At 42.5% G+C, this 57,671-nt stretch carries 44 protein-coding genes, 1 pseudogene and 1 riboswitch (2 of these 46 cut by a window edge); of the genes and pseudogenes, 20 read left to right on the plus strand and 25 right to left on the minus strand.

Annotation, left to right across the window (positions count from 1 at the left end; all coding sequences use genetic code 11):
* The 3 genes and pseudogenes from HC965_RS01675 to HC965_RS01685 all read right to left on the minus strand — a co-directional run.
* Window positions 1-875 (minus strand): annotated as a pseudogene (locus tag HC965_RS01675) (AAA family ATPase) (it extends 873 nt beyond the left edge of the window).
* A gap of 254 nt (window positions 876-1,129) precedes the next feature.
* Window positions 1,130-2,704 carry an Rne/Rng family ribonuclease gene (locus HC965_RS01680; RefSeq protein WP_044654228.1) on the minus strand — a complete coding sequence of 525 codons (1,575 nt, stop codon included), beginning with the start codon at window positions 2,702-2,704 and terminating at the stop codon, window positions 1,130-1,132.
* A gap of 283 nt (window positions 2,705-2,987) precedes the next feature.
* A complete protein-coding gene (locus HC965_RS01685) occupies window positions 2,988-3,263 on the minus strand; it encodes an HU family DNA-binding protein (RefSeq protein WP_004300646.1) in 276 nt (91 codons plus the stop codon).
* Window positions 3,264-3,477: 214 nt separating this feature from the next.
* On the opposite strand from HC965_RS01685, the gene mutY reads away from it, so the two are divergent.
* The 4 genes from mutY (at window position 3,478) to HC965_RS01705 (ending at window position 7,214) form a co-directional block, all read left to right on the plus strand.
* On the plus strand, window positions 3,478-4,527 hold the full coding sequence (gene mutY, locus HC965_RS01690; RefSeq protein ID WP_191029797.1) for an A/G-specific adenine glycosylase: 1,050 nt from the start codon (window positions 3,478-3,480) through the stop codon (window positions 4,525-4,527).
* An 87-nt stretch (window positions 4,528-4,614) separates the two neighbouring features.
* Window positions 4,615-5,103 carry a single-stranded DNA-binding protein gene (locus HC965_RS01695; protein ID WP_191029798.1) on the plus strand — a complete coding sequence of 163 codons (489 nt, stop codon included), beginning with the start codon at window positions 4,615-4,617 and terminating at the stop codon, window positions 5,101-5,103.
* 76 nt (window positions 5,104-5,179) lie between these two features.
* Complete coding sequence (locus HC965_RS01700; RefSeq protein ID WP_191029799.1) at window positions 5,180-6,526, plus strand: gliding motility-associated protein GldE; 1,347 nt, start codon at window positions 5,180-5,182, stop codon at window positions 6,524-6,526.
* 55 nt (window positions 6,527-6,581) lie between these two features.
* The gene (locus tag HC965_RS01705) at window positions 6,582-7,214 is read left to right on the plus strand and encodes a 4'-phosphopantetheinyl transferase family protein (RefSeq protein WP_191029800.1); all 633 of its coding nucleotides are present in this window, start codon (window positions 6,582-6,584) and stop codon (window positions 7,212-7,214) included.
* Between the two features lie 117 nt (window positions 7,215-7,331).
* Here the strand turns inward: HC965_RS01705 and HC965_RS01710 are convergent, their stop codons facing one another.
* From HC965_RS01710 to HC965_RS01750, 9 genes are all read right to left on the minus strand, one after another.
* Complete coding sequence (locus HC965_RS01710) at window positions 7,332-7,556, minus strand: (4Fe-4S)-binding protein (protein WP_191029801.1); 225 nt, start codon at window positions 7,554-7,556, stop codon at window positions 7,332-7,334.
* 8 nt (window positions 7,557-7,564) lie between these two features.
* Entirely contained in the window at window positions 7,565-7,867 is a 303-nt protein-coding gene (locus HC965_RS01715; RefSeq protein ID WP_022136813.1) for a GNAT family N-acetyltransferase, read from the minus strand.
* Between the two features lie 108 nt (window positions 7,868-7,975).
* Window positions 7,976-9,355 carry a tryptophanase gene (locus HC965_RS01720; RefSeq protein WP_191029802.1) on the minus strand — a complete coding sequence of 460 codons (1,380 nt, stop codon included), beginning with the start codon at window positions 9,353-9,355 and terminating at the stop codon, window positions 7,976-7,978.
* Between the two features lie 205 nt (window positions 9,356-9,560).
* On the minus strand, window positions 9,561-10,307 hold the full coding sequence (locus HC965_RS01725; protein WP_191029803.1) for a DUF4465 domain-containing protein: 747 nt from the start codon (window positions 10,305-10,307) through the stop codon (window positions 9,561-9,563).
* Window positions 10,308-10,345: 38 nt separating this feature from the next.
* Window positions 10,346-12,331 (minus strand): YncE family protein, encoded by a 1,986-nt coding sequence (locus tag HC965_RS01730; RefSeq protein ID WP_191029804.1) that lies wholly within the window; start codon window positions 12,329-12,331, stop codon window positions 10,346-10,348.
* A 9-nt stretch (window positions 12,332-12,340) separates the two neighbouring features.
* Window positions 12,341-14,383: a TonB-dependent receptor domain-containing protein gene (locus HC965_RS01735; protein ID WP_191029805.1), complete on the minus strand. Its 2,043-nt coding sequence runs from the start codon at window positions 14,381-14,383 to the stop codon at window positions 12,341-12,343.
* 183 nt (window positions 14,384-14,566) lie between these two features.
* A riboswitch (cobalamin riboswitch) is annotated at window positions 14,567-14,771 on the minus strand.
* A 25-nt stretch (window positions 14,772-14,796) separates the two neighbouring features.
* Entirely contained in the window at window positions 14,797-15,735 is a 939-nt protein-coding gene (locus tag HC965_RS01740; protein ID WP_191029806.1) for a DUF5106 domain-containing protein, read from the minus strand.
* 180 nt (window positions 15,736-15,915) lie between these two features.
* The gene (locus HC965_RS01745) at window positions 15,916-17,697 is read right to left on the minus strand and encodes a cell wall metabolism sensor histidine kinase WalK (RefSeq protein WP_191029807.1); all 1,782 of its coding nucleotides are present in this window, start codon (window positions 17,695-17,697) and stop codon (window positions 15,916-15,918) included.
* A 9-nt stretch (window positions 17,698-17,706) separates the two neighbouring features.
* Window positions 17,707-18,396 carry a response regulator transcription factor gene (locus HC965_RS01750; protein WP_191029808.1) on the minus strand — a complete coding sequence of 230 codons (690 nt, stop codon included), beginning with the start codon at window positions 18,394-18,396 and terminating at the stop codon, window positions 17,707-17,709.
* A gap of 283 nt (window positions 18,397-18,679) precedes the next feature.
* Here HC965_RS01750 and HC965_RS01755 point away from each other — a divergent pair, with 283 nt between their 5' ends.
* The 4 genes from HC965_RS01755 (at window position 18,680) to HC965_RS01770 (ending at window position 23,612) form a co-directional block, all read left to right on the plus strand.
* Complete coding sequence (locus HC965_RS01755; protein WP_191029809.1) at window positions 18,680-19,873, plus strand: hypothetical protein; 1,194 nt, start codon at window positions 18,680-18,682, stop codon at window positions 19,871-19,873.
* A 37-nt stretch (window positions 19,874-19,910) separates the two neighbouring features.
* Window positions 19,911-20,717, plus strand: coding sequence for a DUF3805 domain-containing protein (locus HC965_RS01760; RefSeq protein WP_191029810.1), 807 nt, complete (start codon window positions 19,911-19,913; stop codon window positions 20,715-20,717).
* Window positions 20,718-20,750: 33 nt separating this feature from the next.
* Complete coding sequence (locus HC965_RS01765) at window positions 20,751-22,619, plus strand: ABC-F family ATP-binding cassette domain-containing protein (RefSeq protein ID WP_191029811.1); 1,869 nt, start codon at window positions 20,751-20,753, stop codon at window positions 22,617-22,619.
* A 153-nt stretch (window positions 22,620-22,772) separates the two neighbouring features.
* Complete coding sequence (locus HC965_RS01770) at window positions 22,773-23,612, plus strand: histidinol-phosphatase (RefSeq protein ID WP_191029812.1); 840 nt, start codon at window positions 22,773-22,775, stop codon at window positions 23,610-23,612.
* Window positions 23,613-24,163: 551 nt separating this feature from the next.
* Here HC965_RS01770 and HC965_RS01775 read toward each other — a convergent pair.
* From HC965_RS01775 to HC965_RS01815, 9 genes are all read right to left on the minus strand, one after another.
* On the minus strand, window positions 24,164-28,099 hold the full coding sequence (locus tag HC965_RS01775; RefSeq protein WP_191029813.1) for an RNA-binding domain-containing protein: 3,936 nt from the start codon (window positions 28,097-28,099) through the stop codon (window positions 24,164-24,166).
* A 97-nt stretch (window positions 28,100-28,196) separates the two neighbouring features.
* On the minus strand, window positions 28,197-28,637 hold the full coding sequence (locus HC965_RS01780) for a hypothetical protein (protein WP_191029814.1): 441 nt from the start codon (window positions 28,635-28,637) through the stop codon (window positions 28,197-28,199).
* Between the two features lie 582 nt (window positions 28,638-29,219).
* Entirely contained in the window at window positions 29,220-31,259 is a 2,040-nt protein-coding gene (locus HC965_RS01785; RefSeq protein ID WP_191029815.1) for a polysaccharide lyase family 8 super-sandwich domain-containing protein, read from the minus strand.
* A complete protein-coding gene (locus HC965_RS01790; protein ID WP_191029816.1) occupies window positions 31,256-32,080 on the minus strand; it encodes an FAD:protein FMN transferase in 825 nt (274 codons plus the stop codon). Before HC965_RS01790 ends, HC965_RS01785 begins: the two co-directional genes overlap by 4 nt.
* Before the next feature lie 60 nt (window positions 32,081-32,140).
* Window positions 32,141-33,490: a DUF1080 domain-containing protein gene (locus HC965_RS01795; protein ID WP_191029817.1), complete on the minus strand. Its 1,350-nt coding sequence runs from the start codon at window positions 33,488-33,490 to the stop codon at window positions 32,141-32,143.
* A gap of 56 nt (window positions 33,491-33,546) precedes the next feature.
* Complete coding sequence (locus HC965_RS01800) at window positions 33,547-34,965, minus strand: Gfo/Idh/MocA family oxidoreductase (protein ID WP_191029818.1); 1,419 nt, start codon at window positions 34,963-34,965, stop codon at window positions 33,547-33,549.
* A gap of 7 nt (window positions 34,966-34,972) precedes the next feature.
* A complete protein-coding gene (locus tag HC965_RS01805) occupies window positions 34,973-35,212 on the minus strand; it encodes a hypothetical protein (protein WP_191029819.1) in 240 nt (79 codons plus the stop codon).
* Window positions 35,209-36,504: a Gfo/Idh/MocA family oxidoreductase gene (locus HC965_RS01810; protein ID WP_191029820.1), complete on the minus strand. Its 1,296-nt coding sequence runs from the start codon at window positions 36,502-36,504 to the stop codon at window positions 35,209-35,211. The genes HC965_RS01805 and HC965_RS01810 overlap by 4 nt, the downstream gene beginning before the upstream one ends.
* Window positions 36,505-36,652: 148 nt before the next feature.
* The gene (locus HC965_RS01815; protein WP_191029821.1) at window positions 36,653-37,888 is read right to left on the minus strand and encodes a fucose isomerase; all 1,236 of its coding nucleotides are present in this window, start codon (window positions 37,886-37,888) and stop codon (window positions 36,653-36,655) included.
* A gap of 181 nt (window positions 37,889-38,069) precedes the next feature.
* Between HC965_RS01815 and HC965_RS01820 the strand changes: the two genes are divergently transcribed.
* From HC965_RS01820 to rimI, 4 genes are all read left to right on the plus strand, one after another.
* Window positions 38,070-39,269: a pyridoxal phosphate-dependent aminotransferase gene (locus HC965_RS01820; RefSeq protein ID WP_191029822.1), complete on the plus strand. Its 1,200-nt coding sequence runs from the start codon at window positions 38,070-38,072 to the stop codon at window positions 39,267-39,269.
* 6 nt (window positions 39,270-39,275) lie between these two features.
* Window positions 39,276-40,520: an ABC transporter permease gene (locus tag HC965_RS01825; protein ID WP_191029823.1), complete on the plus strand. Its 1,245-nt coding sequence runs from the start codon at window positions 39,276-39,278 to the stop codon at window positions 40,518-40,520.
* Between the two features lie 129 nt (window positions 40,521-40,649).
* Window positions 40,650-42,116 carry a RimK family protein gene (locus tag HC965_RS01830; protein WP_191029824.1) on the plus strand — a complete coding sequence of 489 codons (1,467 nt, stop codon included), beginning with the start codon at window positions 40,650-40,652 and terminating at the stop codon, window positions 42,114-42,116.
* Window positions 42,116-42,571, plus strand: coding sequence for a ribosomal protein S18-alanine N-acetyltransferase (gene rimI / locus HC965_RS01835; protein ID WP_191029825.1), 456 nt, complete (start codon window positions 42,116-42,118; stop codon window positions 42,569-42,571). The genes HC965_RS01830 and rimI overlap by 1 nt, the downstream gene beginning before the upstream one ends.
* A gap of 13 nt (window positions 42,572-42,584) precedes the next feature.
* Here rimI and HC965_RS01840 read toward each other — a convergent pair whose 3' ends face one another.
* From HC965_RS01840 to HC965_RS01855, 4 genes are read right to left on the minus strand one after another with little or no spacing between them, the layout of a single operon-like run.
* Window positions 42,585-43,757, minus strand: a complete 1,173-nt coding sequence (locus tag HC965_RS01840; protein WP_191029826.1) for a glycosyltransferase — start codon at window positions 43,755-43,757, stop codon at window positions 42,585-42,587.
* 55 nt (window positions 43,758-43,812) lie between these two features.
* Complete coding sequence (locus tag HC965_RS01845; protein ID WP_191029827.1) at window positions 43,813-44,838, minus strand: AI-2E family transporter; 1,026 nt, start codon at window positions 44,836-44,838, stop codon at window positions 43,813-43,815.
* Window positions 44,839-44,894: 56 nt separating this feature from the next.
* Complete coding sequence (locus HC965_RS01850) at window positions 44,895-46,148, minus strand: PAS domain-containing sensor histidine kinase (protein WP_191029828.1); 1,254 nt, start codon at window positions 46,146-46,148, stop codon at window positions 44,895-44,897.
* A gap of 5 nt (window positions 46,149-46,153) precedes the next feature.
* Entirely contained in the window at window positions 46,154-47,518 is a 1,365-nt protein-coding gene (locus HC965_RS01855) for a sigma-54 dependent transcriptional regulator (RefSeq protein WP_191029829.1), read from the minus strand.
* A 330-nt stretch (window positions 47,519-47,848) separates the two neighbouring features.
* Between HC965_RS01855 and HC965_RS01860 the strand changes: the two genes are divergently transcribed.
* From HC965_RS01860 to HC965_RS01895, 8 genes are all read left to right on the plus strand, one after another.
* Window positions 47,849-49,147, plus strand: coding sequence for a TolC family protein (locus tag HC965_RS01860; RefSeq protein WP_191029830.1), 1,299 nt, complete (start codon window positions 47,849-47,851; stop codon window positions 49,145-49,147).
* A 64-nt stretch (window positions 49,148-49,211) separates the two neighbouring features.
* Entirely contained in the window at window positions 49,212-50,459 is a 1,248-nt protein-coding gene (locus HC965_RS01865) for an efflux RND transporter periplasmic adaptor subunit (protein WP_191029831.1), read from the plus strand.
* A gap of 48 nt (window positions 50,460-50,507) precedes the next feature.
* A complete protein-coding gene (locus HC965_RS01870; protein ID WP_191029832.1) occupies window positions 50,508-51,224 on the plus strand; it encodes an ABC transporter ATP-binding protein in 717 nt (238 codons plus the stop codon).
* Window positions 51,221-53,641 (plus strand): ABC transporter permease, encoded by a 2,421-nt coding sequence (locus HC965_RS01875; RefSeq protein ID WP_191029833.1) that lies wholly within the window; start codon window positions 51,221-51,223, stop codon window positions 53,639-53,641. Before HC965_RS01870 ends, HC965_RS01875 begins: the two co-directional genes overlap by 4 nt.
* 494 nt (window positions 53,642-54,135) lie before the next feature.
* Window positions 54,136-54,888: a FadR/GntR family transcriptional regulator gene (locus HC965_RS01880; RefSeq protein WP_191029834.1), complete on the plus strand. Its 753-nt coding sequence runs from the start codon at window positions 54,136-54,138 to the stop codon at window positions 54,886-54,888.
* A gap of 47 nt (window positions 54,889-54,935) precedes the next feature.
* The gene (locus tag HC965_RS01885; RefSeq protein WP_191029835.1) at window positions 54,936-55,952 is read left to right on the plus strand and encodes a hypothetical protein; all 1,017 of its coding nucleotides are present in this window, start codon (window positions 54,936-54,938) and stop codon (window positions 55,950-55,952) included.
* Window positions 55,953-55,986: 34 nt separating this feature from the next.
* Complete coding sequence (locus tag HC965_RS01890) at window positions 55,987-56,898, plus strand: dihydrodipicolinate synthase family protein (protein ID WP_191029836.1); 912 nt, start codon at window positions 55,987-55,989, stop codon at window positions 56,896-56,898.
* A 117-nt stretch (window positions 56,899-57,015) separates the two neighbouring features.
* A protein-coding gene (locus tag HC965_RS01895) for a sialidase family protein (RefSeq protein ID WP_191029837.1) crosses the window boundary here: on the plus strand, window positions 57,016-57,671 show its 5' portion. The gene runs 985 nt beyond the window's last position; the window shows 656 of its 1,641 coding nt (coding positions 1-656); it begins with the start codon at window positions 57,016-57,018; the stop codon falls past the right edge of the window.

Raw genomic sequence — 57,671 nt, forward strand, 5'->3', positions numbered from 1 at the left:
TCTGAAAAACAATAGTTGTCATACCAGGGTTTCATTGCCTCTATCAGTTCGTCGGTAGTATGGTGAAACTCGCAGGTAGTAGCATAATAATCAAGCATTGCCCGCACTTCTTTTTCATTAAATCCGGTCATCTCATTGAATTCCGGAGAAAGTGAATAGTTGGTGCCGATGTTAAATCCACTGGTCAGATCATCCATCGTGACGGGGCTGACACCTGTCACGAAACAACGTTTGATTGTGGAATCCGTGCCTGCTTTTACCGTATCGAAGAAGCTGCGCAGATAACCAGTTCCGTGTGTCTCACTCTTATAATCTTCGAGGCAGGAAGGTTCTGACAAAATTTTGTTTGAAAAGTGATCGTATTCATCAATGAACAGATAAATCTGTTGATTGGTCTTAACGCATTCTTTATATAGATAATCCAGTTGTTCTACAGCGCCTTTCTTCTTATTCATCTCTTCCTTTATTCCTTTAGGAAGATATTGAGCGTAGACATCGCAGAAGAAGTTGAATTCAGTGTTGCAATGTGCGTCTAATGATTGCCGGTAACTTTTCAGTTCGGCGTTTACTACGGCAAAGTTCAGGTAAATAATGAGATATGAATTTCGTTCGGGAGTGGGATGCTTTCCTATATACAGGTCGCCATACCATTTCTCAAACTTGTCTGCTTCCAATATATTATAATAATGTCGGAGCATGGAGATTGTCAAGCTCTTTCCAAACCTGCGCGGACGGATATAGAAGAAATACTTGTTCGCATTCTCTATGAGAGGGATATAATGTGTCTTGTCCACATAGTAACAGTCGTCTTCGCGGACATCGATAAAGTTCATCATTCCATATGGAATACGCTTACGCTTTGCTGGCTGGTTCATAACTCTTTCATTTTCTCACAAAAATAACAATAAAAAATGAATCTTGGTGGGAGGAAGTTATATAAATGACGGATTATCTTGGGAGGCTGTTAAAGAATGCTAGAGGATGTGCTAAATCATTGATAAGATAAGGAATCTGATCGGCAGGAGATATCATATGGATCAGTGAAAGGTGATGTATACATAATTGAAATATAATTTATTCGTTAACTTAAAACAAAAGGCGACCCGTTTCAACGAGCCGCCTTTTCTGTTTATTTGATTTCGAATTCTTCCTTCATATCGATTTCCTCTCCATGTGTATCATAGAACACATATTGTAGGAATGCGAGTTTCTGACTTGGAATAATCTTGATACCGAATCCGTACTTCATCTGCCACTTCCGTTTCAGGGAAACGAGTCCCTGATTGATGTACGCAGCAACATACGGATGGACGTGTAACGAGAATTTCTTAACCTTCAGTTTATTGACCAGGTAATCAATTTTACTCTCCAAAGTGTCCGTAAAGAGAATGGACGACTTGATAGTGCCTTTACCGAAGCAAGTAGGACAGATTTCGGTCGTGTTGACGTCCATTGCCGGACGCACACGTTGGCGTGTAATCTGCATCAGCCCGAATTTGCTGAGCGGCAGAATATTATGCCGTGCCCTGTCTTTCTGCATATTGGCACACATTCGTTCATAAAGCTTCTGACGGTTTTCGGCTTCATTCATGTCGATGAAGTCCACGACGATGATACCACCCATATCTCTTAATCGCAGTTGGCGGGCCAGCTCGTCGGCTGCCCCCAGGTTTACTTCGAGTGCGTTGCCTTCCTGTCCGTTGGCATTCTTGGTGCGGTTGCCGCTGTTCACGTCTACTACGTGAAGCGCCTCAGTGTGCTCAATAATCAGATAGGCACCACTCTTGTAAGAGATTGTTTTACCAAACGACGATTTAATCTGCTTGGTGATACCGAAATTGTCGTAAATGGGAAGCTGGCCTTTGTACAGTTTCACGATATTAGCCCGGTCGGGCGCAATCAGTGATACGTAGTCTTTGATTTCATTGTACACAGCCTCGTCGTTGACGTGAATATTCTCAAAAGAAGGGTTGAAGAGGTCGCGCAACAAACCTACGGCACGACTGGTTTCTTCATAAATCAACGTCGGATACTTGGTGGCTTTCTGTACTTTTGCCATCGCATCTTCCCAATGCTTTACCAGGACTTTAAGCTCTCCGTCGAGTTCGGCTACGCGTTTGCCTTCGGCTACCGTGCGGACGATGACACCGAAGTTTTTCGGCTTGATGCTCATCAGCAGTTGTTTCAGGCGGGCGCGTTCTTCGCTCGATTTAATTTTTTGTGATACAGAAACCTTATCGTTGAAAGGGATGAGCACGAGATAACGTCCGGCAAACGAAATTTCGGACGTCAGTCGCGGTCCCTTGGTGGAGATCGGTTCCTTTACGATTTGCACCACTACTTCTTGTCCCACCTTGAGTGTGTTGGATACAGTTCCATCCTTGTCGAGGTCGGGAAGCAGGGTTGCCTTGCTGATGGAGGCCAGCTTCTTCTTGTCGCTTAAAGTCTGCTTTACAAACTTTTCGAGTGAGTTAAATTGAGGACCCAAGTCTAAATAATGAAGGAAAGCGTCTTTCTCGTAACCGACGTCTACAAAGCATGCATTTAGTCCGGGCATCAATTTCTTGATACGTCCCAAATACATATTGCCCACAGAAAAGGAAATGTTTCTTCCTTCGCTTTGAAGTTCTACTAAGCTCTTATCTTCGAGAAGGGCGATGGAGACCTCTTTGGGCTGTACGTCAACTACTAGTTCACTTGTCACTGTTTTGTTTCCTTATTATTGATTGAATCTCATTTATATGAACAACTTTTTTGACAAATTGTTCATTTTGGGTTAGCTACTTAAACAAAGAACAAACTTGAAAGACATTAGCTTCGCAAGTTTGTTCTTTATTTCTGTGTGATCCAGACTTAAAAATTATTTTTTGCTTTTATGTCTGTTCTTTCTTAGTCTTTTTTTACGCTTGTGCGTAGACATTTTATGTCTTTTTTTCTTTTTTCCGCTTGGCATAGCTTCACATTTTATGGGTTAATACTCTTGTTTATTATTTCTTTACTGAAATTGTAAATGTCTTAGCCGGTTTGAAAGCCGGAATGTTGTGCTCAGGGATAATAATCGTAGTATTCTTAGAAATATTACGAGCTGTTTTCTGTGCTCTTTTCTTCACTACGAAACTACCAAATCCGCGCAAGTATACATTCTCGTCGTTAGACAATGAATCTTTTACAGCGTCCATGAATGCTTCTACTGTTGTAAGAACTGTCTGCTTATCAATCCCAGTTTTCTTTGTAATCTCGTTTACAATATCTGCTTTAGTCATTTTTCCTTAAAAAAAATATTATTACTATTATGTTATTGCTAATTTTTTGGACTGCAAATATATAGCTTTTTAAGCTCCTAAAAAAATATATTATGCACATTTTTCTAAAAAAATGGTGGCGTTGAGTTTTCTTAGAGCCAAAAGAGTTACTTTTGTGTGGCTTTTGAACAGCATATACAAGATAAATGTTAGATGATACATGATGACTGGTCCTATGAATAAGTTCAATGAAACAATTATAGAGTGGTATAAAGAGAACAAGCGCGAGCTGCCCTGGCGGGAATCTTCCGATCCGTATCTGATATGGATTTCGGAGATTATCCTTCAGCAGACACGGGTGGTGCAGGGATATGATTATTTTTTGCGTTTCATCAAGCGCTTTCCCGATGTGCGGACGTTGGCTGACGCGGATGAAGACGAGGTGATGAAGTACTGGCAGGGGTTGGGATATTATTCACGTGCCCGGAATCTTCACGCTGCCGCAAAAAGCATGAATGGGGTTTTCCCGAAAACGTATCCGGAAGTGTTGGCTTTGAAAGGAGTGGGGGAGTATACGGCGGCAGCTATCTGTTCGTTTGCTTATGGCATGCCATATGCGGTGGTGGACGGAAATGTGTATCGTGTACTTTCACGTTATTTCGGCATCGATACGCCGATTGATTCGACAGAGGGAAAGAAGCTCTTTGCCGCTTTGGCGGACGAGATGCTGGATAGAAAACAACCGGCTCTTTACAACCAGGGAATTATGGATTTCGGGGCGATTCAGTGTACGCCGCAATCGCCTGATTGTTTGTTTTGTCCGTTGGCAGATAGTTGTTCGGCTCTTGCGAAAGGGTTGGTTGCCAAGCTGCCTGTGAAGCAGCATAAGACGAAAACGATGAACCGTTATTTCAATTATATTTATGTACGTGCGGGCGCGCATACCTTTATAAGTAAGCGGACGGCGGATGATATCTGGAAAAATCTTTTTGAATTGCCTTTGATAGAAACTCCGGTGGCTGTGTCGGAAGAAGAATTTTTAGCTTTGCCTGAATTTCGGGCGCTTTTTGCTCCGGGTGAGCAACCGGTAGTCCGTTCGGTGTGCAGGGAAGTGAAGCATGTATTGTCTCATCGGGTGATTTATGCTAATTTTTATGAAGTGACATTGCCCGGAGAAACGGCTTCTTTCGGTAAGTTTCAGAAAATAAAGGCGGAAGAATTGGAGCAATATGCTGTTTCAAGGTTGGTGCACGCTTTTATTGAGAAGTATATTGATTCGAAATAAAAGTTACAACAATTCTTGCATCCTATTGTTATTCTGTTTAATTTTGGCAGCAGATTTGAATTTAAGAATTATAAACTTGATACATATATGTCAGTAAATAAAGTGATATTGCTAGGAAACGTGGGACAAGATCCACGGGTGAAATACTTCGATGCAGGCTCAGCTGTGGCAACTTTCTCGTTAGCTACGACAGAACGTGGCTACACGTTGGCTAATGGAACCCAAATTCCCGACAGGACGGAGTGGCACAATATCGTTGCATCCAACCGCCTGGCTGAAATCGTAGATAAATATGTGCACAAAGGTGACAAATTGTACTTGGAAGGAAAGATTAGGACACGCTCTTACACCGACCAGGCAGGTGCTACGCGCTATGTCACCGAAGTTTATGTGGATAATATGGAAATGCTGTCTCCAAAAGGCACTAATCCGGGAGTTGCTGCTTCTGCACAACAGCCTGCCGCCGGTCAGCCACAGCAGATGCAACAGCCACAGCAAATGCAACAGCCGCAGCAGACGCAGCAATCGCAAGCGCAGCCTGTACAAGATAATCCGGCAGATGACTTGCCGTTCTAGTAATGTGATAGTGTGCCAATAGGTTTTCGCGAGCAGATTGGCACATTGTCTTTTGTTAAACTAAAATATATACTCTTTGGACTCAGATGGTTATTTAAGCCAATTGGCTGATATTTTCAACGGTATTACCGTAAACACTCCTTCTATCTCTGCTATTATTGCCATAGTACTGGCAGGTGTGCTCCTGCTTGCTTCCGGTTTTGCTTCGGCTTCTGAAATCGCTTTTTTCTCGCTTTCTCCTTCAGACCGGAATGATATTGATGAACGAAATCATCCTTCCGATGATAAAATAAGTGCCCTTCTTGGCAATTCCGAACGTCTCCTGGCGACGATACTGATTACAAATAATTTTGTGAACGTAACCATTATCATGCTCTGCAACTTCTTCTTTATGAATGTCTTTGTATTTCATTCTCCATTGGCAGAGTTCCTGATACTGACTGTGATACTTACTTTTCTGTTGCTCCTGTTCGGCGAAATCATGCCGAAGATTTATTCTGCACAGAAAACACTGGCTTTCTGCCGTTTCTCCGCACCGGCTATTTATTATCTGGAAAAAATATTTTATCCGATAGCTACTGTCTTGGTACGCTCTACTACTTTTCTGAACAAGCATTTTGCCAAGAAAAGCCATAATATTTCCGTTGACGAACTGTCACACGCATTGGAACTTACGGATAAAGCGGAACTTACCGAAGAGAATAATATCCTGGAAGGAATTATCCGTTTTGGCGGAGAAACCGTGAAGGAAGTGATGACATCACGTCTGGATATGGTCGATTTGGATATTCGCACGTCTTTCAAGGAAGTGATGCAATGTATCATTGAAAATGCTTATTCGCGTATTCCTATCTTTGCCGGTTCGCGGGATAATATCAAGGGAGTACTGTATATCAAAGACCTTCTGCCTCATGTGAGCAAAGGGGATAATTTCCGTTGGCAGTCGTTGATTCGTCCTGCGTATTTTGTGCCGGAGACGAAGATGATTGATGATTTGCTGCGTGATTTCCAGGCGAATAAGATTCATATTGCTATCGTTGTGGATGAATTCGGCGGAACTTCGGGACTGGTGACGATGGAAGATATTATCGAAGAAATTGTAGGGGAGATTCATGACGAGTATGACGATGAAGAGCGTACATACGTCGTGATGAATGACCATACCTGGATATTTGAAGCAAAAACGCAGTTGACGGATTTCTATAAGATTGCGAAAGTGGGCGAAGATGAATTTGAGAAAGTGGTAGGGGATGCCGATACATTGGCGGGTATGTTGCTCGAAATTAAAGGTGAATTTCCGGCATTGCACGAGAAAGTGACTTACCACAATTATGAGTTTGAAGTCTTGGAGATGGATAGCCGCCGTATTCTGAAAGTCAAGTTTACGATTCTGCCTAACGATACGGAAGCATTGGAAGAATAAGAATAATCAATCACGAAAGAGTAATCACGAAAGTATAATCTCAAGCAAGCATAAGATGGCGTTATTCCTGCAAAGTAGGACCAATGATATACAGTGGGCTGTATGGAAGATGGAAGAATCTTTGGATACATTACTGGCTCTTCTGCCCGAAGCGCGAAGAATTTCCTGTGAGCAGGAACTGAACCGTTTTGTCTCTGAACGCCGGAAGATGGAATGGACATCTGTTCGTGTGCTGCTATATTCAATGCTTCAGGAAGATAAGGAAATCGCTTATTCTTCAGAAGGCAAACCTTATCTGGCGGACCATTCTTTCTTTATCAGTATTTCTCATACGAAAGGATATGTGGCTGTGATACTTAGTTTGCAGGCTCCTGTTGGCATTGATATTGAGCAATACGGTCAACGGGTTCAGCGGGTAGCTGACCGTTATATCCGTCCTGACGAGCAGGCAGGGGCTTATAAAGATGATACCGCATGGGGACTGTTGTTGCATTGGTCTGCAAAAGAAGCAATTTTTAAACGCATGGAAAATGCCGACGCCGATCTCCGTAAACTCCGTTTGATGCATTTTGTTCCTCAGGAAGAAGGTACGTTCCAAGTTCAGGAGTTCGTGACGGAACAGCAAGAACTCTATACAACGGGTTATCGCATTCATCCGGATTTTGTGCTGACATGGACTCTGAATTGAATCTAAAATAAAAAAGAAACGGTGAATAATGAATGGGAAATCTCCCTTCTTATTCACCGTTTCTCTTTTGGTTACTTATTTTTCTTATTTATCTTTTCTTGCTTGCTGAACTTTTTCTCATTCAGCTTTTTTATTCAGCCGATAGCTTAATGCTCCTGACGGACATTTACCGATTTGTGCAATTAATTCTTCCGTTGTCGCATTTTCAATTTGCACCCACGGCCTTTCTTTCGGATGATAGACATTGGGTAACATCTTTACGCATATTCCGGCATGCTGACATAATTCCGGCTGCCATACAATGGTTAGTTCGCCATTGGTATATTCAACTTTCTTTCCCATAGCTATGCTTATTTAATATGAATACCACGCATTACAATTCTCTTCCATTCAGGATGCTTATGGATATATCCGGCTACAAACGGGCAAAGTGGCACCAGGCGTAAACCTTGTTTCTCTATGTCCGTCAATACCTTTTCAGCAAGTTGCGAGCCGATTCCTCTTCCGCCCAGTGAAGCAGGTACTTCCGTGTGAACGAGATAGATTTCTCCGTTATTTGATTTGATATAGTCTATTTCAGCTATCTTGCCATCGATTTGAAATTCATACCGATGTTTTTCTTCATTGTCTATTAATTTATAATCTTCTGCCATAATTTTACGTATTAAGTTTGAACGATTATAATATAAACACTTCGGAAGAACTTTTGTTTATACGAACAATTGTTGACGGAGATAATCTTTTCCTTTTCTACACGGATATTATACGGACAGACGTTCTAATTGGACAGTGAAATGTCGCATCAAAGGAGCTTCCCAAGCGATGCGTACTCCACGGGTAATACTTTCTCTCCGTTCATATACATTTTTGAGAGCAGCAGCGATTACATTCATATGATTGTCCGTATATACTCTGCGAGGAATGGCAAGACGAAGCAGGTCGAGTCCGTTGAAGCGGTTTTCATGGGTAACGGGGTCGCGGTCGGCAAGAATATAACCGATTTCGCATCCGCGGATACCGGCTTCCAAATAAAGTTCAACAGTCAGTGTCTGTGCGGGGAATTCTTCCCTGGGTACGTGTGTCAGCACTTTGGGAGCATCAATGAATATGGCATGACCGCCGGCAGGACGCTGATATGGAATTCCGTATTCATCGAGTTTCTTAGCCAGGTATTCCACTTGCTTGATACGTGTTTCGAGATTATCGAATTCGGTATTTTCATCCAGTCCGATGGCAAGTGCGTTCATATCTCTGCCGTTCATTCCGCCATACGTGAGATACCCTTCATATTGCACACAGAATCCTTTAGCACCTTCATACCAATCTTCGCGTCGCGTCGCAATGAATCCGCCCATATTGACGATTCCGTCTTTTTTGGCGCTCATTGTCATGCCGTCGGCAAGGGCAAACATCTCTCGCGTAATTTCTTTAATGGATTTATCCCGATAACCTTCTTCACGCATTTTGATGAAGTAAGCGTTTTCGGCAAAGCGGGCGGAGTCGAAAAGTATCGGTTTGCCGTATTTATCAGCGATGGCGCGTACTTCGCGTAAGTTCTGCATAGATACGGGCTGTCCGCCGGCTGTGTTGTTGGTAATGGTTACGATGATAAAAGGGATGCGTTCGGCGTATTGAGTCAGAGCTTTCTGTAATTTATCAGGGTCAACATTTCCTTTGAAGGGGATTTCAAGTTGTGTCTGTTTGGCGGCATCAATGGTACAGTCTAATGCGGTGGCATGACGTCCTTCGATATGTCCTTTGGTGGTATCGAAATGTGAGTTGCCGGGTACGATGTCTCCTTCGTGCACCAAATAGGAGAAAAGGACATTCTCTGCAGCACGTCCCTGATGAGTCGGAATGATATATTCAAATCCGGTCAGTTTCGTAATCATCTCTTTCAGTTTGAAGAAAGAAGTGGCACCTGCATAACTTTCATCGCCGAGCATCATTCCTGCCCATTGGCGGTCGCTCATAGCTCCGGTGCCGGAATCGGTGATAAGGTCGATATAAACTTGTTCCGCTTTGAGTTGGAAGACGTTATAATGTGCTTCTTTAATCCATTGTTCGCGTTCTGCACGAGTGCTTTTTCGGATGGGTTCTACCATCTTTATTTTCCATGATTCAGCAAAAGGTAATTCCATTGTCGTAGATTTTGAGTTTTTATCCGACGAATGTAGCTAAACTTTGTGTGATTTGCAAGATTTTAATGACTTTTTGTTAGTATGCGGCTGCGGAAATTTATTCTTGACAGGATGTAGGAGGAAAGAATACATAAAGAGAAGACTAAAAAAGAGCCAGACTTCCAAAAGGAACACTGACTCTTCAGATTTAATATGGTCGAACGTTTTATTTTTCAATAAGAGTAATACCATCAAGGCAGAAATATGCAGCCGTATTGATATATTCACCGGTTTTATCACTAGAGTCTGGTATAAATTTAATTTTTACAGCATTTTGAAGGGCTGCGAGGTCAAACCAAATCCAATCTTTCACAGGTTTGTCATTATCCGTTTTGTAATCAGCCAATAAGATTTCAGCTTTTCCTATTTCATTTCCTGTTTCATCATATCCAGTGGCGATGACTTTATACCAATCTCCTGATTTGAAAACACTAGCCATTTGGTCACCCTTTACCATTCCATTATATGCGTAAGTGCTATTAGTAATCCATGTTCCTTTTATTCTATATTTGTTTTCTTTTATAGTGAAAATGGCTGGAGTACCGTAAGTTCCATCACTACTGTCTACGGCTAAATATACGTTACCTATTTTACCTTTTCCTGATATTGGAGCAGGGCTATTTGCTGTTTGATTATCAGTTATATTCATATAAGTAAATCCAGCAAAGCTATATCCTCCACCATATCCCCAGTCTGCATAATAATGATCAAAGGCGATTAAATTTTGTGTGTCATTAAATTCAACCTTTTGGAAGGCTAGATTGTTAGGAGTGCCATCTGTTATAAATTGACTGTTTTTTTCAGTTAACAGATTTTCAAAACTAATGACGACCTCATTTTTTACATCATCATCATCGCTGCAACTACAAAAAGCAAATACTGATAAGAATAGTAATAAAGATAATTTCTTCATGTTCTTTTCTGATTTTTAGTTATTAATTATTTTATTGTTTAATTCTTCTTTAAGTGCAAGTTTTCAACGGTCATGACTTCAGTCGATATTTCTCCCATTTGCCCAGCATCCTGATTGACGGAAGTCGTTATTTTCACAAAGTCAATGTAGTCCAAAGTAACTGATTTACCATTGTTGTCTACTGCCCAGTCTATCCTGAAATTACTACCTTCCTTGTCGTTGCGATGATTGTCTGCATATCCCCATGGGTAACAATAACCTATCCATAGCCCATTTTCTACTACAGCATTATCTTTCAGACGCGTGCCTTGGAATGTTATTTTATCTTCTTTAATCCATAATGGATAATAAGATGTTTGTGCATGAAAACTATTACGGAAAATAACTCCTTTATTACCTTGATTGTCTTCCCAAGGAATATCTTTATTTGCAGATTCCGGTCGTGAATAAGTAATTTCATATCCACGAGTTTCTGTTTCTTTTCCATATTCACTTCCTGCCAATTCGTACCATTCATCATCGGGCTTTCCATTACCATTTACATCTTTGGACACAAATACAATGCCGGGTTCAGCACTTCCTCCCAATTTCCCTGTTCCGGTTTTTAAATTGTAGTAAGCATTTCCTTTTACTTTGAAGTCGTATTCTCCTTCTACATTGGGAATTGATTTGGGAAAACCTAAAACGATGTAACCGCCGAATCCTCCTAAGGAGATAATTGATTTCTGTTGTATTTTTCGGGTGGCTTCCTCTAATACTTCTTTATAGGTGAAGCCATCTTTATATGCTGATGTAGAAGTATTGATAAACTGTCCGGGAGCCGGCTTATATTCCCATACTTTATTGGCGAAAGCCAATGAATTCTCCGTTTCTTCACTATCATCATCAATATCACTTTGTGAAGCCTTATCACTGAATGCAATCGTGTTTGGATTCAGTCCGATATTATTCAGACGGTATATGAGTTGTCCTTGTTGGTTGAAGCAGAGCAAATCCCCATATATGGTATAATCATAAGCATCTGTGATATAAACGTTACCACTGTAAGGGTTCACATTGATACCGTAAGGAGTATTGATGCTTGTTCCGTCCGTAATGAAATTCTCACGAACAGTCTTCCCTGTTTTTAAATTGAATGTCTTGATTGAAGATGTTTGGGTCCTATAATTGTAATTGTATAAATAGGCAATGTCACCGTCAATAGCAAAGTTTTGTACTTTCTCATTGTAGTGAGTTACTTCATTCGTCAGGCAGTCTATTTTGGCAAAGTTGTAATTTCCGGCTTCCACATCTTCTCCGCGAGTGGCGACATAAACACTCACTCCATCCACACCGGCTACTATTTTACCCGGATTCGGTCCTACTGTAATTTTATTAATCTCTTTGAATGTAGCAATATCGACAACAGACACAGTATTGTCTACGCCTGAACCGGATGCATGATCCAAGCCACCGGAATTGGAAATATATAACTTGTCGTTTTGCACACAAATTCCGTCGGGATTACGTCCTACTGATGTGACACCATCTATAGCGAGGGAAGTTGTATCAACCCGTGTCACTGTTCCATCATATGAACATACATAGGCTTTTTCTTTATGAAAAGCAATGTATCGCGGTTCTCGTGAACTTCCGTTTTCTGCCAGTATTTGAACCTGCTTCAAAGAATTTCCCGTTTGGAAATCTATGACTTCCACAGTACTGGAAACATTGACTATAACATATATCTTGCCACCATAAATAGCTAAATCATTTGCCGTATCTCCCAATCCCCGATGGTTGATTGTATTAAAATAGTTGCGTACCATTCTCTGATTGCCAAAAGAAAAGCGCATCAATGAACTGTTGTTCTGATTGAATAGTCCTTCGCACAGTGCATAGAGTTCAGCTGTATCCGTTTCGGTCGGGTCACCTGCAATGTCTGAGGTAAAAGGCTTGTCCTCCATATCATCACAAGCAGTGAATAATAATAGCAGCGGCAGACAGAACCAAAATATATATGTCAATTTCCTTTTCAAATCCATATCCTGCTTTTAGTATATTATTTTTAGCGTTGCTCTTACTGAGCGTCCCGGCATTGGGAAATATCGCACAATCTCATAATTCTTATCCATCAGGTTCAGTACTTCCACACTGAGTGAGCTTGTGACTTTTCGTATCCGAAAGTCGCGGCTGGCTGAAATACTGTGGTCGCTGTAACTATCTAACCGGTTTGCGGCAATATTCTGCCCTACTGCATAACGTTTTCCTGAATGCAGGAATGAGTAAGACACATTTATCCAAGGAGTCTCAACACCTGCCTGCCCTGAAGCAGAGATACGGGGAGTATAGGCTATCTGATGTTTGTATGTCGATTTATCTTTACTCAAGTCGGGGCTCGTAACATCCAACGCCCTCTGATATGTATAATTGCCCGAAAGATTAATACGAATTTTCTCCCAAGGCTGAAGAGACAAACTTCCTGTAGCATCAATACCTTTGATTTCCACACTTCCTAGATTCCTCATACTCCAAATCGCAAGATTCTTGGTAGGATAGGCAATAATTTTATCCGTCACTTTGTTATAATACGCATCAACGGTTGCAGAAAGATAAGGAATGAAGGAACATACATTCTTGCTGTATGTCAAACCTATATTGTATTGCTTGGCATTTTCAGGCTTCAGTTTGGTGTTTCCCACTTCCTGATAGTATAAGTCATTGAAGCTAGGCAGGCGGAAAATGTCTTTATAGAAGAAGCGGATGCGAAACTCTTCGTTATTGAAAGGCTTGAATGCGACGCTTACATAAGGCGTTAATTTACGGTGATTACCTGCACTGCCGCCTTCTTTCACATCTTCATTGATGATGGTAGCCAAAGTTGATGCGGAGATTGTCAACCAGTCGTTCATGTATTTTCCTGCAAAAGCTGTCAGCCATGAATAACGTGTGGGTTGTGCAAAATCGGCAAGATTGGTATCCATGGTATTGATACTTCCATCTGTAGAAAGAGAGAATGAAAGATTGCTCAACAATCTGTATAATACGGATGCTGAAAGATAATATTCCTGCTGATAATAGCTGTTTTCTGTTTTCCCTAAAGAATTTTTAGTGTCGGGGTCTAAATAGCGTTGATAACTCCAGTTCCACTTGGCGGAAGTTTGGAATACCCATTGCCGGCTGAACTCTTTTTTATATTGACTTTGCACGAATGTATTCTTGTCCCAAAGATGCTGCGCAGAGTAGTCGTTATAAAGAGTAGTGGCTTTCGGTAATCCACGGGAGGACTGGAAGTAATATGCTTTCAGTCGCCATTGTTCTTTGTCGGAGAAGTTGCCGTAAAGTCCCGTTTCGGCGCGGAAAGTCTGAACATCCGTATTTTTACGTTTCTCACGTGAGGTCAGGTCGTCTGCTGTATTGCCGTAGTGCAGGGTGTACGGGTATTGACCGTCCGACGACATCCATTCACCATTGGCTGTGACTGTCCATTTTCGGCTGAGTTGTTGCTCTATCAGGACGGACGGATTAACCAGTCCCCATGAACCGGTCTTGAAGGCGGCACTGATATTGGTGTGCTTTCCTTCTTTGAAACGGGGAGTGAGAGTCTGTATATTCAGTATTCCTGCGGAAGCGAAAAAACGTGCCGGTTGGAAGATATTGTCGCTCTGACCGTTACTGAGAGATAGTTGGTCTACATTGTCAAGAGAGAAACGGCCGATATCTATCTGTCCCGTCTGACAGTCGGTTACGGTGATTCCGTCATAACCTACGGCTGTATGCTGAGCCCCCAGGCTACGTATGGAGACGGTTTTCAGTCCGCCGATACCGCCGTAATCTTTCACGGTCACTCCGGCAAAGTGCTTTACTGCGTCAGAAACCTGCAATGCGTGCAGATTCTTCAGTGCATCTTTGGATAGTACTTGTAACGGAGCGCTGGAACGTATTTCTCTTGTTTGATAAATATCGGAAACGGTTATTTCGGGAATGGAGTATGTATGTGTAGTATCCACTTTTTGCTGTTGCGCGAAAAGTGTTGCGGATAAAAGTTGGCAGCAGAATACCGCGCAGATGCTTTTGTATGACATGATATGTTTCATCCTTATCCTACTTGTCTATTTTCACTTTTAAAAAGTGTCCGGGCGAAATCCCTTCGACCGGACACGCATAAATAAACTTGGCAGAGTTTATTAATTAAAACACACTTTCTCTGAATCAGAGTGATGAATGAAATGATAGACGAATTGTCCGGGTCATTAGACTCAACGCTTTTTCCTCGAAAGCAGTGAAATTGGGTGCATGGCAGGTCTTCTGACTCGTTCCTGTTGCGGGCGCCTTCCCAGAAGTTTCTTTCCAGTGGCTAAAAGTAGGTTGCTCGCAACGAACATATGGAACTTACAGCAGCGGGACTGTTCAGGATTTACACCTGATTCCCTTTTAATCGCTTTCCTCGTGTGAGGTCTGCAAACCAATGCGCGACAAAGATAGATAGTTTATTTGTTTTTTGCAAGGTTTATTGATGTAATAAAAGATATTCTTCAATAGCTTGCGCGGTGGCGTCTTTCAAAAGAACGGTTTTATCCTTGTTCAGGAGATAGAGGGTAGGGATGGCTTTCAGGTCATACAGTTGTTGTTCCTTGATAACAAATGTCTTGTCGTATGCGTTAATCCATTCTTTCGGGAATTCGTTCAGATGCTTTCTCCATTCATCCAATTCTTCGTCGGGATAGATAGAAAGGACTATCAACTTTTTTTGTGATAAAAGTTGGTTGATGATGGGAGAGCTTTTCAATGCGTCTATCGTCTCCGTGCAGGCATGACAGCCCGGGTTGTTGATGAATAATAATGTATAGTCCGCTTTTTGTTGGTAAAGGGAGCCTTGTGCGCCAGAAGCTAGTGTATAGTTGAAATCCAACGCTTTGGTGCCGATACGGTTCTTCTGTGCTAATTCGCGACGGGCTTTGGGACGCACCTTTTCTATTTCTTCCAATACGGGGGAAGCCAGCATTGCGTCTAATACAGGAATGTAGAATTCTTCGTTACGCATTGGGGAATTAGGGTCGTACAAGTATTTATCCGCCAGGTCGGTGATGTAATTGAATACCTTTTTGTCTACATTAGTCCGTTCGATTGTTTTCCGCATCGCTTTCTGCGCAGTTTCTAAAGGGACGTGATTCAGTATGTCGCAATAGTCCGCCCAGGCTTGTTCGGTCACTTCAGGGTGATGAATGTAGTTGGTATCGGCAAAGTTCACATTATCCCAATAATGCTTGACAAGGAAGTCTGCACGTTGATCCGGTGCTGTCATCATTGCGGGGATGGCTGGTAGGGTAAATGTCTTGATAGTATCCTGCGCTACTTCGTTTTTGTTTAAGCCGGAAGCATTACCACTTTTGCAGGCACAGAGACAAAGAAGGCATACAATCGGAAGAATATTTATATTCGTTTTCATAATTGGCTATTATTATATTGGACTTCTATGAATTACATAGAAGACAAAGATAATGCCTTTTCATCTTATTCAAAGAATTTTTCTTCCTTTTCTTCTCTGTTTTCTTCCTTGTCTTCTTTTCAAAGAATCTTATTTTTTAAAGAAACTTCCTCCTTGAAGAACCTTATTCCTTGAAGAGCTTTACTTCTCCTTTGCCAATGTAAATACAAATTCAAGTCCACCACCCTGGCTGTTCTTGGCAGAGATGCTGCCGCCGTGAATGATAACTGCATTCTTTACGATAGCTAATCCGAGTCCTGTTCCGCCTAACTTTCGTGAACGGCCTTTATCTACCCGGTAGAAACGTTCGAAGAGACGGTTCAGATGTTCGGGTGACACACCTACGCCCGTATCGGCAAAGCTGAAATAGTAGTAACTTTCATCTTCACGGAAACAGTTGATATTGATCTGAATGTTTGTGCCTGCATATGCAATGGCGTTATCCATCAGATTACGGAAAATAGAATAAATCAGAGAATAATTTCCTTTTATTTGTATGCTCTTCTTTAAAGAATTAATCACTGTGATATGCTTTTCGTCCAGTTCCAGCGCCACTTCGTTGATGATATTTCCTACCAGTACACTGATGTCCACACGCTCCATATCAATCATGTTGGCAGCTTCATCCATACGGGTAAGCACAGAAATGTCACGCAATAACCGGCTCAAACGATTGCTTTGTGCATAACAACGCTCAAGGAACACATTAATCTTCTCGCGTGGAATGTTTTCATTGCTGACAATAGTCTCCAAATATCCCTGAATACTGCTGACAGGCGTTTTCAACTCATGCGCAATATTCTGTGTCAACTGACGTTTCAGATTCACCTGTTCTTCTTCCTGGGTGACGTCATTGATTGAAATCTCGAAGCTCGCATCCTGGAAGATGATACATTCAACGATAAACGTGCGTCCGTTCTTGTTGATGGTGATGGACATTCTCTTCTCATCCTTACTTCTCGAACGTTGTTGCTGGTTCTTGTTGATAAAATGTATAATATCTTTCAATTCACTGATGGCAAAAACTTCCTCTGTCGTTTCCAGGTTGGAGTCCGAAATCAGATTGCTATATTGGGTAAAGAGATTATTGACAAGAATCTCCTTCTTATCCTTCGTAAATACTCCCAGCCCTTCATGCGAAATCTGAAGATGGGTAATCAGCTTTTCACGTTCGATGTAGAGAGCTTCTTTCGTCTCGTGCAGACGTTTGTAGATTTGGATGATATGCTGTGAGATTTCTCCCAGTTCATTGTGAGGGAAAGCCGACTGCATAGCCATTTCGATAGGCTCGTTCCGGTCGGCACGCATGGCAAACTCACGGAGCTGACTGATAGAAGTCCCCAACTTATTCGTGAACTTGTAGAAGATAATTATTAACAGTAAAGTCACGATAGCCGTAAACCATAAGTAATGCCGGTCGGCTTTCAGATTATTAATGAGACTGACATTATAAGGCAACGCCGAACGGACAATATAATCCTTATAACGCGTCGCCGAATAGAAATAGGGGACACCGGTCGTTTCCGAAGTACGGCGCACATCAAACCCGTTGCCATGATTCAGTGCCTTTTGAACTTCCGGTCGGTTCAGATGGTTCTTCATCTGCTCGTCATGGTTCGGATAACTGTCGTAAATCACATCTCCATTCATGTCGATAAGTGTCACACGCAAATCTTCAAGGATATGATTATTAATATAATCGTTGACAACCGCATTGTCGATCGGTTGTGAGTCCAGTCGTTCGTAAAGCCGGCTGTTGTAATCTTGCAGCTTCGTGTTCAGCAGTTCTATTTTATATTCCCGTTCACGTTGGTACTGATATGCTATGAAGCAGATGACAAATACCAAAAATAACGAGATAACCGAAAGGAATAATTTCCGGCTGAAAGAAAGAAAATGTTTTTGAGTTACAGGCAGGTTCATAGTTGCTAATTATTCAGCTTCAAAACAGTATCCGTATCCGAGACGAGTGACGATGCATTTGCCGTAAATCCCTATCTTCTTGCGCAAACGGGTGATGTTCACGTCGATAGTACGGTCCAGTACATACACTTCGTCGCTCCATATACGTGCCAGAATATCTTCACGTGAGAATACACGTCCCTTATTCTGTACCAGCAGAAGCAATATTTCAAATTCTTTTTTAGTCAGCGACACTTCTTCGTCGTCGATGCTTGCCTTCTTTTTCGTGATGTCGATAACAAGCGTCTGATAAGTAAGCCGTTCCGGCGCTCTTTCTGTTTCCGCAGTTGCCGTACGCCTTAGTACAGCCTTCACACGGGCAATGACTTCACGCAGTGAGAAAGGCTTCGATATATAATCGTCCGCACCCAGGTTGAATCCGGTTACCGTATCGTTCTCAGTATCCTTTGCCGTGATGAAAATGATAGGCACTTTTGCCGTTTTCTTGTCTTTCTTCAGCATGTTCGCCATCTTGAATCCGGAGATTTCTCCCATCATCACATCGAGGAGAATTAAATGATAACTGCTGATGTCCATCTTCAATGCTTCTTCGGCAGAATTTGCTGTATCTACCTCATAACCTTCGTTTTCAAGATTGAACTTCAGAATCTCACAGAGGTCTTCTTCATCGTCGACAACTAAAATACGGGTTTCGTTCATAAGATATATGTATTAATGTGATATGACAAAGTTACGTTTTTATTTTAACCTCTGCAAAGATGAGAAGACTTTGTTACGGACAGATGAAACAGGTGTTACAATCCTATTACATTCCCCGAATTAGGGAATTTGATACAAAATAGGAAACTTTTTATGGATGGCAGGAGGAAAAAACGCCCGCTATTTGTTATCTTTGTTAGCGAGATAGAATAAAAATGCTTGATGATGGCATAGAAATATTTGATTATAGCATAGAAATGCTTGATAATAGAAACTACCGACAATGATAAAATTTGACTTGAAACGGCGGAGACGCGAAGTGATAGGCGCAGTGATTGTACTGCTGCTCCTGCTTGGCGGTGTGTCCGTCTTTAAATATACTTCCTTCAATTCCGGTTTTGAAATAGTGGATGACCTGGGCGGAAACATCTTCCCTTCAGCCATCCTGTCCGTTGCCACCACCGATGCACAAGTTATCATTCCATCGGATTCCACCTATCTGGGAAATCCGAAATCCTGCATCGCCATTCGGCTGAAATCAAAGACCGCATATAGCCGTGTACGGATCGAAGTGGCTGAAACGCCTTTCTTCTCCCGTTCCGTCTCCGAGTTCGTCCTGAACAAACCGCGGACGGAATATACCATTTATCCTGATATTATATGGAATTACGAAGCGTTGAAAAATAACGCGCAGGCCGAGCCGGTGAGTGTTGCCGTAACCGCCGAGATGAACGGAAAAGACTTAGGTCAGCGTGTGCGCACGTTCTCCGTTCGTAGCATCAATGAATGTCTGTTGGGCTATGTGGCGAACGGAACGAAGTTCCATGACACAAGCATCTTCTTTGCCGCCTATGTCAATGAAGAGAATCCGATGATTGACCAGTTACTCCGTGAAGCGCTGAACACCCGCATCGTCAACCGCTTCCTGGGCTATCAGAGCAAGGCTAAAGGAGCGGTGGACAAGCAAGTCTATGCCCTTTGGAATATCTTGCAGAAACGCAAATTCCGTTATAGTTCGGTTTCCAATACCAGCCTTTCGAGCAATGTAGTCTTCTCGCAGCGTGTCCGCACCTTTGACGACGCACTGGAATCCTCGCAAATCAACTGCGTGGATGGCAGCGTACTGTTCGCCTCGCTGCTTCGTGCCATCAATATCGACCCGATTTTAGTACGTACGCCGGGACATATGTTCGTTGGCTACTATACCGACAATTCGCATACCGACAAGAACTTCCTGGAAACAACGATGATTGGCGACGTCGACATGGACGACTTCTTCCCCGACGAGCAACTGGACTCCACGATGGTAGGCAAATCGCAGAATGAAATGTCCCTGCTCACCTTCGAGAAATCCAAACAATATGCCAATAAAAAGTATAAGGAGAATGAAGAAGGTATCCATTCAGGTAAACTGAACTATATGTTTCTTGAGATTTCCAAAGAAGTGCGGAGGAAAATACAGCCGATAGGAAAATAATTCGTATTTTTGCCAAGTAATCATTTAATGAAAAAGGATGCAAGGCAAGAAATTTATCTCTCCCGGAGCATGGTTTTCTATGAACTATCCATCGGACTGGAATGAGTTTGAAGATGGCGAAGGCTCTTTTCTTTTCTATAATCCCGATGTATGGTCGGGCAACTTTCGTATTTCCGCATTTAAGGGAAAGGCTGGCTATGGCAAAGACGCCGTCCGGCAGGAACTGAAAGAGAGCGAATCGGCTTCACTTGTGAAGGTCGGAACGTTGGAATGTGCGTATAGCAAAGAGATGTTCCAGGAAGAAGGAACCTATTATACTTCTCATGTATGGATTACAGGCATTGACGATATCGCTTTCGAATGTTCCTTCACCGTTCCCAAAGGCGGAATCGTGAAAGAAGCCGAAGATATACTCTCCACTTTGGAAATACGCAAGGAAGGAGAGAAATACCCGGCCGAACTGATACCCGTCCGTCTTTCCGAAATCTATCAGATTAATGAAGGATACGAATGGGTTGTATCTACCGTAAAACAAGAACTGAAAAAAGACTTCCAGGGCATAGAAGAGGACCTGGAGAAACTTCAGCAAGTGATTGACAGCGGCAAGATTGGTTCGAAGAATAAAGAAGAATGGCTGGCTGTGGGCATCACGGTCTGCGCGATTCTCGCCAACGAAGTGGACGGCATGGAATGGAAAACGCTGGTCGACGGTAACCGTGAAGCCCCTGTTCTCCAATATAAAGACCATATCATCGACCCGATGAAACTGGCATGGAGCAAAGTAAAGGCAGGACAGCCCTGCAATGTCATTGAAGAGTATAAATCCGTGATTATTAATCACTAATCACTATCACTAACCCGTTAATCACTAATTTACGTGGCAGTACCTTATTTACAGATAGATAACCTGACCAAGTCTTTCGGCGACTTGGTTCTTTTTGAAAATATATCTCTTGGCATTGCCGAAGGCCAACGCGTAGGATTAATAGCAAAGAACGGCAGCGGAAAAACCACCTTATTGAATATCATCGCCGGAAAGGAAGGCTACGATAGTGGAAGCATTGTTTTTCGCCGTGACCTCCGTGTGGATTACCTGGAGCAAGACCCGCAATATCCCGAAGAACTCACCGTACTCGAAGCCTGCTTCCATCATGGCAACAGCACCGTAGAACTTATCAAGGAATACGAACGCTGCATGGAAACCGAAGGCCATCCGGGACTGGAAGAACTCCTGGCACGTATGGATCAGGAGAAAGCCTGGGAATACGAGCAGAAAGCCAAGCAAATCCTTTCGCAACTCAAAATCCGTAACTTCGACCAAAAAGTGAGCCAACTCTCCGGCGGACAGTTGAAGCGTGTCGCCCTTGCCAACGCCTTGATTACCGAACCGGAACTTCTGATTCTCGACGAGCCCACCAACCACCTGGATTTGGATATGACCGAATGGCTCGAAGACTACCTGCGCCGTACCAACCTCAGCCTGCTGATGGTAACGCACGACCGCTACTTCCTCGACCGTGTCTGTTCGGAAATCATCGAAATAGACAACCAGCAAGTTTACCAATATAAAGGTAATTACAGTTATTACCTCGAAAAACGCCAGGAACGTGTCGAAGCCAAAAGTGTAGAAATAGAACGTGCCAACAACCTCTATCGCACGGAACTTGACTGGATGCGCCGAATGCCACAGGCACGCGGACACAAAGCCCGTTACCGTGAAGACGCTTTCTACGAACTGGAAAAGGTTGCGAAGCAGCGTTTTAATAATGACAACGTAAAACTGGAAGTAAAAGCATCCTATATCGGTAGCAAGATATTCGAAGCAGACCACCTCTTCAAGAGCTTCGGCGACCTGAAGATTTTAGATGATTTCTCTTATATCTTCTCCCGTTATGAGAAGATGGGAATCGTAGGAAACAACGGAACGGGAAAGTCAACTTTCATCAAGATATTAATGGGACATGTGCAGCCCGATAGCGGAACTGTGGATATCGGTGAAACAGTCCGTTTCGGTTATTACTCACAGGACGGACTTCAGTTTGACGAGCAGATGAAAGTGATAGACGTCATCCAGGAGATTGCCGAAGTCATCGAGCTGGGCAACGGAAAGAAGCTCACCGCTTCCCAATTCCTGCAACATTTCCTGTTTACCCCCGAAACTCAACATAGCTATGTCTACAAATTGAGTGGGGGAGAACGTCGTCGCCTTTACTTGTGCACCATCCTGATGCGTAACCCTAACTTCCTCGTACTGGACGAGCCTACCAACGACCTCGACATTATCACACTGAATGTGCTCGAAGAATATCTTCAAAACTTCAAAGGCTGTGTGATTGTCGTTTCCCACGACCGTTACTTTATGGATAAGGTAGTAGACCATCTGATGGTATTCAACGGACAGGGAGACATTCGCGACTTCCCCGGCAATTACAGCGATTACCGTGACTGGAAAGACGCGAAAGCCAAGGTGGAAAAAGAAGCGGAGAAACCACAGGAAGAAAAGACAGCCCGTGTCCGTCTGAACGACAAGCGGAAAATGAGTTTCAAGGAAAAACGTGAGTTCGAACAACTGGAAAAGGAAATAGCCGACCTGGAAACTGAAAAGGTACAGATCGAAGAACTTCTTTGCAGCGGCACTCTCTCTGTTGACGAACTGACCGAGAAGTCAAAACGCCTGCCCGAAGTCAATGACTTGATTGATGAGAAAACAATGCGTTGGCTGGAACTTAGCGAAATAGAAGGTTGAACCGTGTCGCTATATTGACACGCTTGTGCCTGTATATTGGCATCGCAGTGCCTATATAGCGGCATAGTCATGCCAATATGTTGGCACAAACATAGTTCAGTATATTGCTGCGGCAACCTGATGATGATAATAACCCTGATAACGTAATCTTATATGATGAACCTAACCAATTACCATAGCCATTGTCTGTATTGCGACGGACGAGCCAATATGGAAGACTTTATACGTTTTGCCATTAGCGAAGGTTTCTCCTCTTATGGCATTTCCTCTCATGCTCCACTGCCATTCTCCACTGCATGGACAATGGAATGGGACAGGATGGACGACTATCTTTCCGAATTTTCCCGTCTCAAAGCAAAGTATGCTGATAAGATAGAACTAGCTATCGGTCTTGAAATAGACTATCTGAATGAAGACAGCAATCCTTCTTCACCCCGTTTTCAAGAACTACCTCTCGATTATCGCATCGGCTCTGTGCATATGTTATATTCGCCGGAAGGAAAGATTGTTGACATTGACACTCCGGCAGCTCATTTCCGTGAATTGGTTGATGCCCATTTTGGCGGCGACCTTGATTTTGTCGTCCGCTTGTATTATAAGAATCTTCTTCATATGGTAGAATTGGGTGGTTTTGATATCGTAGGTCATGCGGATAAGATGCATTACAATGCTTCCTGCTATCGTCCGGGGCTGCTTGATGAAGCATGGTATGATACGTTAGTACGCAGTTACTTCACTGCTATTGCCGAACGTGGCTATATTGTCGAAATCAATACCAAGGCTTATCATGAACTGGGCACGTTTTATCCCAACGAACGATATTTCTCTTTCCTGAAAGATTTAGGTATCCGGGTGCAGGTAAACAGCGATGCGCACTATCCTGAAAGAATAAATAATGCCCGTGCCGAAGCATTGGCCGCTCTGAAGCGAACAGGCTTTACTTCAGTGGTAGAGTGGCATGGGGGGAAATGGGTAGATACACCATTAAAATAGGCGTTATGATCTTTCAATCTATCGCCGCCCCTGTTAAAACTCTTACTTATAATGCTTTATGGTACGGTGAAAGATGAAAAAAGATCTATCACCTATCTTTCATCTTTCACCAGGTTTTCAGTATAATATTTGCCATTCTTATAGGATATTTTGAATACGACCGTAGGATGCATCTATTTCGTTTAGTCGGTTCTTTTCTTATTGAGCCTTGCAGCTTTTAGTTTAAGCTCTGATGATAGTTCCGTTTCCATTATAGGAAACGCTAGTTTCGATACCGGGAAACGCCAGTGTCCCCGTTAGGAAACGCACGTTTCCTAAGTGAGAAACTATAGTTTCCTATAATGGAAATGGAAGGAAACTATAATAATTTGATTATTAGATATATAGGTAAACAAACTCATTCTTTATTAAAAAAAGCATAGGTTATAAATGCGGTGATAGGTGATAGATGCAGGTGATAGGTTACGACAACCTATCACCGCTCTGAAAGTACGATGAATAAAAGGTTTCAGAGCTACTGGTGATAGGTGATAGAGAAAAGTGAAAAATGTCTATGTAGTAAGATTGAGTTTTCTCAATAATTCACGTTCGGTGGCAATCGTTTCCGCACGGACGGCTGTACCTTGATATTGAGTCTTATCACAAATCAGTTTCCTTAACTTTTCAGCTTCCGGTTGTGGGATCACTTCCCAGCGGGTCACTTCTCCGAAGTCATATGTGAAAAGCGGAGTACCTTTTAATGTCAAGTCTACATTCTGCTTTATCTTACTCATAGTGAATAGTTTGAGGTAATCAGTTCCCTGTTTATTGGTGCAACACAAAATATAGGGTTCTCCGTTTTCGATGGTTGCAAACGTCAGGCGTGCATCTTTATATACACCGTTTTTATAAGCATATCTTCTTTTTTTCTTCAATAACATTTTTAGCGGGATACGATTGACGTAAGCATTATCGTAGCAAAGCAGCAGATTACCCTCGACTTCATGTTCTCCGATTGCCAGGGTAAGCAGGGAGAAATCGCTATATACCATTTCATCCGATAGCATATACCCTCCGTTTTCCAATAGAACCAGGTAGGCGTAGATATCTTTTCCTTCTTCCAACTCGTTTTCTGTCAGCGGATTGGGACGTAAGGATGAAGTTGGTATCTCGTTTTTCTTTCTTGACGTTTTCTTCTCTTGTGGCTTCTCTTGTTCCTTCTCAGGCTCATTTTTTAGTGACGCTTTTTTCCGTTGTTGCTGCTTCAACAGAGCATTTCCGTCTAGCAGTATAGTCGAGTTTCCCTGACGCTGCCACACTGCACCGTTCAGTTCGATTAATTTGCCATAACACGGAACCGTCACGTGGCAAATCTCCCGTTCGCCATATTTGGGGAAGGCAATGTGGATGAGGCTATTGACATCTTTTCCCATGGTAGAAATAATACGTTGCCGTATGAACCGTTCATAGGCATCGGAATCGCATGCCATGTAAGAGAAATCATTCTTCAGTCCGGTTACATTACCATTGTCAGCCACCCCGATATATAGAGTACCTCCATCTGCATTCAGAAATCCTGCCAAGGTGCGTAAAATCACTTCGGATTGTTGCTTCATGTCGGGAGTAGTACGATTGGCCGGATATACTATCGAAGATTTGAATTCTATTTCTCCGCTTTCACGTCCCAGGTTTACGACTTCTTCCTCTTCTGTCTTATCTTCTTTTTTCTCTATTCGGAAAGGTACAATAAATTCGGGTGCGCCGATGCGTTTTAGCAATTCATTGCGGACAGATAATAATTCGTCTGGTTCGAGGGTGTGATACAGTAAACCATTGGCAAGTACCAGGCGGATAATATGTTCCTTATTTTGATTTTTCGTAGTGGCAATGCCTACTGCCAGATGGGGATCGAACGTATGGCTGCAATACTGTTTGAGAATTTCTATGCGTTCTCTTAAAGATGATAATGATGGAAAACGCGACACGGCTTCGTCGTCTATTCGCAATGTATCAGTCCAATGCGCTTGATCAATGTGTGTGGCAAAATTATAAATATTCTCTTCATAATTCATCAGAAGCGATATATACTCCTTATAAGTTTCATCACCCGTGAAACAACTAGTCAGAAGGGCACTTCCGAGAGTATTATATCGGTCGGTCACCGAAATGCCGGATGTGGATGAAATAATCAGCAATTCGGATAGTTCACGCAAAAATGGCAACGTTAGTTGCTTTTCTGTTTTGGTGCTCTCTCCGTCGGGCATCAATGCCAAGTCATCTTCTTCATCTTCCTCGTCGTCAGGATGGCAATAGTTGATATATTCGCTGATTAATCCTGCCAATGCGCGTTCTTCGTCTATCGGCACATCGGCAAGTTCCACGATAGAGGCGTTGATATATCCTTTTTCATTGATATTGGTCACTTCCAATAGGGCGGTTTCGCCTACTTCGGGATATGGTGTCACGGCAGGAGTGAATAAACTATATCCTTTTTCGCATACCCATATACATGAGCCTTTCGATATCTTGTTCAATTTGGCATACACTCTGGTTCCCGGTCTTGTCGTGGATGCCACCATGTCAAACAGTTCCTGAAATATGCTGAAGGACATCTTGCCGTGTTCATCAACATTGACAACAGTCGCGTCGAACGTATCTCCTTCGTAAAATATGTCGTCGAACTTGTTGATGTGGTAACGGCAAACTTCACTGACGATTATTACTCCTTTACCTTCATAATAAGGGTCAATGATTTCGGCAAACAGCATCAGGGGGAAACGGGGCTTGAGAGGAGATAGTTTGATAGTAACCTGTGTACCGGCTGTTGGAAGGCTTTTGGTGATTATTTCTTTTTGCTTTTCCTTCGCTTTCTTTCGGAATGTTCCTGCCAGTTCTTCCCATATTCTTTTTAACGGTGCGATATTGCCTTTTTCAGCCGCTTTTGGTTTCTGTTCTTTTTCGCCCATTACCCGTATGCGTCCGTCTAGTAGCGAAAAGAGTTCTACGGGCTTCTGGTAATCCATTAATTTATTAAATGAACTTCCTACATAGATGGTAAATAGGTTGTTCTGCAACAAGATACGTCCGTTCGGAGTTGTTAGTTGAGCCACTGCCTGCTGCTCGTTGCCCGTATCGTCACTTATGAAAACACGTAATTTGGTGACAAAGTAAGTGGTCTTGAACTGTAGTACATCATTCCAGCCAAACTCCAGTTTATTGATGTTTCTGTCTGTAGCCAATTCGTTGAAAGCCTTGTCGATAAGGGTGCAGGATGGTAGCTCGGGACTTGCCAGGCAGCAGTATCTGTAAAGCATGGCTTTGTAAACGGCAAATTGTGTATTCTCCCTGTCCTTGCATAGCAGCAGATACAGGGCGAGAAGTTGGATTTTACGGTCATAACCGTTTTCATTCCAGTCTTTTTTGTCTATATGTTTGCGTATCAGTGCGATGACGGACAATAGTGGATATTCGTCCGTGGCGGTTGTATCAGTGGACAGGTAATAACAAAATTCCGCCAAAGTGGTGAGATTTTTGTCCCACAATGTATTATCAATCCTGAACAAAGCGGTTACTAATGCGATTTTTCTCGACCTGTCCAGAAGATAGCCGGAAATGCGCATTTTGGCGAATGTTTTCTCAAGGAAGGTGTCGGCTTCGTTATTTTCTATCAGTTCGACAGCCTTTATCAAAGCTTCACCCCGAAGCAACTCATGTTCGCCTTTAGTGCGTAATGAGCTGACTGTATCCGGTGAATAAAAGGTAAGAAACAGGGAGTCTTCGAGCATCCATTCTATGATAGCCCGTTGATATCGTACCAATGTACATAGTTTTTCCAACTCATTTACGTCAATGATTTCTTCCATCTTCGATTGCAAAATGAAGAGGTATGAAAATATCCATGCTCCGATATGGCTTTCATATTCTTCCAGCATTTGTACCAACTTCTTGCTTTTCACTGGCTCTTGCTTCAAGGAGACCAATGTCAGGCATTCCAAGGGTGGTTCTAATTTTAGATTGTGCATCAACTGTTGAAAGGTCAGGAAATTGGTTTCTTGTTCAGTCTCCCGGTCATTTAGTTCGACCGTGAGAAGTCCTTCCGAATCAATATGTTTCAGTACGCAATTGACTGTGCGGCCGGCAAGGAGTGCATTATTGCTACCTGCTGTGATGATGGCTTGCAATCCGTTGCTGTCATATCCATAATAACTGTTTCTATGGACAGTGGGGGAATTTTGTTTTTTACCTACAATGAAAGGGTAGGTGTCGCCTATGGTATACAACTGTTTCGCAATATCCGGTTTGTATTGTACAAAGAGCGGTGAGCCATCGGCATCAAAGTTGTATACCGTGCATTTTATTGTTTCGGGATTTGGTTGACTGTATTGAAACGGAAGCATTCTTACCCGGAATTTCATCTGATTGTCTTCTACTAGATAATATTGGGAATCGTTGACTGTCAATGTTCCGGTGACTTTTAAATAATAAGTCATATTCTTTTCGTATTCCATATATATAAGAATGTTTGTGCGATAAATTGTTCTTGAAGGGCAAAAGTAATGTAATTAAATAAGAAATCCTATCTGATGAATAAAAAGTTTTTTAGTTTTATGATTTAATCAATAGCTTCAAGCGACTCCATAATCTTCCTATCCTGTTGGTATTGCAAGGTCTTTCATATTGTGCAAATATCTTTTTGCAATCCTGTATCCGGGCATTTTGCCTTTTCATCGTTGCCTGTATCTCATCTATTTGGGCAATTTTTTCTCTTTGTAGCACAAGCTCTTTGTCCTGGGAACCAATGATTTTGACGTAGGTGTCACACATTCTGGTTTTCTCCATACATAGTTCTTCCAGTGTGTCGATGTATTCTGCTGTAATTCCTCTTTTACACTTGGCTAGGAATCCTTCAAAACATTCTTCGTCAATAGCAGGAATATTTCCTTCATGCGATATAGGAAATCTGTTCATTTCTGCCCAAAGCCATATGACTTCTTTATTATATCCGTATTTTACTGCTGCTTCGTTTATGCTAATCCATTTTGACATAATGCTTCTTTTTAAGTGTTTCACAAATAGTGAGTGATATATATTTTGTTTATGTGCGGCACAACAGAACATCCAACCTTTTGTAGTTCGGACGGCGGGCGTATGATTTAAGGTTATTATGGGGATTTTGATAACCGGCCGAATACAAAAAAGGTATGGATGCTGTTGAATACCACCATCTCCAACCAAGGTTCTAACAAAACCCGCCAGCAAGATGATGATAACAACAGACATCCACACCAATCGTTTATATATAACACATCTCTTACGGATATGTTGATATACAGCCGTTCAGGTGGAGTGTCTGTCGATCATCTCTCCGCTGATGAAAATTTGTTAGATTTTGGTTGAGAGAGATAATACGTACTTACTCCATTAATAAATGAAATACCGCTTTCCATTTATTCCATCGCGCCGATGGTTGGAAAACGTGTGACAAAGATATATGTTTTTTTTGAAATGTAGTGGTAATATGGGAATAAATGCAAGAAGTTTTGTATATGCGGCAGCTTTGCTATTATCACTATGATTTTCTTATCACAGAATATTCCTGTCATTTAGATTCTCAAAATAAATCAGATGCTATTTTTTGATAGCGAAAGGCTTGGCAGCTACGAACTGTCCCTCTTTTGCATGAATAATATATGTTCCTGGTTCTGATATAACTATTGGATTCTGACCTTCTATCAGTATATCAGTAGGATGATAAACACTTACATAGCACAAATCTTTGATAATCACTGCTTGCGCTTCCTTATCATTGCGTATCACATGGATAGGCTTACTGTCGAAGTCGTGGACTTTCTGTTGTGTGGTAGCCGGAAGTGTCAGATAAATATAGGATGCGGGCACATCTTTACGATGCTTCAAATAAATAGAGAACAGGTTGCTTTTCAGTATTTCGGGTTTGTACATTCCCATAAAATCTTTCCATTGTCCTTCTTTGTGCTCGGTGATAGTTATGCAGGTGTCTGCCTGTAATATAATATACCCCGTGTTATCATGGAAGAACCGTTTATTATCTTCCGACCATACTTTGCCTTTACTGAACCGTTGGTCGATGGATGTAGTTATGGTAGCTGTACTGTCGGCATGAATGTCACTTCCCATGCATAGTACATAATCATCAGTAAATATCCATGCTTTGTTCGCTTCCAGTTTATTGCGTTTCAGTTGCATGGCTGTGATTCCTGTATTTTTATAAGTAACTCCGCCAACGCAGGAACTATGATTTCGTGAGTTTGCTCTATTCGGATTGGGGATGGGAGTATTACTTTCGTAAGTGGTAATTCCGGGGATTTTTCTCCAGTCCCAAAAAGGAAAGATGTTATGGTATTCATCGCCGCGTACATAAGTATATAGTGCGCCGTCAGCCATATAATATCCTTTCAGATTATCTTCATTCACCAGTTCTGTGCCGATAACTCTGTTCGAAGCCATACGTACGGAAGCCATCCATTTGGGAGTACGGTGGATCGTATAATCCGATTCCCAAAAATGTTTGTTTCCCGTGAATGTGTTAGGAGTTTGCGAAGCGATAGAGTTACGGCGAATCATTTCTTTTATCTTGTCGGCAACTTCCGGTTCGCTGCTTTTCATTAACGAATATGCGGCAAAGAGCAAACTGAAACCTTTGTCAACATCTGCATTACGGAATAATTGCCGGTTGAGTCCGTTTACATCCAGGTATCCTTGCCATATAATCCATTGATATCCTTCGAGTAGGAGAGAGGTGAGAATACTTTGCTGCTCTTTGGAAAAAACAAGGGAAGTTCCTGCGAATAACTCCGAATAGAAACTCATATTGCAGAGAAAAGACATACCGTAATTGCCGAACTGTTGTTGTGCCCCGTGTTGATGAAAACTCCAGTCTGCCTTGATTCCTTCCTTTTGTCCGAGAGTTATTTCGGAAGTAATGACTTCACGCGCTTTCTTTGTCAATTCCCAGTCGTTTTCTAATAAAGCCCTGATTAGCACATTACCTGCCAGCCAGACTTTATTTTGTCCTGTCATGCCAAAAGCCGATTTATTCATCACTTTGATTGCATTCTGTTTCTCCTGTTCGCTCATTTCATTTTCGAATAATAAGAATGCAGGGCCGAGTGTACGTGGAATACCGATTTGGTTGTACCACCAGTTTTTGCACACCAATCCTTGGCTGAACCAAAAGTTCATAGCCTGATGAATGGTATTAGTCAGTCGGGAGATTTCGGACGGTTTGAGTGCTTGTCGCTTCTGATAGTAATATTTAGTAAGTTTCAGAATCCGTTCCGTATGTTTCTTCGGTTCCCATCCTGAACGTTTGGTATCTGCGTAGTTGATATCTTCCCATGAACCATCTGTACGGATCGTGCTTACCAGTTGCTCGATTTCTTTGGGAGAAATAGGATACAGTTGTTGCAGTTCAATCACATTCTGATCGGAGACTTCCTTTTCGGGTGGAATGGTTGATAATCTTTTGAGAAGTACTTCCTTACCTTTATCTTTTCCGACAGTAACGTCGATATAACTTCTTTTGATTAAACTCACTGAATCATGGATTGCTTCCTGTGCATTGAGTGACGGGTTACTTAGCAAGCAAAGAAGTAATGAAAGATAAAGGTAATGGATAGTAGTTTTCATATTTGAGTATAATTAATTTTGTATTTATTTACTAAAGGAGAAAGAGCGGCCAGTAAAGTTATACGCTGTTTGCCGTTAGCAGCAAATAGGCTGGTAGATATTATTTCTCCGATTGTTCCACTTTCTGTAATTACAGATATTTGTTTAGCCCCTTCCACCAATTTTCCATTTCGGGGAGAAATAATATGGCGGCGGTCGGGGGAGTCATTCCCCGAAGTAGTCAGACATTCGTTATGAAGAAGAATGTGATTAACTTCCCAACCTGTTCCCATCGGATGATTGCCCAAAGCTAATATTGAACTATTCCCCATATTTATTAATGCATCTTCAATCCGGGATTCTTTCAATATCCCTCTGATATTGTCCAAAGCATATCCTTTGAGAAAGCCTGACAGATTGATAGTGATGCCATTTTGCAGGAAACGTATGCTGCGGTTTTCAGCAGATAAACAGACGGAATGAATCGTATTCGGATTATACTGTTCCGAATGAACAGTAACGTCGAAATACCCCAACGTTTTACGATTATATTCCAGGCAGCAGTCAATCATTGCATAAAGTTCTTCGCTGAGGATAACCGGAGATATGGAAGCCGTTCGATTGACAGATGCCAGTTCACTGGCAGGGTCGTAATAATTGGCTACCTTTTCCAATCGTTGCAATTCCTCATGGATACGGTCAACCACAAGCATCAATTCTTCTTCCGGTTTCTTACTACACAACATTATATCCACACGTGTATGCATGGATGAGAACCAGGCATAAAGTAATCCATTACCATTATGCGGTGGTTTATACAAATGTTGAATCGTTGTTTGCATTTATGGCAAGACAGAAGGGCATGTCCTGTCACGAGACATACCCTTTATTGATAATGTAACTTATTTCAGTTCTTTAATCTTCACATTCTTAAACCAAACTTCATCGCCATGATCCTGAAGCAAGATATTACCTTCTTCAGAATTTCCAAAGTTAGGCCAGTTCTTGTACTTACTGTATGCCACCAAGGCATTCCACATATCATTGTTACGATCATACTCAATCAGTTTAACACCATTCAGCCAATGCTCTACATGATTACCCTTTACAATAATAGTAGCTGTATTAAACTCTTTCTTGTTGAACGGTTTGTCTTTAGGAGCAGGAATCAGGTCATATAAAGAGCCTAATTTTCTGTTACCTTCCACGCCGAGTTTTGCATCCGGATGTTTGTCATCATCAAGTATTTGGAACTCACAGCCGATAGCTGAACCTTCACCCTTATTCAAATCCGGGTTAACGAAATATTTAACCCCACTATTTGCACCTTCGGTGATTTTGAAATCCACTTTTAGAATAAAGTTCTTGTATTTACGGGTAGTCACAATATCACCACCGTTAGCTGATTCGGCACCACCGCTTTTTATTACTTTCAGAATACCATTTTCAATCTTCCAGCCTTTTGCGGGGAAAGTTGAAAGTTTGGCACCTTTCCAACCTCCAGTAGTTTTACCGTCCCACAATAAAGCCCAACCGTCTTTTGCTTCATTCGGAGAAATTGTATTAGAAATCACGTTTACTTCCGGTGCTGCCTGAGCTTCCGGAGTCTGATAACGTTCTACATCCGTCGTACAGATACGGATATTCTTCCAGCTTACGGTCTTACCCTCGTCCGCGGCATTGCCGATAGCGTGCACTTGCAGGGCAATGAAGCCTACAGGAGTCATATCATCCCATATATTAGCACAAGGCACACCATTAATCCAAGTGCGGATAGAATTACCGACAGCCTCGACACGGGCTTTATTCCATGCATTATTCTTGAAAGCTGTTTTTGCCGACGGATTCAGAGTCAGAGGATAAAGCCAGTTTCTACGTGCTTCATCGTAAATACCACCCGACCAAGCCCGCTTGGAAGGATCGATTTCGAATTGATAGCCATGCACGCGTCCTTTTTTATAGTCTTTCTTACTTTCACTACGAAGTTGTACACCGGAGTTTAAACCGTCATCTACTTTAAAGTCAAACTCAAGGATAAAGTCCCCATAATTCTTTGCAGTAGCTAGAAATGTATTGGGAGTTCCCATTTTGGACACACCGACAATGGCATCGTCTACAATCTTATATTCGGCTTTGCCATTCAGTTTCTTCCACCCTTTCAGGTTCTTGCCATTAAAAAGAGGTTCCCAATTCTGTGCGACGGCCGAAGCGGCGCAGAATAAAAGTAAAGTCAATACGATATTTTTCTTCATATATTCATGGTATTATAATAATCAAAAATCTTTCTATCTCCTGTTTTTATGCTTGTTTACAATTTATAGAACTGATCCCAGCCCTTACGCGGCGGAAGTCCCGCCAACATAGCATTGGCAAACTCATTATTCGTAATCTGCTTCGTGCGGCTATCAAAGAACAGTTGGGTATTGAGTCGCTGAGCCATTACACCCAAAGAGAATACCTGACTTAAAACGCCGTTAATTTCAAATGGTGAGCGTGTCTTTTCGATGCCATTACATGCCAGCAGGAAGTTCTCAAAATGATTGGATGGACTCTTTGGTACTTGCGGCAGTTTATCGGCCATTTCTTTTGCCTTTTCTTCCGGAATAATAGACAACGTACTTCCATGACTTCCTCCCTTGAAGGTAAGATCCCTTGAATAAATAATCTTTCCCGGATTCAGTTTAGCGGTAGGGGTATCTCCCTGATTGGTAGCGGGAATGTTTGGGTCCAGTCCTGAAACTCCATAACCTTGAGGGATTGGCGGAAGATTATCCAAGCCATCATACCAGGTAATATCTACCGGCGGCATACCTTTGCGTTGCGGGAAACGGAAAAGAACCGTAGAAGAATAAGGGAAGAAATAATCATTGTGCCCATTTGCATATTGCATGGTGACTTCATAGGGCAATCCCAATTCAAGGAACTCGTGAGCCGTGTCAAGGATATGCGCTCCCCAGTCACCCAGTGCGCCCATTCCGAAATCATACCAGCAGCGCCATTGCCCTTGATGATAGTCCTGATTATATTCGTGATAAGGAGTTACTCCGAGCCAGGTATCCCAGTCCATATCTTTCGGCAATTGTTGTCCTGAAGGAAGTTTATAGATGTTGGTGTCCCATGTATGCCAACGGCGCGGGTTATTCATATGCGCGGTGATAGCAGTCACATCTTTAATGATTCCCGCGTCCATCCAAGCCTTAAACTGGAAATAGTTCGCTTCCGAATGTCCCTGGTTTCCTACCTGAGTAGCCAGGTTAGGCCGTTTGAGCGCAGCCTGCATCAGCAACTCCGCTTCGTAAAAAGTTCGTGCAAGCGGTTTCTCCACATATACATGCTTCCCGGATGCCAAAGCCAGCATGCTGATCGGGAAGTGTGAATGGTCGGGAGTAGCGATGGCTACAGCGTCAAATTCATTACCGGCCTTATCGAACATTTGCCGGAAGTCCCTGAATTGTTTGGCCTTTGGATACTTGGCTATTACCTTCTGTGTATGTTTGGCTCCCATGTCCACATCGCATAAAGCCACAACTTCCACCATCCCGGTTCGTGCAAAATCTCCAATGATTTGCTCTCCACGGTTTCCGATGCCTACATAGGCTATCTTTACTTTTTCACCTCTCGCTTTTTTCGATGAAATAGTTTGGGCATTCAGCAAATCGCCGGCTCCCAATGCCAGTCCGGCAGAAGCCATAGACATAGTTTTCAGAAAGTCTCTTCGTGTCGTCATAAGTTATTCATTGATATTGATTAAGTATTCTTTTAATTCCATAGAAGAGGAGACGCAAAAGTCCCCAAAAGGCGTAAAGCGCAAAAGTGAATATTAATATATAGAAAATAGAAGTTATCATCTCCATAAATGAACCATGATAAGCTATGATAGCATACATATGCACTAAATTGGCTATTACGAAACAGACGAGTAAAGTGATAATCTCCGTCTTTTTCCGCCTTGCGGTCACAATTGTGTCTTTCATACAGTTTCGGGTGTTTGGGTAGATTGATGGTTCAGATAGTCTATTTTATATTCGTCCGGGAAATAGAGTGTCCGTTCTTCTTCCAGTGCCTGATGTCCCAACAGACATAGCATACTGGCGTAATATCCTTCTTCAGCTATCCGTGCCGGTTGCTTTTGGGTAATGGCGGCTTCTACGAATGCTTCCAGTAACAAAGAAGTGCCATCACTTTTCGGACGTTCTCCAATGATAAATTCTCCGGTATTCGTGTTCGCAGTCTCCGGTGCCCAACTTGTTCCGGCAAAAGGCAATGAATCAAACACCTTGTTTTCCCAGTCATTAATCATTTGCAGGAAAGCCGGTGCAGGAGATATGTCCTCAAAATAATATTTTCCTTTTTCCGGTTCCACCGTACCAAGACTACCCATAATCTGTTCTTCCAATCCGTAGAATTTATTAGAGATTACAGAATCGAAAGTCATCTTTATTCCATCGTCGAATACATAAATGCAACTTACATTATCATACACTTCCCTACCGTCTTTCCAATAAGTAATAGCACCATGTCCCATTACCTTTTCTGGAATCTTGCGCAATGCCCAGCTACCTATTTGGAGTTGATGGCAAGCCAGTTCCGTCATTAATCCTTTTGAAAATTCATTGTACAGACGCCAGTTTATCAGACGTTCCAGTTCCGGGGAAGGAACGGGACGTCTCCAGTCGCCATTCCTGTTCCAAAAAGTACGGATAGCATTTATTTCACCGAAAGTCCCCGCATGAACCAGTTCCATTGTTTTGATGTAGCGTGGGTCGAACAGGCGTTGTTGTCCGGTAAAGAAAATTTTTCCTGTGCTGCGATGTTTCTGATATATCCGGTAACATTCATCCATTGTGAAGCCGATTGTCTTTTCGCAGAATACATGCTTGCCTGCATCAAATGCATCCAACACGATTTTACAATGCGAATTAAGGGGAGTAGCTAGCAGGACAGCATCTATCGTCTTGTCTTCCAATACTTCCCGATAGTCACTATATACTTTGGCATTAGGAACAAGCTTCAACGCTTCCTCGACGGATGGTTTGTAAATATCGCATAAGGCTACAATCTCTACTTTGGGATTTTGGGTTAAGAACCCCATTAAAAAACGTCCCCGCGAACCGGGACCGATAATAGCCAGGCGACATTTCTCTTTAGTAGTATTGGTGACTTCCGAGAAAGCAGAAAGCCACGGACTTGCCGCAAAAAGTGCACCAGCCCCGGCTATACCCAAACTTTTCAGAAAATCCCGTCTATTAATTAATATGTTTCTCATATAATATATATTTTGATTTGTATTAGACTTTGACAGAGACAGGTTTCAGGTTAAAATATATATTTCTAATATGAAAACACTTTCTAAATAAGTAGATAAGCTCTTTTCTTTATTAAGAAAGTGTTTTCTTTAAAGATCATAGAGGATTTTATTCCGTTCTCTTACAAGCATTCGCCTGGAAGAACTCATTCAATGTATCTTCAAAATTTCCATGAACGAGGATGTGATGATTGCCCAACGGATTCTTTAAGAAATATTCTGCCGGAGTATTCATCCGTATGCGAGCTTGTGTCCGACACATATTGATATAATTGGTATTCTCGGATAATGTTCCCGTAGACAGGTAATATTCGTCGAGACATTCTCCGCCGCATTTCACGATAGTCACGTCTCCGGTCGGGAGTAAGCCTTGGATAGCAATTCCTTTTTCCGTTTCAAAATGATTGCGAATAATATATCTTTCCGTCTGTTTGAGTCCGATGGTGCAATGAGCCAGGATAAGTTCGTTGGTGCGGGAATTAATCATGGAAGGATTTGCCATGAATCCGTCTTTTCCGGTGAGTGCTTTTACTGCCAGCAGGGTGAAGATGGATTGCAAGTCTCCTTCGCAGCCGGCCATGATTCCGTCATCGTTCAATAAGGATAATGCCAGACAACCAGTCGTGTCGATTTGCTCAATCAGTTTGAAGCAACTTAATGTCAGTGCTTCCAGTTTCTCCTCTTCGCATACCTTCTTGATAGCCCGGTATAGTCGCATAGCTTTGATTAAATCTTCGGGAGTTCCTTCGCGGCAGGCAAGAGCTTGTGAAGCGACGGCTGCACAGGAAGCGCCTACCTCATCATCCGTGATTTGTTGGAAATGTTCATAAACTCGTTCTAACGGAATGTCCGTGTATTCGATACCCCAACGACGTTTGGCCAAAAGATAGTCAACATTGCTGGCAACGAGCCAGGAAGAAGGAGTGCCGATGACTCCGATGCGCTTGCCGAATAAGGAGCGTTGCGCCTGGAAGTTATTGTAAAGTGTATGAATACGAAGGATGATGGATGGTAATTCACCATGAAGAATTTCACTTTTCATTCCGCGTCCCCGCAGCCAGGTAGATATCTCCAATGCGGCAGCAAGAGAGTTCTGCATGCCGTCTGCCAGCAAAATGGCGGGGCGGGGAAGGCTTTCGAAATGTTGAATGACCAGTCTTTCTACTCCGCCGGTAGCGATGAAGATGATTTTGAAATCATCACTACCCAGCTTGTTCATATCCTGATAGTCGACGAGTTTTACGGTATAATATTTTTCAAGTTCACTCAAAATCGCTTCGTGTGAACTGCGCAGTGAAACTTGTTTATGAAGTAGTGATGCGAATGAGATAAGGTGTATGGTCATTATGATATTGTTTTAAGTTTTCCGTATGACAAATGTATAGCTTTATTTTCAAAATCCCATAACGTTTTTAACCTTACTAAGGTTTTTAAAGTTTTTATGTCTCTGTATTCAAATTATTGCGTACATTTGCAGCTTCAAGTAGAAAAAGTAAATAGTAATTAAGTAATTTGTAGTTAAAATTATGCCAACCATATCCATTCGCGGAAACGAGATGCCTGCATCTCCTATCAGAAAACTGGCTCCTTTGGCAGACGCTGCCAAGCAACGGGGAGTTCATGTGTTTCACCTGAACATCGGACAGCCTGACCTGCCCACTCCTCAGGCCGCGATTGACGCGATACGCAATATTGACCGCAAAGTCTTGGAATACAGTCCCAGTGCAGGTTATCGTAGCTATCGCGAGAAATTAGTAGGATATTATGAGAAGTTCAATATCAATCTTACGGCAGATGATATAATCATTACGTCGGGTGGCTCAGAAGCGGTGCTTTTCGCTTTCCTTTCCTGTCTGAATCCGGGTGATGAGATTATCGTTCCCGAACCGGCATATGCTAACTATATGGCGTTCGCTATCTCTGCCGGAGCAAAGATACGTACGATTGCCACGACCATTGAAGAGGGCTTCTCACTCCCTAAAGTGGAGAAGTTTGAAGAACTGATTAATGAACGTACCAAAGCAATCCTGATCTGTAATCCGAACAATCCGACCGGTTATCTGTACACTCGTCGCGAGATGAATCAGATTCGTGATCTCGTGAAGAAATATGATTTGTTCCTCTTCTCCGACGAAGTGTATCGTGAGTTTATATACACCGGTTCTCCTTATATATCTGCCTGCCATCTCGAAGGTATTGAGAATAATGTGGTACTGATTGACTCCGTGTCCAAGCGTTATTCAGAATGCGGTATCCGCATCGGTGCGTTGATTACCAAGAATAAGGAAATACGCGATGCTGTCATGAAGTTCTGCCAGGCTCGTTTGAGTCCCCCTTTGATCGGACAGATTGCTGCTGAGGCTTCTTTGGATGCCCCAGAAGAATACTATCGCGAGACGTATGACGAATACGTGGAACGTCGTAAATGCCTGATTGACGGATTGAACCGTATTCCGGGCGTTTATTCTCCGATTCCGATGGGAGCTTTCTATACCGTAGCGAAACTTCCGGTAGATGATTCCGACAAGTTCTGTGCATGGTGTCTTTCTGATTTCGAATACGAAGGTCAGACGGTATTCATGGCTCCGGCTTCCGGTTTCTATACTACTCCGGGGTCGGGTATCAATGAGGTGCGTATCGCTTACGTTTTGAAGAAAGAAGATTTAACCCGTGCGCTTTTTGTATTGCAGAAAGCTTTGGAAGTGTATCCGGGAAGAACGGAATAAAAGAATATGTCTCTGTCACTTTTCATAGCCCGGCGTATCTATCGTGAAAGCGATGGCGGAAAGCAGGTGTCACGTCCTGCGGTCCTCATTGCAATGGCGGGTATTGCTATCGGACTGGCTGTTATGATTATAGCTGTGGCGGTAGTTATCGGGTTTAAAAGTGAAGTGCGAAATAAAGTCATAGGATTCGGCTCGCATATCCAGATTACGAATCTGGACGCGGCCAGTTCTTATGAGACTCATCCGATTATAGTGGGGGATAGCATGATGGCGGCTCTTGCCGGTTATCTCGAAATAAGCCACGTACAGCGTTTTTCTACCAAACCGGGTATGATAAAGACGGACGATGCTTTTCAAGGAATGGTACTGAAAGGTGTAGGGCCGGAATTTGATCCCCGCTTCATGGAAGAATATTTGGTGGAAGGCGAAATTCCGGTTTTCAGTGACTCAGTTTCCAGCAATCAGGTACTTATTTCCAAGGCTTTGGCTACGAAGATGAAGTTGAAGCTGGGGGATAAGATATATACCTATTATATACAGGACGATGTACGTGCTCGACGGCTGACTATTGCCGGAATTTATCAGACAAACTTTTCCGAATATGATAATATCTTTTTATTGACCGACCTTAGTTTGGTGAACCGCTTGAACGGTTGGCAACCGGAACAGGTGACTGGCGTGGAGCTTCAAGTGAAAGATTATGATAAGCTGGAAGATACGACGTATGAAATAGCAATCGACACTGATAATCGGCAGGATGAACTGGGCGGCGTATATTATGTGCGTAGCATTGAACAGTTGAATCCGCAGATATTTGCGTGGCTTGACCTGCTTGACTTGAATGTGTGGGTGATTCTGATTCTGATGATAGGTGTTGCTGGCTTTACCATGATTTCCGGTTTGCTGATTATCATTATCGAACGTACGAACATGATTGGTATCCTGAAGGCTTTGGGAGCGAATAACTTTACGATTCGCAAGACCTTCCTTTGGTTTGCCGTTTTCCTGATTGGCAAAGGGATGCTTTGGGGAAATGCCATCGGCCTGACGTTCTGTATCCTTCAATCTCAATTCGGTATTTTCAAACTCGATCCGGAGACTTATTATGTCGATGTGGTTCCGGTTTCTTTCAATATATTGCTTTTCCTTTTGATTAATATCGGCACCCTGTTGGCTGCTGTCCTGATGCTGATAGGCCCCTCATTCCTGATTACGAAAATCAATCCGGCGAGTTCCATGAGATACGAGTAAGCCGCTCATTTTCTACCCGATTTTTACTAGAAAAATAATTTAGGCCATTCCGTGATGTGGAGTGAATAATATGTCTATATTTGCGCCCGATTTATTGTAATATCCTCTTATAGATTTAATTTTTCCATTATGAATAATGTATTGATTCTATTGGATAACCCGGATGACTGGAAACCGTATTGTGAGACAAACAGCGTTTTGACCGTTTCCGACTATCTGAAAAACAAGCCGGTGGAGAAAGACCGGAAGTTAGTTATTAATCTAAGCAATGATTACAGTTACAACTCCGAAGGGTATTACTGTTCTTTGCTTGCCCAAACGAGAGGACAGAAAGTCATCCCCGATGTGCATGTTATCAATAAGCTGGAAGCGGGGACGGGCATTAGGATGGATCGCAGCCTGCAGGCGCTTTGCTACCAGTGGATACAGAAGAACGAAATCAAGGATGACATTTGGTATCTGAATATCTACTTCGGGAAATGCCGGGAGAAGGGGTTGGAAAGAATAGCCCGCTTTATCTTTGAGAATTATCCTTGTCCGCTATTGAGGGTGACGTTGAATACCCGTCCGAAAAATCAGATTGAAAGCATCCAGTCCTTACCTCTGACTCAGTTGGATGATGAAGAACAGGATTTCTTTGCCAATACGCTGGATAACTTTAATAAGAAAATATGGCGTGCGCCCAAGTCTGCAAAAACTCCCCGTTATAGCCTGGCTGTGCTGATTGACCCGCAGGAGAAGTTTCCGCCTAGTAATAAGGGAGCGTTGCATAAACTATCCGAGGTTGCCAAAAAGATGAATATCCATGTGGAGATGATTACGGAAGAGGATGCAATGCGTTTACTTGAATTTGACGCGTTGTTTATCCGTACTACGACTTCTTTGAATCATTATACGTTTCATTTGTCGCAATTGGCTGCCCAAAATGGTATGGTGGTTATTGACGATCCGTTGTCTATTATCCGTTGCACGAATAAGGTGTATCTGAAAGAGCTTTTCGAAAAAGAAAAGATTTCTGCTCCCAAGTCTGCTTTGATTTTCCAGTCGAATGAGAATTCGTTTGAGCAGATTAGCGAACAGGTGGGTGCTCCTTTTATTCTGAAGATACCGGACGGGTCTTATTCTATCGGCATGAAAAAAGTGTCGAATGAGGAAGAATTGAAGACAAGCCTGGAACTGCTTTTTCAGCGGTCGGCTATTCTGTTGGCACAGGCATTTACGCCTACTGAATTTGACTGGCGTGTCGGGTTGTTGAACGGAGTGCCGTTGTATGCCTGCAAATATTATATGGCTAAGGGGCATTGGCAGATATATTGCCATTATGATTCGGGAAGAAGCCGTTGCGGACTGGTGGATACGATTCCTATTTATCAAGTGCCCCGTGTTGTGTTGGATACGGCTGTAAAGGCGGCCAATCTGATTGGAAAAGGATTGTACGGAGTGGATTTGAAGATGGTGGATGATAAAGCCTACGTTATTGAAATCAATGATAATCCGAGTATCGACCATGGATTGGAAGATGCCATCATTGGAGATGAAATGTACTATCGGTTGTTGAATTACTTTGAACAGGCTTTGGAAGGTAAACACTATTGATGATGGAGACGGAACCGTATATTCGCAAGGCGGAGTTGGCAGATATTCCTGCTATTCTGGAGATAGAGCAGGTCTGTTTTCAGGAAGATAGTTTTTCGAAACAGCAGTTTGCCTATTTAATCGTACGCTCGAAAGGCGCTTTCTATGTGGTGCAGGAAGAGGACAGACTGATTGCTTATGTTTCTTTGTTGTTCCACGAAGGTACACGCTATTTGAGGGTGTATTCCATAGCTGTTCATCCTGATTTTAGGGGAAAGAGTTTGGGGCAACGTCTGATGGAGCAGACCGTTCGGGTGGCTTATGAATATAAGGCGGAGAAAATCACGCTTGAAGTGAAAGAGTCAAATACTCCGGCTATCGGACTATATATGAAAAATGGCTTTATTCCCACGGGAATAAAGCCACACTATTATCATGATGGTTCGGATGCGATTTATATGCAGCGGACTATGTAATCCACGGCAGATTTTATCTTCTCATAAAATCTCCTTTACCACGGAAAAAACGGCAGATTTTGAAATTCAATGACTGTATCGGTTGGAGAATATCGAATACAGGCAATGAGAAATAATATTTTCTGTTACCACCCATTTCTTTGGCTGCCTGGTTGATAATGACGGCTTGCACTGTGTAGCGAATCAGCCAGAGCAATAATGCGATACCTGCCGCCAGCCAATGGAAGCTGAGAATGCCGAATACAATACCGGTGATACAAGCGGCATAGAACAACAGGCGTGACAGGGTTTCAAAACCTAATAGGTAACGTTGCACTCCACGGTAAAAACGTGAGGTAGCTATATAGCTGACCTTTTCTTCTTTCCAGTCTTTATAACGGTAAACAGGTTGTATCCGCATGGTGGCGTTGAAGTCCGTTTCTACACGAGTATTACTGCTGTTGGCTATCTGATTGATAAATAAATCATCTTCTCCGCGTTGCAGGTTCAGATAACTGGAAAAACCTTTCTGTTTGAAGAATAATTCTTTGCGGTAGGCCAGGTTACGGCCAATACCCATGTAAGGCTTTCCGGCCAAAGCAAAGCCCAGGTAACGCAATGACTGGAACAGTGTATCGAATGCGACACGTTTGTGCAGCCATCCTTTGGTGCGGTCATAGCCGCTATATCCCAAAACCACCTGCGTTTGCGAGGTAAAGTTGCGTGCCATCAGTTTCAACCAGCTCTTGCTGGCGGGGATACAGTTGGTTTCCGTGAATACGAGCCAGTCGTGTTTACTGGCTTTGATGCCCAATGTCAGAGCCAGTTTTTTATGGCTGATATAGCGGGCGCTGTCAGGAGTAAAACTGTGGTAAAGATGAGGATATTTCTCTTCCATAAATCCCAGCACGTCTTCTGTCTCGTCTGTGGAAGCATCGTTGATGACAATCACTTCAAATTGCGGATAATCCTGTTCCAGTATGGCAGGCAGGATTTTACGCAGATTATCAGCTTCGTTGCGTGCACAGATTATGACGGAAAGTGGTGGCAATTCCCGTGTGAAGTGAGCTTCCTCTTTACGTACTGCTTTGTTGTGCAGATGTATCCGGTTGTACAAACCGAGATAGTAAATAAGCTGAATGATAAAAAGAATTCCTGCCGCTGATAATGCAATCAGCTCGACAGTATTGAATGTAAATGCTTCCATGAATTATAGTGTCGTTTTTACGCTCACAAAAGTACGCATTTTTTCGGTAGTTCCGTTATCTCGCAGGAAGGTTATTTCGCAAATCCAGATATTCTTTCTTGAACATATCAACGAAAAGAAAGAATAGTGAGAGTAATAACGGGCCGAAAATGACTCCCATAAATCCGAAAAGGGGCAGACCGATGACAACTCCGAAGATAGTAATCAGCGGATGTGTGTCTGCCATTTTCTTTTGAAGGATAAACCGTATCAGATTGTCGGACTGTGAAACAACGATGCCTCCGTAGGCGGCAAGGCCGATGGCATTGAACCAATCTCCACTTATGGCAAGATAGGCGGCTACGGGGAACCATACCAATGCCGTGCCGACCATCGGAATGATGGTGGCAAAACAGGTGAGGAATCCCAGCAACAGAATGTTGGGCGCTCCAAAGATAAGATAACCTATCATGGCGACGCCCCCTTGAATGATAGCCAACAAGGGGATGCCGATAGCATTGGAACGCACAATCATATTGATTTCGTGAATCACTTCCTGTGTATTTGTCTCATTGAACGGCAGAATGGCGTTGACGTATTCTTCCATCTTTTTACCGCCTATCAGCATAAAATAGAGTACAAATACCATGACGAACAAATTGATGGCAAGGCTGCTGACACTTTCCATAATTATTTGTCCGATGCGGGGAAGGATGGAGACGATAAATGACAGCGTATCTTTTCCCAGTACATCATAACCTGTCTTTTCTTTGATAAATTCTGCTACTTGCTGAATGGGTTCGACTAATGTCTGCGGTGCCAGATTAATGTCTTGAAGTTTGTTTACTACCAGCCAGATGGTCAATCCGAGGGGGACAAGGAATACCAGTATAGTTTCTGCCGTAATCAGCAATGCGCCGATGCTGCGTTTCATTTTTCTCTTTTCCGTCAGGTGGTTCATCTGTGTACGCACTAATATATAAATGGTGAGTGCTCCCAGCAGTCCCCCCAGGAAAGGAGTAATTTGCCGGAAGATGATAACTCCCATAAATAGAATGATGACAATGAGGGAATATTTCCAGTATTGTTCTTTGATACTCATATTGTGTAAGTAATTCGTTTATATAATAAACACTCAAAGGACTGGAAAGGTTTGTTTTATAGGGGTATATCTATATGAAAAACTGTTTTGCCGGGTTGACTTTCCTGAATGGCGAGATGCCCGCCGTGGTTACGGATAATTTGCTTACAGAGACTTAGCCCGATGCCGGTACCTTCTGATTTGGTTGTAAAGAAAGGGATAAAGACTTTTTCCTGTAGTTCAGGGAGGATTCCCGGACCATTGTCTGTGATGTCGATGGATATGCGGTCGTCCTGCTGTGCGTGGATACTGATTGTTCCGTCTGCTTTTCCTTCCAGTGCCTGCATGGAGTTTTTCAGAAGATTGAGCAGTACTTGGGAGAGTTGGTTTTTATCTCCGTTCATGTCGATGGATTCGGGTTGGCAGGTGAGTGTGAAGGTGATATGGTTTTCTTTACAGTCACCGGACAGCAGTTCCTGAAGATTTTGCAGGGTGGCGGTAAGTGAGAACAGTTTCTTTTCCGGTTGAGGCAGGTAGGAGAGGTGACGGAAAGATTCGGTAAATTCCAGCAGTCGCTCGCTTTGTGCCTGGATAATGCGGAGTCCGCGGATTGCTTTCTCGTTGATGTCGGGATAGGTGGACAATGTTTGAGACAGGGAGATGATAGGAGCGATGGTATTCATGATTTCATGTGTGAGTACATGGCTCAACTTGTTCCACGATTCGCTTTCCTGGTCGCTTAGTTCGTCACCTATATCCTTGATGGAAAGGATACTGATTGTTTCATCTTGAAGTTTCATTTGGCTTTGGGAAAGGCTGAGCCGTGACTTCTTGTCCTGTGCTTGCAGCAAGGATTCCAGTTGGTGGTATTGGGATGGTTGCGGGCAGTCCAGCAAGGAAAGTGCGGCACTGTTTGCCGTGATTATTTTCCCGGAAGAGTCCCATGCCAGTACGCCGCTCGGAACTTCTTCGAGAAGTGAACGGTAAAAATGTTCCTGTTTGGAATAAGCCGATTGAGTTTTGGACAGCAGGAGATTGATGCGGTTCAGGGAACGATTCAGTTTCTCCTGTTCTTTGCTGACGTTGCGCTCGGGAAAATAAAGCATATTATCCTTGTCTTCTATGGCATCGAAAAAGAGACGCAGCTTTTGGTTGAATGAGTTCAGTTTCTTCACTAATCCGCCGATTTGGAACAGGGAGCAGATGATTAATAATGTTCCTATCGTATATCCGCGCTGCGAGATGATTAACCATATTCCTGTGCCCGAAGTGGCGAGAATAAGCACGATATGCAGTAAGATAATCCAATATATATGTCGGCTGAATATCATATGGTTCAGGGTTTAAATCGTTTCAGTTTATTGTAGAGTGTCTGCCGGCTGATACCTAATTGCTCGGCGGCGGCAGTCAGGTTTCCGTTGTTTTGGAGGATGGCGGTTTCGATGGCTTGCCGTTCTACTTCTTCCAAATTGGGGACGATGCTACCGGTCTGCGGTTTCCAGGTTTGCTTTACCAGGATATCTTTGGGGCGTATCACGTTGCCTTCGCACAGGATAACGGCTTTCTCTATGGCGTGTTGCAATTCCCGTATGTTGCCTGGCCAATGGTAGGAGCGTAGCTTTTCAATCGTTTGTTCATGCATCCGCATTTCCGGTCGTTGGTATTTGGCTGCAAAACGGTGTAGGAAGGTGTCGATGAACAAGAGAATGTCATCTCCGCGCTCGCGCAATGGGGGGATTTCAAGATGGATGGTGTTGATGCGGTAGAATAAATCTTCCCGGAACAACCCTTGTTTTACCATTTCCGGAATATCCTTATTGGTGGCGGAAATCAAACGGATGTCAATGGGGATTACTTTATTACTGCCGATTCGGGTGACATTTCTGTTTTGGAGTACGGTCAGTAATTTGGCTTGCATGGCAAGAGGGAGATTCCCGATTTCATCCATAAAGAGTGAACTACCGTTGGCGGCTTCGAATTTTCCCGGACGGCTTTCATAAGCGTCGGTGAAGGCTCCGCGTTCGTGTCCGAACAGTTCGCTTTCGAAAAGGGATTCGCTGATAGCACCCATATCGACGCCAAGCATTGGCCGGGTATTGCGCGTTGACAGGCGGTGTATCTCTTTAGCCAGCATTTCTTTTCCTGTTCCGTTCTCTCCGGTTATCAGGATGTTGGCATCGGTTTTGGCAACTTTAGCAACCACTTTAATCAGTTGGAGCATTGCCGGAGAATGTCCTGTCAGCATTTCCGTTCTGTTAGTGCTTTCCAGGCGGGAAGATTTATTGTTAGGCTTGGTTGTTCTCTTATCTTCTGTTTTGCTATTGTTCTTATAGGCTTCTTTTATTTTTTGAATCAATAAGTGGTTATCCCATGGTTTGAGCAGGAAATCGGTAGCTCCGTTCTTCAGGGCTTTGACGGCAAGCTCTACATCTCCATAAGCAGTCAGCATTACCACAGGAAGGGAAGGACGGATTTCATGGATACGCTTTAGCCAGTATAATCCTTCGTTTCCGTTATTGATGCCTGCTGAAAAGTTCATGTCAAGGATTACGATGTCAATAGAAGTAGTGGAAAGTAAGGCCGTAATCTGATTGGGATTGGCTGCGGTGCGAACTGTGCTGAATTCATTTTCGAGTAATAACTCCAGTGAAGCCAACACGCTTTTATTATCGTCTACTATTAAAATAGTTCCTGTCTCCATACGCAAGATTGGGGGTATCTACCTGGTTTGAGTGATTTCTTAGTTTTCGGGTAAAGATATTTGTTTTTGATTTTCTCTGCAAGCGAGTGTCCAATATTTAGGCGTTTTAAGGTGTATTTCCTGAAAGAACGGTCAAAATACTTGCGATTTGTCTTGAAATGGAGTGATGTTGGTGATAACGTCCAATTTTTGGACGTTAGGGTGTTTAAATATTGGACGGATAAAATGATGTGATATATGTTACTGCATTTATAATCAGTAGTTTAGTTTTTGTGGCATTGAATTTGCCTGTTATTGGTGCGAAACACGATCACGTCTAATATATAAAGAATGAAATACTTTTGGCTATTATTTTTATTCCCTTCAATGATGTATGCTCAACCGGAAATGAGTTTAGATGAGTGTATCCGGCTGGCCTGGAAACAGAATCCTTCCGTACGGAATAGCACTATTGATATAAAGGCAGCACGTACAGATTATGTAGCTTCTATCGGTGCTTTTTTACCTCGGGTTACGGCTAGTGCGGAAACGGGGAAACGTTTCGGTCGTTCAATGAACCAGGATGCTAGTGGATATACGAAGGAGACTTTTGAAGAAGGTACAGTGGGACTCGATATGACTCTTTCTTTGTTTGAAGGCTTCTCACGTATCAATCGGGTACGTTTTCAGAAAATAAATAAGGAGCGTAGCGAGTGGGAATTGAAAAACAAACAGAATGAGCTTGCTTATCAAGTGACGGATGCTTATTATCAACTGATTTTGGAAAGAAAGTTGCTGAATCTTGCTTTGGAGCAAAGTCGGTTGAGCGAGCGGTATTTAAAGCAAACGGAAACGTTCGTAGAATTAGGACTGAAATCCGCTTCCGATTTGCAGGAAGTGAAAGCCCGTAGAGAAGGGGATATTTATCGTCGCCAATCCCGTGAGAATAGTTGTGAACTGGCATTGCTGCATTTGAAGCAGTTAATGAATTTTCAACCGGGCGATACGCTTATTATTCAGGATACTATTGTAGAAGCAGGACAGCTTCCGCTACTTTCTGTTCCGACAGTGGAAACGGTATATGGGCAATCATTGGAAACTCTTCCCGCTATGCGTATGATTGATTTAAAACAGAAAGCTGCTCGTAAGGCATATGCAGTGGGTGGAGGGGCTTTTTCTCCTTCTGTCTACGCCCGTTTTACGGTTGGCTCTAATTTCTATAATACCGCCTTCTCTGCCAGGCAGTTGAGGGATAATATTGGAAAGTATATCGGTATCGGCATCTCTTTTCCTTTGCTTAGTGGTTTGGAACGTCTGACAAATCAACGAAAGCTAAAGCTGAATTTGTATCGACTGAAAAATGAAGAAGAGCTGGAAAAACAGCAGTTATACACTGATATTGAACAAACGCTTCTTTCCCTTCATGCGGGATATAACGAACATCGACAGGCGTTACAACAACTGGATGCGGAAGGCTTGGTGCTGAAAGAATCCGAGCGGAAATGGGAAGAAGGACTCATCTCTGTTTTTCAGTTGATGGAAGCCCGCAACCGCTTTATCTCCGCCAAAGCGGAATTGGTTCGTGTGCGTCTGCAAATAGAAATGATGATGAAACTGGAGAAATATTACAGGGAAGGGACTTTCTTATAAAGCAAAGTTTCCATTTTCCAAAAAGAATAAATTTATAACAACCCCTATTTTGATTAATACCTTTATGGATACACCTCTTGAACATAAGCCCGGCATGAATCGTAAACACCTTTATGGTATCGGTGGAATCGTACTCGGTGTTGCGATAGTTTTATATTTTGTTTTCAGAGATACGGCTTCTTCCATGTCTGTGGAGAAAGAACGACTGACTATTGCCACTGTCAAGCAAGCTGAATTTAATGATTATATTCGTGTGATTGGGCAGGTGATGCCTAGCCGGATTATCTATATGGACGCCATAGAAGGCGGACGTGTGGAAGAGCGATTGAAAGAAGAAGGGGTGATGGTGAAAGCAGGAGATGTCATTCTCCGGCTTAGTAATCCGTTGCTTAATATCGGAATCATGCAGAGTGAAGCTGATTTGGCTTATCAGGAGAATGAATTGCGCAATACCCGTATCAGCATGGAGCAGGAACGTCTTCAACTGAAACAGGAGCGTATCGGTCTGAATAAAGAGCTGACTTTGAAGAAACGTCGTTATGAGCAATACAAACGTTTGGTGGAAGAAGAATTGATAGCCCGTGAAGATTTCCGGCAGGCAGAAGAAGAGTATATAGCGGCTAAAGAACAACTTGCAGTGATTGACGAGCGTATTCGGCAGGACCATATTTTCCGGGAGAGTCAAATTGGTAGTCTTGACGAAAATATACATAATATGAAACGAAGTCTTGTCTTGGTTCGTGAACGTTTGGAGAACCTGAAAATAAAAGCCCCGATTGACGGACAAGTGGGAAATCTGAATGCGCAGGTGGGACAGTCGATTTCTGCCGGTGAACATATCGGGCAGATAATCACTTCGGACCTTAAAGTGCAGGCACAAATAGACGAACATTATGTGGAACGTGTGATTCCCGGACTTCCTGCAGATTTTACCCGTGATGGAAATACATATAAACTAGAAGTAACCAAGCCTTATCCGGAAGTAAAGGAAGGTCAGTTTCGCACTGACCTTGCCTTTATTTCGGAACGACCGGAGAATATACGTGCCGGGCAGACTTACCATATCAATCTACAGTTGGGCGACCCTGCCCAGGCTATTCTTGTTCCCCGTGGCGGATTCTTTCAAATTACCGGCGGCAGATGGATGTATGTTGTCAATGAAAATGGTAAATTTGCCACGCGGCGTCCTGTGAAGATTGGACGACAAAATCCACAGTATTATGAGGTGACGGAAGGTTTGTCTCCGTGCGAAAAGGTGATTATATCCGGTTATGAATTATTCGGAGACAATGAGAAACTAATATTAAAGTAATGGCTCGCCGCATGCAAATGCATATAAGCCGATAAAAAATGATTCACCATGATTAAAACAGAAAAACTATCTATGCTTTTCACCACGGAAGAGGTACAGACAAAAGCATTGAACGAAGTCACTTTACAAGTGGAACAAGGAGAATTTGTAGCTATAATGGGACCTTCGGGATGTGGAAAATCAACATTGCTGAATATCCTCGGAACATTGGATACGCCTACTTCCGGCTCTTATTTCTTTGAAGGAAGGCAGGTCGATAAGATGAATGAAAATCAACTGACTGCCCTGCGGAAAAGCAACCTTGGTTTTATCTTTCAGAGTTTTAACCTGATTGACGAGCTTACCGTGTATGAGAATGTAGAATTACCGCTTGTCTATTTAGGCGTTAAAGCAACCCAGCGTAGAGAACGGGTGAATAAAGTTCTTGAAAAAGTGAATCTGCTGCATCGTGCGAATCACTATCCCCAACAGTTATCCGGCGGACAACAACAGCGTGTAGCCATTGCCCGCGCTGTAGTGACGGAGTGCAAACTGTTACTGGCTGACGAACCGACCGGAAATCTGGACTCGGTCAATGGTGTGGAAGTAATGGAACTGTTGGGTGAACTGAACCGTCAGGGAACTACTATCATTATTGTTACCCACTCGCAACGGGATTCCATGTATGCGCACCGTGTCATTCAATTACTGGACGGACAAATTGTAGCAGAAAATATCAATCGTCCGTTGGAAAAGAATACGTCATCTAAAAACGAAACGGTATGATAGGGAATTATTGGAATAGTGCCTATCGGAATCTGATGAAGCGGAAGAAGTTCAGTTTTATCAATATTTTTGGATTGGCAATCGGGATGGCATCGGCTTTGCTGATTCTGACTTATGTGACATTTGAATTCAGCTTTGATAAAATGCACACAAAATATACCCATATCTACCGTGTGCAAAGTACCTTCCATGAAGGGGAAGTGCTGACTGACTATTGGGCGACAAGCTCTTTCGGCTATGGCTCTGCCATGAAAGAGAATCTTGCCGGAATTGAGGACTATACCCGGATAGGTTCTTTACTCCAACCGGAACAGATTGTGAAATATGGAGAACTGACTTTGCGCGAGAATCAAATTGCTTATGCCGACCCGGGCTTTTTCCGCCTTTTCGATTTCGAACTGTTGAAGGGGGATAAGAAGACCTGCCTCTCCATGCCGAGGCAAGTAGTAATCACCGAACGTATTGCCCGTAAATATTTCAAAGACGAAGATCCCATCGGGAAGATTTTTATCTTTACCGGAGCTTATGACAAAGTATCGTGTGAAGTGACCGGAGTAATGAAGGAAATGCCTTCCAATTCGCATATTCATTATAACTTTCTGATTTCATATGCTTCTCTGCCTAAGTATATGCAGGAATATTGGTACAAACACGAAGCCTATACCTATGTCTTGCTTGATTCTCCGGAGAGAAAAGAGGAGATAGAAAAAGAATTTCCCGTGATGGCGGAGAAATATAAAACGGAAGAAGCGCTGAAAAATAAAACGTGGGGGGTATCTTTGATTCCTTTGGCTGATATACATCTTACCCCGCAACTAGGATATGAAGCAGAAACGAAAGGCAACCGTTCGGCCATGATTGCACTGATTTTTGCCGCTATCGCTATTCTTGCCATTGCTTGGATTAACTATATCAATCTGACTGTAGCCCGTTCGATGGAACGTGCCAAGGAAGTAGGAGTGCGCAGGGTAGTGGGAGCTTTCCGTAAGCAGTTGATTTATCAATTCTTGTTTGAAGCATTAGTAATGAATCTGATAGCCTTTATTTTGGCTGTGGGATTGATAGAACTGATTCTTCCGTATTTCAATCAACTGGTGGGACGTACGGTTACTTTCTCCGTTTGGTTGATGGATTATTGGTGGATTCTGCTGGTTCTTGTTTTTATTGCCGGTATCTTCCTCTCGGGTTATTATCCCGCATTGGCTTTGCTGAATCGTAAACCGATTACATTACTAAAAGGTAAGTTTCTGCATAGTAAATCCGGTGAGCGGACCCGCCAGGTATTAGTTGTCATTCAGTATACAGCATCTATGATTCTGCTTTGTGGCACACTGATTGTTTTTGCACAACTGAATTTTATGCGTAATCAATCCTTGGGAGTAAAGACCGACCAGACATTAGTAGTTAAATTCCCGGGATACACGGAAGGACAGAATGTCAAGCTGGAAGCCATGAAGAAGGCGATTGCCCGCTTGCCTTTGGTGCATCAGGTTACTTTCTCCGGTGCTGTGCCGGGAGAGGAAGTGGCAACTTTCCTTTCCAATCGCCGTACGAATGACGCCTTGAAGCAGAACCGGCTGTATGAGATGCTAGCCTGTGATCCCGATTATGTGGATGCTTACGGTTTGCAGATAGTAGCCGGAAGAGGTTTTTCAGAGGAGTATGGGGACGACGTGGATAAACTCGTGATTAATGAGACGGCCGTACGCAATTTGGGATTTACTTCTAATGACGAAGCAATAGGTGAGTTGGTGACAGTGGAATGTACCGACGCTCCGATGCAGATTATCGGAGTGGTGAAAGATTATCACCAACAGGCATTGAACAAGAATTATACTCCTATCATGTTAATTCATAAGGATAAGATTAATTGGTTGCCACAGCGCTATATTTCTATTGTAATGACTTCCGGGAATCCTCGTGAATTGGTTTCTCAAGTACAAGAGATTTGGAATCAGTATTTTGCAGACTCCAGCTTTGATTATTTCTTTCTCGACCAGTTCTTTAACCATCAATATCGTCAGGACGAAGTATTCGGTGTGATGATCGGTTCATTTACCGGACTGGCAATCTTTATTTCTTGTCTCGGGCTTTGGGTATTGGTTATGTTCTCCTGTTCTACCCGTACCAAAGAGATGGGAATACGCAAAGTATTGGGCGCTTCCCGTTGGAACCTCTTCTATCAACTGGTCAAAGGATTCTTCCAGCTGATTCTGATTGCGGTAGTGATTGCTCTTCCGGTAGCTTGGTTCAGCATGAATGCCTGGTTGAGTCATTATGCTTTCCGTACTGATTTGAAAGCCTGGTTCTTTATAGTACCTGTATTACTAATGCTGTTTATCTCATTCGTGACAGTCGCTTTCCAAACCATGAAGATAATCATGAGCAAACCGGCACGTTCATTACGTTATGAATAATATCTGAATCACTCCATCGGGTATTCGTTAATATCCGATGGATTTATGTTAAATGTTAACGAATTTGTTGATTCTATTAAACCATGTTATAAGATAGGCTGCTTTGCCCCGAAAATTTGGAGATATGCAGAAAGTCCGTATCTTTGCAATGTGTTTTTCATAGTATTAGATTTAAGGTTAACAAAAGATTGGCTGTCTGTGATAGATAGCTTTTTTTTATGCCCTTTTTTCTGCATGTACATAGCGTCGCTATCCTGTCGGGATAGTTACCCTATCCCATAAGCATACCGTCACTATAACAGGCGGATAGCGTCACTATATTTTAAGCCTTTTCTTTATCAATAAAAACTTCCCGGTTTGTATCAAAAATATGTTTCTCAGCATAAATATGTATTTTCCTATAATAATTCCCTTGCATTCTAAAAAAAATCTCTTAATATTGCATTTGTATTATTTGTCTGACAAATAATACAAATAACAAAAAATCTAGTAATATGAAGATAGAAATCAATCAAACGACATTAATTGATCAGGTAGAAGATAGCTTACTTACCTATTTTAAAAAGAATGACCTGAGACGTGGGGACTCTATTCCTAATGAGAACAATTTGGCAGCAGAGTTAGGAGTTGCGAGGAGTGTTGTCAGAGAGGCGTTGAGCCGTTTGAAAATGATGGGACTGATTCATGCACGTCCCCGCAAAGGAATGGTTTTGACGGAACCTTCTATTTTGGGTGGAATGAAAAGAGTGATAGATCCCCGTGTTTTGAGTGAAGAAACAATTTTAGATCTGTTGGATTTCAGAATCGCGCTTGAAATAGGAATATCAAGTGATATTTTTCGTAAAATAACCGCTAAAGACATTGAGGAACTGAGCGAGATAGTGAAAATGGGAATTGTTTTCGAGAATAACGAGTACGCATTAATCAGTGAATCGGCCTTTCATACGAAACTGTATAAAATCACCGGAAACAAAATAATATCCGAATTCCAGGAAATCATTCACCCCATACTTGTCTATGTGAAAGAAAAATTCAAAGACTACTTGAAACCTATAAATATAGAAATGAGCAAAAGTGGCAGGATAGCTACTCATGCCGATTTGCTCGATTTTATAAAGAAGGGAGATGAGAAGGGATACCGGGATGCCATCGAAAGACATTTCGAAGTTTATAAGATTTTCAAGGTAAACCGGAGCCAGGAATTGATGGCGGAGAAAGAAGAGGGTGAAAAGGTAGAAAGGTTATGAAAAGGTTGCATCTGATAATTTTATGTTTATCCTTAATTTTATTGTCTATGAATACAGCTTGTTTTAGAAAAGGAGAAAAGAGGATAGAGGTACAATGGGAAAATTCATTGTTACTTCCGGGGTGCATTGGTATGTCAGAAAACGTCGGATTAGCAGGTGCATATTCCGGGATAGTGGAAGGAAAGTTGCTTGTGCTGGGTGGAGCAAATTTTCCGGATAAGTATCCTTGGGAAGGTGGCACTAAAACTTGGTGGTCTACTTTATATAGCTATGATTTGCATACGGGGAAATGGACTGTTTATGATAATTTCCTCAATCGTCCGTTGGCTTATGGAGTTTCAATAAGTCTGAAGGAAGGGCTACTATGCATTGGGGGATGCGACCGTATGCAGTGCAGCGATAAAGTTTTTCTAATAAAAGAAGAAGGAGATTCATTTGCGATAGATTCTGTTAGTTATCCATCTTTGCCGATTCCGTTGGCAAATGCAACGGGGGCAATTGGTGATAGCTGTATTTATATTGCTGGGGGGCAAGAAACTATGGTAAATGAACAATCGACTCGTCATTTCTACATGCTTGATTTATTGCATAAAGAAAAAGGATGGCAAGAAATACCGGATTGGGAAGGACCGTCTCTTTCATACGCAGTAAGCGTAGTTCAAAGGGGACGATTTTATCTATTTAGCGGGAGAAGTTATGCTCCGAACGAGGAGACGGTGGAGTATACGGAGGGGTACGTATTTGAACCGAATGCTGGAAAGTGGAGTCAAATATCCGGTTCTTTCCCGGTGATGGCAGGAACGGCTATTCCATATGGAGAGGATAAGATTCTATTATTGGGAGGAGTAGAGGAAATTCTGCCTACAACTCCCGAACATCCGGGATTCAGTCGCAAGTTGCGGATTATCAATACGAAGACAAACTCTTTGGAAGATTCGCTTGACTGTCCTTATCCTATTCCGGTTACTACGAATGTTGTCACTACCGGGAATCAGGTATTCATCGTAAGTGGTGAGATACGTCCCGGCATACGGACACCATTAATTTTGAAAGGAACTTTCTGAAAGTGAAATAAAAAACAATCTAATTAAATGCACTATGAACAATTATGAAAGACTGGAAGGTATGGTTGCGGCCACCTTCACCCCAATGGATGAAAATGGGGACGTGAATTTATCTGTTATTGATAAGTATGCTGATTGGATAGCATCAACTCCTATCAAAGGGGTATTTGTATGCGGTACGACCGGTGAATTTTCTTCATTGACGATTGACGAGCGTAAATCAATTCTTGAGAAATGGATTATTGCTGCTGGCAAGCGGTTTAAGGTTATCGCTCATGTAGGCTCGAATTGTCAACGGAATGCCATGGAACTGGCACGTCATGCCGCACAGATAGGAGCTGATGCTATCGCTTCAATTGCTCCGTCTTTTTTCAAACCGGGAACAGTAGATGAATTGGTTGATTTTTTTGCGCCGATTTGCCAGTCTGCTGCTGAATTACCTTTCTATTATTATAATATGCCATCGATCACAGGGGTTAATTTGCCGGTGGATAGATTCTTGGTAGAAGGGAAGAAGAAGATGCCTAATTTAGTTGGGACAAAGTTTACTCATAATAACTTGATGGAGATGGGGGCTTGCATAGAACTGGAACAACATAGGTTTGAAGTATTGCACGGCTATGACGAGATTCTTATTTCCGGTTTGGCTATGGGAGCTGTGGCAGGAGTTGGGAGTACCTATAATTATATTCCTAATGTCTATCAGTCAATTTTCGAAACAATGAAGGTGAACGATTTGGAAACGGCGCGCAGCTACCAGATGAAGTCTATACGCACGGTAGAAGTTATCATAAAATATGGTGGCGGAGTACGTGGCGGTAAAGCTATCATGAAACTGATAGGTATTGATTGCGGAAGTTGCCGGTTACCGATTAAACCTTTTTCAGTCGATGAATATGAAAAACTAAAAGGTGACTTGGAAGCAATAAACTTCTTTGGATTCTAGCGATAAGAAAGAGGAGACGGACAGTAAAAGTGTATTGCTGGGGTTAGCTACTTTACTTTCTGTCAATCTCCCCCAATCTAGTTAAATGCGTTCAAAATTACCTAAAATAAAGATACTATGAAAGTAAGTAAGAAAATATTTATCATATTTTCGATGATTTTGTTATCGGTGATTCCTGTTGCATCTTTAGGTAAAGATATAAAATGGGTACTGGAAAGACCTGTTATTCCTGTATTGGTAAAAAAACAAGTGAATCCGGTAGTTAAGGTTACATTAATCAGAACAGATAAGCAGCCATATACAATTCGTTTGATAGATGTAAGTCTATTGGGAAGTACGGATGTATCAGACGTCGTTTCTGTAGCAATATACGGTGCTTGTAAAAATGGGATGATAGATACTACTCATATACTTTGTAATCCGGTTTTTACACCACATAGAATATCATTTACTGATAAAGTGAAAGTTGACCAGGATTCTTTATCTTTTTGGATAGCAGTCACTTTGAAAGATACAGTTCCGCTTGATCATCGTATTCAAGTAAATTGTAACCGGATACAAACGACAAGAGGTAGTTTGACTGCTTCCAATAAAGAAGGTAAACCTTTGCGAGTAGGAGTGGCAGTCCGGCAGAAAGGACAAGATGGATGTATCTCGTCTCGTATTCCAGGGTTAGCTACCACTAACAAAGGAACTTTGCTAGCCATTTTCGATGCGCGGTATGATTCTTCTCGTGATTTACAAGGAAATATAGATATAGCTTTACACCGAAG

It is taken from the genome of Bacteroides sp. GM023, from assembly GCF_014750685.1.
Classification (GTDB): domain Bacteria; phylum Bacteroidota; class Bacteroidia; order Bacteroidales; family Bacteroidaceae; genus Bacteroides.

What these genes read in the sequence shown, in the direction of transcription:
- HC965_RS01775 (WP_191029813.1), bottom strand. Translation starts at nt 28,099, where the DNA reads ATGGAATACGAAAAGAATATGACTTATTATTTAAAAGTCACCGGAACA.
- HC965_RS01795 (WP_191029817.1), bottom strand. Translation starts at nt 33,490, where the DNA reads ATGAAGAAAAATATCGTATTGACTTTACTTTTATTCTGCGCCGCTTCG.
- HC965_RS01815 (WP_191029821.1), bottom strand. Translation starts at nt 37,888, where the DNA reads ATGACCATACACCTTATCTCATTCGCATCACTACTTCATAAACAAGTT.
- HC965_RS01745 (WP_191029807.1), bottom strand. Translation starts at nt 17,697, where the DNA reads ATGAACCTGCCTGTAACTCAAAAACATTTTCTTTCTTTCAGCCGGAAA.
- HC965_RS01785 (WP_191029815.1), bottom strand. Translation starts at nt 31,259, where the DNA reads ATGAAAACTACTATCCATTACCTTTATCTTTCATTACTTCTTTGCTTG.
- HC965_RS01870 (WP_191029832.1), top strand. Translation starts at nt 50,508, where the DNA reads ATGATTAAAACAGAAAAACTATCTATGCTTTTCACCACGGAAGAGGTA.
- HC965_RS01810 (WP_191029820.1), bottom strand. Translation starts at nt 36,504, where the DNA reads ATGAGAAACATATTAATTAATAGACGGGATTTTCTGAAAAGTTTGGGT.
- HC965_RS01840 (WP_191029826.1), bottom strand. Translation starts at nt 43,757, where the DNA reads ATGGAAGCATTTACATTCAATACTGTCGAGCTGATTGCATTATCAGCG.
- HC965_RS01780 (WP_191029814.1), bottom strand. Translation starts at nt 28,637, where the DNA reads ATGTCAAAATGGATTAGCATAAACGAAGCAGCAGTAAAATACGGATAT.
- HC965_RS01750 (WP_191029808.1), bottom strand. Translation starts at nt 18,396, where the DNA reads ATGAACGAAACCCGTATTTTAGTTGTCGACGATGAAGAAGACCTCTGT.
- HC965_RS01885 (WP_191029835.1), top strand. Translation starts at nt 54,936, where the DNA reads ATGAATACAGCTTGTTTTAGAAAAGGAGAAAAGAGGATAGAGGTACAA.
- HC965_RS01710 (WP_191029801.1), bottom strand. Translation starts at nt 7,556, where the DNA reads ATGGGAAAGAAAGTTGAATATACCAATGGCGAACTAACCATTGTATGG.
- HC965_RS01820 (WP_191029822.1), top strand. Translation starts at nt 38,070, where the DNA reads ATGCCAACCATATCCATTCGCGGAAACGAGATGCCTGCATCTCCTATC.
- HC965_RS01715 (WP_022136813.1), bottom strand. Translation starts at nt 7,867, where the DNA reads ATGGCAGAAGATTATAAATTAATAGACAATGAAGAAAAACATCGGTAT.
- HC965_RS01695 (WP_191029798.1), top strand. Translation starts at nt 4,615, where the DNA reads ATGTCAGTAAATAAAGTGATATTGCTAGGAAACGTGGGACAAGATCCA.
- HC965_RS01825 (WP_191029823.1), top strand. Translation starts at nt 39,276, where the DNA reads ATGTCTCTGTCACTTTTCATAGCCCGGCGTATCTATCGTGAAAGCGAT.
- HC965_RS01890 (WP_191029836.1), top strand. Translation starts at nt 55,987, where the DNA reads ATGAACAATTATGAAAGACTGGAAGGTATGGTTGCGGCCACCTTCACC.
- HC965_RS01805 (WP_191029819.1), bottom strand. Translation starts at nt 35,212, where the DNA reads ATGAAAGACACAATTGTGACCGCAAGGCGGAAAAAGACGGAGATTATC.
- HC965_RS01855 (WP_191029829.1), bottom strand. Translation starts at nt 47,518, where the DNA reads ATGGAGACAGGAACTATTTTAATAGTAGACGATAATAAAAGCGTGTTG.
- HC965_RS01770 (WP_191029812.1), top strand. Translation starts at nt 22,773, where the DNA reads ATGATGAACCTAACCAATTACCATAGCCATTGTCTGTATTGCGACGGA.
- mutY (WP_191029797.1), top strand. Translation starts at nt 3,478, where the DNA reads ATGAATAAGTTCAATGAAACAATTATAGAGTGGTATAAAGAGAACAAG.
- HC965_RS01830 (WP_191029824.1), top strand. Translation starts at nt 40,650, where the DNA reads ATGAATAATGTATTGATTCTATTGGATAACCCGGATGACTGGAAACCG.
- HC965_RS01735 (WP_191029805.1), bottom strand. Translation starts at nt 14,383, where the DNA reads ATGAAACATATCATGTCATACAAAAGCATCTGCGCGGTATTCTGCTGC.
- HC965_RS01865 (WP_191029831.1), top strand. Translation starts at nt 49,212, where the DNA reads ATGGATACACCTCTTGAACATAAGCCCGGCATGAATCGTAAACACCTT.
- HC965_RS01800 (WP_191029818.1), bottom strand. Translation starts at nt 34,965, where the DNA reads ATGACGACACGAAGAGACTTTCTGAAAACTATGTCTATGGCTTCTGCC.
- HC965_RS01705 (WP_191029800.1), top strand. Translation starts at nt 6,582, where the DNA reads ATGGCGTTATTCCTGCAAAGTAGGACCAATGATATACAGTGGGCTGTA.
- HC965_RS01740 (WP_191029806.1), bottom strand. Translation starts at nt 15,735, where the DNA reads ATGAAAACGAATATAAATATTCTTCCGATTGTATGCCTTCTTTGTCTC.
- HC965_RS01790 (WP_191029816.1), bottom strand. Translation starts at nt 32,080, where the DNA reads ATGCAAACAACGATTCAACATTTGTATAAACCACCGCATAATGGTAAT.
- HC965_RS01685 (WP_004300646.1), bottom strand. Translation starts at nt 3,263, where the DNA reads ATGACTAAAGCAGATATTGTAAACGAGATTACAAAGAAAACTGGGATT.
- HC965_RS01880 (WP_191029834.1), top strand. Translation starts at nt 54,136, where the DNA reads ATGAAGATAGAAATCAATCAAACGACATTAATTGATCAGGTAGAAGAT.
- HC965_RS01845 (WP_191029827.1), bottom strand. Translation starts at nt 44,838, where the DNA reads ATGAGTATCAAAGAACAATACTGGAAATATTCCCTCATTGTCATCATT.
- HC965_RS01730 (WP_191029804.1), bottom strand. Translation starts at nt 12,331, where the DNA reads ATGGATTTGAAAAGGAAATTGACATATATATTTTGGTTCTGTCTGCCG.
- HC965_RS01875 (WP_191029833.1), top strand. Translation starts at nt 51,221, where the DNA reads ATGATAGGGAATTATTGGAATAGTGCCTATCGGAATCTGATGAAGCGG.
- HC965_RS01760 (WP_191029810.1), top strand. Translation starts at nt 19,911, where the DNA reads ATGCAAGGCAAGAAATTTATCTCTCCCGGAGCATGGTTTTCTATGAAC.
- rimI (WP_191029825.1), top strand. Translation starts at nt 42,116, where the DNA reads ATGATGGAGACGGAACCGTATATTCGCAAGGCGGAGTTGGCAGATATT.
- HC965_RS01850 (WP_191029828.1), bottom strand. Translation starts at nt 46,148, where the DNA reads ATGATATTCAGCCGACATATATATTGGATTATCTTACTGCATATCGTG.
- HC965_RS01725 (WP_191029803.1), bottom strand. Translation starts at nt 10,307, where the DNA reads ATGAAGAAATTATCTTTATTACTATTCTTATCAGTATTTGCTTTTTGT.
- HC965_RS01860 (WP_191029830.1), top strand. Translation starts at nt 47,849, where the DNA reads ATGAAATACTTTTGGCTATTATTTTTATTCCCTTCAATGATGTATGCT.
- HC965_RS01755 (WP_191029809.1), top strand. Translation starts at nt 18,680, where the DNA reads ATGATAAAATTTGACTTGAAACGGCGGAGACGCGAAGTGATAGGCGCA.
- HC965_RS01720 (WP_191029802.1), bottom strand. Translation starts at nt 9,355, where the DNA reads ATGGAATTACCTTTTGCTGAATCATGGAAAATAAAGATGGTAGAACCC.